The sequence below is a fragment of the Lysinibacillus halotolerans genome, assembly GCF_003711845.1.
Classification (GTDB): Bacteria; Bacillota; Bacilli; order Bacillales_A; family Planococcaceae; genus Ureibacillus; species Ureibacillus halotolerans.
This window is the reverse complement of the sequence record NZ_RHLQ01000001.1, coordinates 115,344-173,014: the sequence shown is the minus strand read 5'-3', so window position 1 is coordinate 173,014 and position 57,671 is coordinate 115,344. Positions and strand designations below refer to the sequence as shown.

The window sequence follows — 57,671 nt, the reverse complement described above, 5'->3', positions numbered from 1 at the left end:
GGGTATTTTAAATGAACAACCTTCATCTGAAAACTTGCCTCCTATAATTAGTTTGGGAACATTTTTTCTGGTTTCATAAAACCTTCTTTTGTTGGATGCTTTACATATACTGCAAGAGCCTTTCCATTCATGCTATATACAATTTTATCATTTTCTTTTAATAATGTATGTTTCGGAAGTACTTGTCCATTTAATATTTGCTTTTCATTAGATTCATCAACTTCAATAAACGGATAGGTAGATAGGGCATACTCAACGGGTAATATGATTTGATCTATCGTTACTTCCTTCATCATTTCTTGTACTTGTTGTAGTGTAACACAATTTTCTTTTTGGAAAGTACCAGAAGCTGTTCTTACAAGGGATGCCATGTGGGCAGGATAGCCTAATTTTTCTCCAATTTGCACAGCAAGGGTACGAATATATGTCCCTTTGCTACATGCAATACGAATGTGGAAAGTAATTTCTTCCCCTGCAAAACTCTCTTCATCATCCAACAATTGTAAGGAGTAAATGGTCACTTTTCTTGTTGGACGCTCAACTACTTCCCCTTTGCGGGCATATTCATATAATTTTTTACCGTTTACTTTTACGGCAGAATACATTGGTGGGGTTTGTTCAATAACGCCCGTTAAACTTTCCAATGTTTCTAACAACTGTTGTCTTGAAATTTTTTTGAAGGAAAGATCCTGATTAACCGTTTCACCTTCTGCATCCTCCGTTGCTGTTGTTTTTCCAATGGATACAACCGCTTCATAGACCTTTCCAGCATCTGTTAAATATTCTGCAATTCGTGTTGCCTGTCCAATGCATATAGGCAAGACACCTTCTACACCTGGGTCTAGCGTTCCAGTATGACCGACCTTTTTTGTTTTTAAAATTTTTCTTAATTGAAAGACGCAATCATGGCTTGTCATGCCTCTTTCCTTCCAGAGAGGTAAAATGCCGTTCATATTGTGCTCCTTAAACTATTTTTCTTGTATTTTTCTATCTATGCATGCTCATCATGATAAACAGAAAAAGTCTACATCGCACAACTTTATGCAGATGTAGACTTCACTAACTTTTATTCCTCATGAAGAGAACGTAACAATGCATCGATTTTGTTTCCATATTCCACAGCTGAATCAAATTCAAATGTGATTTCTGGAGTACGACGCAAACGAATTCGATGACCGATTTCTGTACGGATGAAACCTGATGCTTTTACTAAAGCCTTCAATGTCTCTTCCCGTTCCCGTTCACTACCTAGAGATGAGATGTAAACCGTTGCTTGTTGAAGATCACCAGTTACGGCTACATCAGTAATTGTAACAAACCCAACTCTTGGGTCTTTTAATTTACGAGTAATGATATCGCCAAGTTCTTTTTTCATTTGCTCAGCAATTCGATTTGAACGTAATGACATAATTGTGCCACCTCTTTTTTAAAGTAAGAATGATGCCCCTTTAGGTTCACGAAAATTAAGCCTTGTTTTACTTAATAGATAAGTGATGTAAGAAGGCATCGTTCTTACCTTAATATCATTTAAACTTGTACGCCTCAGCGCAATTTGTCCCTTTTCGGACGAATTATAAATAATCTTTCCAAACCTCGAGTTGTTCCCACGAAGGATTGGATTGAAGGAAGTGAAGTGCATGATTGATTTCTCGCTCTGCACTCATCTTTGATGATGACACACAGACAAGAGCAATTCTTGTCCGTTGCCATACATTTTGATGATCAATTTCTGCAACAGAAACATTAAATTTCTGTTTTGTCCGTGTAATCATTCGCTGGAGAACAGCTCGCTTTTCTTTTAACGAATGGGAATCAGAAATAATGAACTCAACTTCCGCATAGACGATCATTATCGTTTAATTTCTTCCATTATGAAGGCTTCGATAATATCGCCCTCTTTAATGTCATTAAAGTTTTTGATCGTCATACCACATTCGTAACCTTTTGCCACTTCTTTAGCGTCGTCTTTGAAACGTTTTAATGAATCTAATTCACCTTCAAATACAACGATTCCGTCACGAATGACACGAACGCCAGAATCACGAGTTACTTTCCCTTCTGTTACGTAAGAACCAGCGATTGTTCCAACTTTAGAAACTTTAATTGTTTGACGAACTTCAGCTTGACCAATGATTTTTTCTTCATATTCAGGGTCAAGCATTCCTTTCATTGCCGCTTCGATTTCTTCAATTACTTTGTAAATAATACGGTGTAATCGAATATCTACGCCTTCTGCTTCCGCTGCACGTTTCGCATTCGTATCTGGGCGTACATTGAAACCAATAACGATTGCGTTTGAAGCAGCTGCTAATGAAATATCAGATTCTGTAATTGCGCCGGCACCAGTATGAATAATTTTTACGTTAACACCTTCAACGTCAATTTTCATTAATGATGCGGCCATTGCTTCTACAGTACCTTGAACGTCCGCTTTAACAATAATATTTAATTCTTTTACATCGCCTTGTGACATTTGCTCGAATAAGTTATCAAGTGTCACCCGTTGTTTTTCAGAACGACTAGCTTGAATAGCAGTCATAGCACGGGATTCACCCACTTGGCGAGCAGTTTTCTCGTCTTCGAAGACAACAAAACGGTCACCAGCTTGAGGTACTTCGTTAATACCTGTAATTTCAACAGGTGTAGCAGGACCTGCCTCTTTAACACGTCGGCCAATATCATTCACCATTGCACGGACACGTCCATAAGCATGGCCAACAACGATTGGATCACCAACACGTAAAGTACCATCCTGTACTAATAAAGTAGCAACAGAACCTCTACCTTTATCTAATTGGGCTTCGATCACTGTACCGATTGCTGAACGATTTGGGTTTGCTTTTAATTCTGCTACTTCCGACACTAATAGTATCATCTCTAATAGCGTATCAATACCTTCACCTTTAAGGGCAGATATTGGAACGAAAATCGTATCGCCGCCCCAATCTTCAGGAACTAATCCGTGTTCTGTTAATTCTTGCATTACACGGTCTGGATTTGCAGAAGGTTTATCCATTTTGTTTACTGCAACAATAATTGGAACTTCAGCCGCTTTCGCATGGTTAATTGCTTCTACTGTTTGAGGCATAACCCCATCATCAGCAGCGACAACAATAATTGCTAAATCGGTAATACTTGCACCACGGGCACGCATCGTTGTAAATGCTGCGTGTCCAGGCGTATCTAAAAATGTAATCTTTTTACCGTTAATATCAACTTGGTAAGCACCAATATGTTGAGTGATACCACCAGCTTCACCAGCTGTTACTTTTGTATGACGAATTGAGTCAAGTAATGTTGTTTTACCATGGTCAACGTGCCCCATAATTGTTACAACTGGAGGACGTTCTTCCATCGATTGTTCGTTTTCTTCATTTTGTTCAAAGTACGCATCTAAATCTGTAATATCAACGCGTACTTCTTCTTCTACTTCTACACCATAATCAGCACAGATTAACTCAATCGCATCTTTATCTAACTCTTGATTAATTGTTGCCATGACACCAAGCATAAATAATTTTTTAATGATTTCTGATGGTTCGCGGTGTAATTTTTTTGCAAGCTCTGCAACAGATAAAGATTCATAAAACGTAATTTTTTCTGGTAATTCTTTAGGTGTTACCGGTGTTTGTGGTTGTTGATGTTTAGGCTGACGGCGTTTTCCCCCGTGAATACCAGGTTTTTTACGTTGATTAAATCCGCCTTTATTGTTGTTACGATTGTTATTATTGTTAGTTTGATTTTTATTATTATGATCCATATTTTTGTTATGGTTACCCTTATTCTTTGGTTTTTCGCCGTTCGATTGAGGCGATTGTCTTTGTTCATTGTTAGTTTGATTTGGTGATTTCTTTTGCGGTCTATTTTGCTCTTTCGTTTGAGACTTTTGAGCATTTGGTGTAGCTTGTTTCTTTTCTTTTGTCTCTTGTTTTGCTTGAGCTTGTGTTCCTTTATTAAACACTGAGTCTAATTTGGAAACAGCATCTCCTTCAAGCATTGACATATGATTCGAAACAGTGATGTTTAATTTTTTTAGTTCTTCTATAACTTCTTTACTTGATTTACTTACTTTTTTCGCATATTCATGAACTCTTATTTTGGTCATCTGCTCACCCCCGATTAATTTTCGTTGAGTAGACTAGACATCTTTTTCGCGAATCCGCTATCTGTAATAGCAAGTGCGACACGTGCTTCTTTACCAATTGCAGTCCCTAGCTGGTAGCGATCACCAAACACATGATACTCAACGTTGTAATACGTACATTTATCTTGAATTTTTTTACTAGAATTTTTTGAGGCGTCAGCGGCTAGTAGTACAAGCTTTGCTTTATTCGTACGTATTTCCTTTACTACTAACTCTTCCCCTGAGACTACTTTTCTTGCTCTTGCTGCCAATCCTAATAGTTGCAGTAGTCTCTGATTCATAAAATTGACTCCCGACGAATGAGTTTAATGAGTTCCTCATAAACTTCATCTGGAATTTTCACTTCTAATTGGCGCTCTAATATATTTTTCTTCCGCGCAGTTTCCACCGCTTCTTCCGATTTTGAAATATAAGCACCGCGTCCGGATTTTTTCCCTGTTACATCGACCGATACTTCTCCTTCTTTTGAGCGAACAATTCGTATCATAGATTTCTTAGGAAGCATCTCGCCCGTTACAACACATTTACGTAATGGAACCTTTTTTTTCGTTGACATGAGATATCACCTTCCCTATATAAAACGAGAAAATTAAAACTTATTCCTAACTGTGTCGTTATTCTTCTTCGTCTTGATAAAGGTCGTACCCAATATCTTCGAAGGAAGCATCTTTGTCTTCTTGAACAAAACGACTTGTCTCGTTCGGATAAATTCCTAATTCACGAGCATCCGTTTCACTTTTAATATCAATTTTCCAACCTGTTAATTTTGCAGCAAGACGTGCATTTTGACCACGCTTACCAATAGCAAGAGAAAGCTGATAATCAGGAACGACAACAGTAGTCGATTTTTCTTCTTCGTTTACGATCACATCTAATACTTGTGAAGGACTAAGTGCATTTGCAACGAAAACGACTGGATCTTCTGACCATTCTACAATGTCAATTTTTTCTCCATTTAATTCGTTGACAATCGTTTGCACTCGCGCACCTTTAGCACCAACGCATGCCCCTACTGCATCGATTTCTTCATTGTGAGCATAAACAGAAATTTTAGAGCGATCCCCTGCTTCGCGAGCAATGGATTTAATTTCTACAATACCTTCGAAAATTTCTGGAACTTCCATTTCGAATAGTCTGCGTAGTAATCCTGGATGTGTACGAGAAACAATGATTTGAGGTCCGCGTGTCGTACGCTCAACTTTTGTAATATAAACACGAATTCTTGATTGAGGTTTATATACTTCACCTTGAATTTGTTCATTAGTAGGTAGAGCAGCCTCCACCTTCCCTAAGCTAATGTAAATGTTACGAGCGTCTTGGCGTTCAATGACGCCATTGACAATATCATCTGTACGATCTACATATTCTTCGTAGATTAGTCCGCGCTCTGCTTCACGAACACGTTGTGTAACAACCTGCTTAGCTGTTTGCGCAGCAATACGACCAAAGTTGCGAGGAGTTACTTCTTGTTCTAATACGTCACCAATTTCATAAGCAGGGTTAATTTCTTTAGCATCTTCAAGAGAAATTTGAAGACGGTCATCTTCCACTTCTTCAACGACATCTTTACGAGAATACACGACCATTGAACCATTCTCTAAGTTTAAATCGACACGTACATTTTGTGCTTGATTAAAGTTTCGTTTATATGCAGTTACTAATGCAGCTTCGATTGCTTCAATTAAAATATCTCTTGAAATGCCTTTTTGCTGCTCCAGAGCAGTTAAAGCATCTAGTAAATCACTACTCATTTTTGTTTTCACTCCTAAATAGCTAGTTTGATGAAAAATCGATTGCAAGTCGTGCTTTAGCGATTTTTTCTTTTTCGATAAATATCGTCATTTTACGTGTTTTAATACGAATTTCAAGCTCTAAACCTTGTTCAGTATATGCTCTCAAATAGCCTTGGAATTCTTTCATGTCCTTAATCGGCTCATATGTTTTCACATAAATAAATTTACCTACTGCTTTTTTAAAATCAGATTCTTTTTTTAATGGTCGTTCCGCACCTGGTGAAGATACTTCTAAATAATAGTTTTGCTCGATTGGGTCCTTTTCATCCAGAACTAAACTTAGACGCTCACTTACAATGGCACATTGATCAATATCAATTCCGCCTTCAGGTGTATCTATATAGACACGAAGGAACCAATTGCGGCCCTCTTTCAGAAACTCTATATCGACTAATTCTAGGTTCAATTCTTCTAAAATTGGTGTAACAAGCTCTTCAATTACTGACGTTACTTTGCTCATAGTATCCTCCCTACGTAATTGTCTGTTGCTTATACATGTTAGATGACAGTAGTTAGTTAAAAAACAGAAATTCCACCAAAAATGGTGAAATTTTAAAGTAGTACCTAAAGGTAAGAAAAATTTGGATTAGCATAACAACAGAAAAGAGCGGGAAAGCCCCACTCTTTTGCTGCAAAACTATCAACAAATTATTACCATAACAATAGCACAAATTATTACTTAATGCAAATTTACGTAAATGTGTTACTCCATTGGTAATAAATCAATTAACTCCTAGCGTTATAGCATCTTTTCTAAAGACGCATAAAAGTAATGGTTCATTTTATTAGAATAAGGAAAGTTGATTCGCATCCGGTAGTCCTTCTAAACATCCTAAAGAATCCATATACTCAATTAATGTTTTCGAAACTCGACCCCGTTGTTGTAAATCTTCTTTCGATAAAAATTCACCATCCTCTCTAGCGGCAACAATTGCTTTCGCAACGTTAGTCCCTAGACCAGGAATCGCATCAAAGGGTGGAATTAATGAATTACCGTCTATTATAAACTCGCTTGCTTGTGAACGATAAAGGTCTACTTTTTTGAAGCTCATACCTCGCTCGCACATTTCTAAAGCAAGCTCTAAAACCGTCAGTAAGTCTTTTTCCTTTTTGGAAGCATCTAACCCTTTTGCATTGATTTCATCGATGCGAGAACGAATCATCGCCGAACCTTGAGTCATCGCAATTAAGTCAAAATCACTTGCACGAACGGTAAAATAGGCAGCGTAATATAAAATAGGATGATGCACTTTAAACCAAGCTATACGTACCGCCATTAAAACATAGGCTGCGGCATGGGCTTTCGGAAACATGTATTTAATTTTTTTACATGAATCGATATACCATTCCGGTACATTTTGCGCCCGCATTTCTACTTCCATTTCTTCGGTTAATCCTTTCCCTTTACGAACGGATTCCATTATTTTGAAAGCAAAACTTGGTTCTAACCCTTGATAAATTAAATACACCATAATATCGTCACGACAGCCAATTACTTCGGATAAAACACATGTACCGTTTTGAATTAATTCTTGAGCATTTCCTAACCAAACGTCAGTACCATGGGAAAGACCGGAAATTTGAACAAGTTCACTAAAGGTAGACGGTTTTGTATCCTCTAACATTTGACGAACGAATCTTGTACCAAACTCAGGAATACCTAAAGTACCAGTTTTACATCCAATTTGTTCTTCAGTTACCCCTAGTGATTCTGGAGAAGAGAAGATTTTCATTACTTCTGGATCATCGGTTGGGACTGTTTTCGGATCGATACCGGATAAATCCTGTAGCATCCTAATCACAGTCGGATCATCGTGTCCAAGTATATCGAGCTTTAACACGTTATCATGAATGGAGTGGAAGTCAAAATGGGTTGTTTTCCACTCGGCATCTTGGGCATCTGCCGGATATTGCACAGGTGTAAAATCATAAATATCCATATAATCTGGAACAACGATAATACCACCTGGGTGTTGACCCGTCGTCCGTTTTACACCAGTACAACCTTGTACAAGTCGGTCCACTTCTGCTCCACGGAACGTCACATTATTATCATTGGAATAACCTCTTACATAACCGTACGCTGTTTTTTCGGCTACAGTACCGATTGTACCCGCACGATAAACATAATCTTCCCCGAACAGTACCTTCGTATAATTATGGGCTTGAGGTTGGTATTCCCCAGAGAAGTTCAAGTCGATATCAGGTACTTTGTCCCCTTTAAATCCTAGGAACGTTTCAAAAGGAATGTCTTGTCCATCCTTTTTATAACGGGTACCGCATTTTGGACAGTCTTTGTTAGGTAAGTCAAATCCACTACCTACCGAACCATCATCGAAAAACTCTACATTTTTACAATTTGGACAAATGTAATGGGGTGGTAACGGATTTACCTCCGTTATTTCCATGAACGTTGCGACTAATGAAGAACCTACCGAACCACGGGAACCAACTAAGTATCCATCGGCAAGGGATTTTTTCACTAGTTTCGCAGAAATTAAATAAATTACGCCGAACCCGTTCCCTAAAATAGACTTCAACTCTTTTTCAATCCGCGCTTTCACAATTTCAGGTAATTCTTCTCCATAAATTTTATGGGCCATTTCATACGTTAAATTCGTAACTTCTTCATCAGAACCTTCAATTTTCGGCGTATAAAGCTCATCTTTAATCGGTTTCACATCACCGATCATATTAGCAATTTTTTGTGAGTTCGTCACAACAATTTCCTTTGCTATGTCTGGCCCTAAAAAATCGAATTCCTTTAACATTTCATTTGTAGTCCGGAAATGTACAGCAGGTAATTTATAGCGATTTAATGGATTAGCCCCACCTTGAGAACCGACTAAAATTTGTCTAAACACACTATCATTTTCATGTAAATAGTGTACATTACCTGTTGCTACGACCGGTTTTTCCAAACGTTTGCCAAGCTTCACTAATTTGCGAATTATATCTTCCAAATTCCATTCATCATGGATCGTTCCGCCTTCTATTAACGGGGCATAAACAGGTTTTGGATGTACTTCTATATAGTCATAAAATTTCGCGACTTTTTCTGCTTCTTCTGGAGATTTATTCATCATCGTTTCGAATAATTCCCCGTTACTACAACCAGAACCGACAATTAGCCCTTTACGATATTTAATTAGATCCGAACGGCGAATACGCGGAACTCGATAATACGTTTGGGTGTGGGCAATCGAAATTAATTTAAATAAGTTTTTCAACCCTTCATTGTCCATTGCTAAAATCGTGCAGTGGTAAGGTCGAGACTTTTTATAACTTTCGTTTTTATCAATATGTTGATTAAATTCATCGTGATAATGAATGCCTTTTTCTTTTGACTCTTTTAGTAAATGTAACAATAATTCCCCAGTTGCTTCTGTATCGTATATTGCCCGGTGATGTTGAGTTAATTCAATACCATACCGTTTACATAACGTATTTAAACGATGACTTTTTAAAGTTGGATTTAAGAAACGAGATAATTCTAACGTATCAATAACGGGATGTACGACGCCTTGAATACCCGCCTTTTCATAAGCGGTATATAAAAATCCCATATCAAAGGAAGCATTATGGGCTACTACAATCGCATCGCCAATAAACTCTCTAAATTCCGTTATGACTTCGTCCACTTCCGGTGCATCGCGCAACATATCGTCGGTAATATGGGTTAACTCGATAATTTTTGCTGACAACGGTTTATGAGGATTGGCGAATCGTTCAAATTTATCGATTACTTTACCTTCCTTCATTTTTACAGCAGCCAATTCGATAATTGTATCGTACGCTGTTGAAAGACCTGTTGTCTCTACGTCAAATACGACATAAGTTGCATCGTCTAAAGGGATATGTTGTTCGGCATAAGCAATTGGTGAACCGTCGTCCACTAAGTTTGCTTCAACCCCATATATAATTTTTATACCATGTTTTTTCCCTGCCGCATAAGCTTCTGGGAAACCTTGGGCTACTGCATGGTCCGTAATCGCTACTGCAGAATGACCCCACTTCGCCGCTTGTCCTACTAATTGATCAATAGGTGTAACGGCATCCATTTGACTCATTGGTGTATGTAAATGAAGCTCTACCCGTTTTTCCCCTTCAGGTGCTGTATCTTTACGTGATTCTTTATAAACTTCATTAATATCTTGAGCCATTACAACTAAATCCCGAACGAATGTATCATTTTGGACAGAGCCGCGTACTTTCACCCACATTCCTTTTTTCAGTTGGGCCATTCTCTCAGCATCTTCTTTATCCCGGGAGAACATTTTCACTAAAATGGAATCGGTATAATCGGTAATTTTTAATTCTAATAAAGAACGTCCACTTTTTAGTTCTTTTATATCGACAGCAAATACAAAACCTTCTAACACAACACGACGTTCTTCTTCAACAACCCGACGAATTTCCATAATTTCCGTATCTTTAATGATATTTCCTAATTGGAATGGACCGTTATTGACAACAGCTTCTGGATTATCACTTTTCGCTTTTTCACGACTTTGGAAATCTTCCATAGCTTGTTTTGCCAATTGGGCTTCTTCTAATTGGCGTTGTTCAATATATTGTTGTCTTGCCTCAATCATTTCTTCTGTTGCTTCAACAAGTTGGAAATCGACTGAGAAAGAAGGGAAACCTAAGTTTCCGTATGCCTCTACAATTTTTTGTGCATATTTCGATTTCAAAGTAAGCTGTTCCATTTCAGCCATACAATTGACAATCAATTTATTCCCCGTCCATTGAGGGATTTGGTTCATCAAACGATCTTTTAAAGGAGGTGAAGCATCCAATTGTTCCACCGCTGTTAACCAATAATCCGATATCAGTTGTTCTGTCACTTGCGGATTACGCGCTTCAATCATAATCGACGCTTGTGCGATATGAGAAAACTGTTCTGCCATCCTTGTGCGAAATAATTGATACAATTGGAACGGTAAAATATTGTTTAATGTAATGGAAAAACTCCAAATCCGATTTTTTTTATGAACAGTTAACCTAGAAAGTTCTCCTTGTTCAAAAAAAGACATGTAGACATCTTCCGTCAGCTGTAGTTGTTGCAACAAAGTTAAAAATCTTTCCCTTGCTTCTTGGTTGTCTACCACTATACTCACCACCTAGTTTTTACAAATAATTTCAAGTTAATTTTTATACCCGGTTTGAACGGTTTTCAATTTAATGGGAACGGAAATATTCGTTTAAGCGATCAATTAACTCTTCCTTTGCCCACTCAAATATTTCACCAGTCCGTCTTATTTTCACTTCCACAATTCCTTCACTTGCCCGTTTTCCAATCGTTACACGTACAGGTAATCCGATTAAATCCGAATCGATAAATTTCACCCCAGCCCGTTCATCCCGATCATCAAATAATACGTCAAAATGGTATGAAGTTAAAATATGATAAAGTTGAGAGGCTAAATCAAATTGAACTTCATCATGAATATTGACCGGTATAAGATGTATATCGTAAGGGGAGAATTGTTTTGGCCATACGAATCCATTCTCATCTTGATATATTTCAGCCATTACTGCTAGCAATCTAGATATCCCTAGTCCAAAGCTTCCCATATACATAGGTTTTGACTGACCATTTTCATCGATAAAATTCGCATTAAATTTTTCAGTTAACCAAGTTCCGGACATTCGAATATGACCGACTTCAATTCCTTTTTTTAAGCGAATTGTTCCATTTCCGTCTGGAGAAGGATCCCCTTCTTGGATATATCGTATATCTTCATAACTATTTACTGCAAAATCCCTTTCAGGATTGACATTGATATAATGATAGCCATCTTCATTCGCTCCGGCTATTCCATTACGAATCGACTGAATGGCTAAATCGGCAATGACTTTTACATTTACAGGCAACTTAATCGGTCCGATAGAACCTATTGTACAGCCTAGCAATTGCTCTATTTCCTCTTCCGTTGCCAATGTAAGGGATTGGGCTTTTAAAGCATTTCTCAATTTAATAGGATTAATTTGATGATCTCCCCGTACTAAAACAACGACAAACTCCCCATCAACTTTAAATACAATCGATTTCATACAATCCGTTTGTTCTTTCGTAAAGAATGAGCATACTTCCTCGATCGTCTTAACTTGAGGTGTTTCAACCTTTTCCAATGGGTTCATCGGTTTTTCAGAAGATGGATAACTCGTAACTACAGGAGTGATTTCGATATTCGATGCATAATTTGATTCATCGGAATAAGCAATCGTTGTTTCTCCAATATCCGATGCGACGATAAATTCATGGGCTTTTAATCCGTCCGCCGTTCGTGTATCGGCATCAATCATCTCATAATATAAACCAAGTCTACTTAAAATACTGGAATAGACGTCACTCATTTGAAGATAAGTCGCTTCTAAACTTTCTTCTGTAGCGTGGTAGGAATAAGCAGCCTTCATTAAAAACTCCTTACTCCGTAACAAACCGTATCGAGGACGACTTTCATCACGAAACTTCGACTGAATTTGATAGAAAGTAATTGGTAATTTTTTATAAGATTTTATTTCATCACGCATCAGTTGAGTCATAACTTCTTCATGACTAGGTGCAAGAATTAATTGGCGTTCGTTTCGGTCCTTTAATTGGAGCACTTCTTCATCCTTCTCATGAAATCGAAAGGAATGTTGTAAAATGTCCTTCGGCTGTAAGGAAGGTAACGTAATTTCAATTGCTCCTAACCTTTCCATTTCTTCACTTATCATTTTCTCCAACTTGTTTAACACTCGTTTTGCTAAAGGTAAATAGGAATAAACACCGCTTGTACTTTGACGTAAAAATCCAGCACGAAGAAGCATTTTATGAGACTTCACTTCTATATCAGAAGGCATTTCACGTAGTGTTGGGATAAGGGTTAAACTTTGTTTCATTGTGCCCACCTTCTTCTTATAAACTTAATGTACTTTTAAGCATATCATACAAACAACTAAGATAAATATAAACTAAAATTTACAAATCATTCTTACAAATAGATTAATAAAAAGATTTAACCTTATTCACTTTGGATTTTACCATACATGAATAAGGTTAAATTTCTTTAAAAACATTTTGTTGTATTTTCACATTCTTATTGGAATTTGTAACTATCCTATATGAACATTGTCATCTAATTGCCTAGAAGAAAAATCTTTGAATATCGTTCCACGTAACGACGACCATTAGAATCATTAGTAACACAATACCTACAAAATGAACAAGTCCTTCTTTTTGACGATCCACAGGTTTTCCGCGCAAGGCTTCAACACCGAAAAATAACAATCTACCACCATCTAATGCTGGTAATGGTAACAAGTTCATAATTCCTAGGTTAATACTTAATACGGCAGCCCAATTCATTAAGTTATATACTCCATATTGGGCAACGGTTTCAGTCGCTTTATATATGCCTACAGGACCAGATAATGCATCGATTGTAAATTGACCAGTAACTAAATCCCCTAACAGCCCTAAAATAAGAACTGTGTAATCATATGTTTGAGTTACACCGAAGGCGAGGGCTTTCAATGGATTTTTTTCAACTGGACTTTGATACATTACTCCAATTTGCCCATATTCCTTACCACTTTCCTCTAAAGCATCAGGCGTCATCGTTAACTCAATCTCTTGTCCACCTCGTTCGACTAAGAATGTTAACTCTTCACCTGGTTTTTCTTGAACAGTTCCGGAAAGTTCTTGCCAATCTTCAATCGGATCTCCATCAATCGCTTTTACAAAATCTCCCTTTTGCATTCCTGCTTCCGCAGCTGGCCCATTTTCTACGACATCATAAATAATTGGTTCGTAAGTAGGGACACCTTGCATCATTGCGATAAAAGCAAACACGAAGAATGCTAATATAAAGTTAAATAGCGGACCTGCAAAGATGGCCATCGCCCGTTGTCCTACAGTTTTCGAATTAAATTGACGATCAAGTGGAGCAATCATCAGTTCTGTTCCATTTTCCACAACAATAGCTTGTCTAGATACATTAATTCTTACAAATTGATTTTCTTCATCGTAGCCTTCAATCCATAATTCTTTTTCCAAGTCCGCCCGTTCTACTTCCATAAATAGAACATTCGGATTTTGAACATTTTGATTTAAATAAATCTTTTCAGCAACGTTATCACGATTTAATATCAATCCAACTCGATATCCTGGCTGTAATTCGATTTGATCTACATCTTCACCAGCCATACGAACATACCCGCCAAGGGGTAATAGTCGAATCGTATATAACGTCTCCCCTTTCATCATTCCAAAGATTTTGGGACCCATACCTATTGCAAATTCACGAACTAAAATGCCTGCTCGTTTCGCAAAAATAAAATGCCCTAGTTCATGGAAAAATACTAGAGAACCAAAAACAATAATAAACGCTATAACTGTTTGCATATCATCCCACCTTCAAGAGCAGTATACTTATTCTATGCTCGCTCTATCTATTTTACCATGTTCGCTACTGTTTTTCTTGTTTCACTATCTACATGAAGTATAGTTTCTAAATCTGGCATTAATATATTTTGATGATCGTTCATCACTTGTTCGATAATTTCTTCGATTTGTAAGAAAGTGATTTTTTCCTCTAAAAATAACGCTACTGCAGCTTCATTAGCAGCATTCATAGCTGTTAAAACACTTCCCCCTGCCCGTCCTGCGTCATAGGCTAGTTTTAAAGCACGGAATCGGTCAAAGTCGACTTCCTTAAAGTGTAATTGTCCAATTTGCGCTAAATTCAATCGATTCCCTCCAACAAGTGGCAATCGATCCGGATAACTTAGAGCGTACTGGATCGGCACTCGCATGTCAGGGGTACCAAGTTGTGCAATCACACTTGTATCATGATACTCAACTAAAGAGTGAATAATACTTTCTTTATGTAATAAAACATCGATTTTTTCAAAGGGCATATTAAATAATACATGGGCTTCAATGACTTCTAACCCTTTATTCATCATCGTTGCCGAATCGATTGTAATTTTAGCTCCCATCGACCAGTTCGGATGATTTAAAGCGTCTTTCACCGTAACATCTTTTAATTGTTCCCGTGTTTTATCTCGGAATGAGCCACCAGAAGCTGTTAAAATGAGCCGTTCAATTTGTTTTGGATTTTCACCGTTCATTGATTGGAAAATTGCCGAATGTTCACTATCAACTGGTAGAATCGCTACATTATATTTTCTCGCTTCAGCCATAACTAAATGTCCAGCTGTTACTAATGTCTCCTTATTCGCAATCGCAATTGTTTTTCCCATCCGAATAGCTGCTAAAGTAGATTCTAATCCTACACTTCCTAGAACTGCATTTACAAGAACAGTGGAATCCGGGTGTGTAGCAACTTCAACTAATCCTTTTGTTCCAAACGTAAAATGAATATGTGGGTATTCTTTTTGTAACTGTATGGCATCTTGTTCTTGTTGTACTGATACTAGCTCAGGTTGAAGATCATCGATGATTTCACGAGTTTTTTCGATATTTTTACCAGAGGATAAGGCAACAAGTTGAAAATTATCTTTATTATTCCGTAAAATATCAACTGTTTGAATTCCAATAGAACCTGTTGCTCCTAATAAACTAATTTTTTTCAACATTACTCTTCCCTTCAAGAACATTGTCTTTTATTAATAAGGTTTAACTTTGGTCAATAGGTATTCCTCAGTTTAAGAATACCTATTTGAACAAAGTTAAACAAAATGTATAAAGTGTAATAACGGTAATACAAATAGAAGACTATCAAAGCGGTCAAGAATTCCACCGTGACCAGGTAATAGTTTCCCTGAATCTTTCACTCCATAATGACGTTTAATAGCAGATTCAACTAAATCGCCTAACTGACCAAAGATGGAAGCGATAATCGAAATAAGTATTAACGCAAGCCAAGATGAGGATATCGGATAAATCCATTGCATAATACATGCGAAAATAACTGCCGTTACAATTCCACCGATAAAACCTTCAACCGTTTTATTAGGAGAAATTTCAGGCCATAATTTCTTTTTCCCTAGTTTTCGTCCAACAAAATAAGCCCCTGAATCGGTTGTCCAAACAATTAATAGAGCAAAAATAATGTATACTAATCCATTTTCTGCGTTACGAGTTTCAATAAAATAATAAAAACCGATACCGACATATAATGCACTCGTTAAAATAAAGCCTACATCATCAAAGGTAAAACGATTTTTAATCATCACTGTATAAATTAATAACAGGATGACACCTATCATTAAAAATTCCAATTTTGAATAAGGGACGATCTCTTCTAACTCAACTGTAGAAAGAGGTAGAAGGATACAAAACATAATGAGGGCCCCGATCATACCTGGTATTGAAAAAATTGAAATATTTTTCATTCTGAGCAGTTCATATAGTCCTACTGCTGCGATCACATATACTAATAACGTAAAAGGTAAGTTGCCATAAATAACGAATGGAATGAATACTAATGCTGCAACTACCGCCGTTATAATTCTTTGCTTCACTTCATTTCTTCCCCTTTCAATCCACCGTAGCGTCGATTACGCTTTTGATAGGCGTGGATCGCTTCCATAAACGATTGATGGTCAAAATCAGGCCACAATATGTCTGTGAACCAAAATTCCGTATAAGCGAGTTGCCATAACATAAAATTACTTAATCGAACTTCACCGCTTGTTCGAATGAGTAAATCTGGTTCTGGTAGATTTGATGTCATTAAATATTGATCAATCATTGTTTCATCAATAGCGTCGATTGATATATTTCCATTATTCACTTCTATCATTATATCCTTCATTGCTCTTACAATTTCAGCACGACTACCATAATTCATTGCAAAATTTAATATTAACCCTGTATTATGTTTCGTTTTTTCCATCGCTTCATCTAAAGCTTTTTTCGTATTGTTAGGTAACCCTTCTTTATCACCGATCATTTGTATTCGAATGTTCCGTTCCATCAATTCAGGCATAAATGAATTTAAAAACATTTGCGGTAAACTCATTAAATAGTCTACTTCCGATTTCGGCCTTCTCCAATTTTCCGTTGAAAAAGCATATAAAGTTAACACTTTAATGCCTAAATCATCTGCAATACGCGCAATTTTCCGCACTGTTTGCATGCCTTCATGATGTCCTGCAATTCTAGGCATGGCTCTTTTTTTCGCCCAACGTCCGTTGCCATCCATTATGATTGCGATATGGGAAGGTAGACATTCATTATCTAGTAGAAATTCTTCAACCCTTGATGACTGCTTTCCTTTTTTTGATTTACTAAATAGTTTCTTTAACATCAGCAATTCCCCCACGTGACAACAATTTGGACGTTTTTTTTATCATAACAAAAACAAATGAATGTGTCTTAAGTTCTTTTTACCTTTTCTTAATTTATTTTGAAATATATGTATACGTATAAATTTATTATATCGTAAAACTAATTATACGAATATGACCAGTTACCTTATTATGTATACTAAACGATAAATTCAAATTTTCTCTCTCTAATGAATATACGAAAGAAAAAGACGTCCTAACTGATAGGACGCCCTACACCTGATTTTGTTCATTATTCAATCTGAAACTTAAAACTTACGTTCGCCAAGAAATAAGAACAAAGAAAGGTTTTCTTATACTGATAAGATTTCTTGTTCTTTATCTTTAGCAATTTGATCAATTTTCACGATAAAGTCATCAGTAAGTTTTTGAATATCGTCACTGTAACCACGTAAATCGTCTTCAGTTATGTCGCCATTTTTTTCTAATTTTTTCAATTCATCGTTTGCATCACGACGGACGTTACGGATTGCAACCTTTGCTTCCTCCGCTTCTTTTTTCACAACTTTTACAAGGTCTTTACGGCGTTCTTCTGTTAAAGCTGGAACTGTTAAGCGAATTACATTCCCATCATTTGTCGGTGTAATCCCGATATCTGACTTCATAATTGCTTTTTCAATTTCACCTAGAACAGATTTGTCATACGGTTGGATAACTAGTAAACGAGCTTCTGGTACAGAAATACCAGCCAATTGATTTACTGGAGTTGGAGCACCGTAGTAGTCAACAGTAATTCTGTCTAACAAAGATGCATTCGCACGACCTGCACGAATAGAAGCTAATTCGCGTGTAAATGCTGTAATCGATTTGTTCATTTTTTCCTGAGCTTGAGCTATTACTTGTTTAGGCATTAAAAATTCCTCCTAACAACTGTACCGATTTTATCACCGAGTACGGCACGTTTAATATTACCTTTATTCATTATAGAGAATACTATTAATGGGATGTCATTGTCCATACATAAAGTGGAAGCTGTAGAATCCATTACCTGTAATCCTTGTTGAATTACGTCTAAATATGTGAGTGTGTCATATTTAACAGCAGTATTATCAGTTTTTGGATCAGCAGAATAAACGCCATCAACATTATTTTTTGCCATTAAAATGGCATCTGCATCAATTTCAGCAGCACGTAATGCAGCTGTTGTATCTGTAGAGAAAAATGGATTTCCTGTACCAGCAGCAAAAATAACAACACGTTTTTTCTCTAAATGGCGCACCGCTTTTCGACGTATGTAAGGCTCCGCAACTTGTGTCATGACGATGGAAGACTGAACACGAGTTTCAATTTCCAATTTTTCAAGGGCATCTTGTAATGCTAATGAATTCATAACAGTCGCTAACATTCCCATGTAATCAGCAGAAGCACGGTCCATTCCCATTTCGCTTCCTACTTTCCCTCGCCAAATGTTACCGCCACCAACAACTACCGCTACTTCTACACCAAGTTCAACTACTTCTTTAATATCTTCTGCAACAGACTTAATAATTTTTGGTGATAATCCGAAGCCAGCTTCTCCTGCTAATGCCTCACCGCTAATTTTTATAACTACTCGATTATATTGTGGCACACTCATAGTAATCCTCCGCAACTCAATTTTATTTAACTAACGCAAGTCTTCCTCATTTTTGAGTCGCAACCTTCTCCATTGAAAAAGATGAGACAAAACTTTCGGAAAACGGCTCTAGCGTTAAAGATATATGCAAAAAACTCTTGAAAAATAGGGAACACTGACTCCGTGTCCCCTATCTAACTTTATTGTGTTAAACATACAACCAAATTATTCCGTATGAACGGGCAGCAACACCACTACGATAAACGAGTTGGTATAACTGCCCGTAAAACTCAATAAGTCAACAAACCATACAATAATCGATTTGTTTTCTTATTTCTTATATTAGTTACCTTTAACTTGATTCATTACTTCTTCAGCGAAGTTATCTTCACGTTTTTCAATACCTTCACCAACAGCGTAACGTACGAATGAAGTTACATTACCACCTGTTGTTTTAACGAAGTCACGAACTTTTTGATCTGAATTTTTAACGAAAGTTTGGTCAAGTAAGCAAATTTCTTCGAAGTATTTACCAAGACGACCTTCAACCATTTTCGCTACGATGTTTTCTGGTTTACCTTCGTTTAAAGCTTGTTCTGTTAAAATTTTACGTTCGTGAGCAACCTCTTCTTGAGAAACTTCATCACGAGATACGTATTTAGGGTTAATTGCAGCGATGTGCATTGCAACATCTTTTGCAGCTTCTTCGTTAGTAGATCCTTCAAGAACTACTAATACACCGATTTTTCCGCCCATGTGTAAGTAAGAACCGAACGCATCGTTGTCAGTTTTTGTTTTTACTTCGAAACGACGAAGAGTAATTTTTTCACCAATTGTTGCAACAGCAGTTGAAATTTTGTCAGCGATTTTCACACCTTCAGCGTTAGCAATTTCTAAAGCAGCTTCAACTGATGCTGGTTTTGCAGCTAAAATTTGTTTTGCTAATTCTTCAACAAGTACTTGGAATTTTTCGTTTTTCGCAACGAAGTCCGTTTCAGCGTTTACTTCTAAAATAACCGCTTCATTTCCTTCAGTTAACACGTAAGTTGTACCTTCTGCAGCGATACGGTCAGCTTTTTTAGCAGCTGAAGAAAGACCTTTTTCACGTAAGAAGTCGATAGCAGCTTCGATGTCACCATCAGTTTGTACTAAAGCTTTTTTACAGTCCATCATACCTGCGCCAGTTTTTTCACGAAGTTCTTTTACTAATTGTGCAGTAATTGCCATTTGAAGTTTCCTCCTCGGGTTATCTAATATTAAATTTTTTGTAACATATGCTTTAAAAAAAGGTGATAAGAGGTTTCATCCACTTATCACCTTTTTGTAGGCAGCTAAGAAAGTTCAACACTTCCTTAGCTGCATAAGTGCAACTAAGGCTTATCATCAGAAAACCTGCTGTTTAAGCTAAGTTATCTAATAGTGAATTACTCAGCAGCAACTACTTCTTCAGCTGGAGCTTCAGATTCACCTTGTTTTGATTCAATAAGAGCATCAGCCATTTTTGCAGTTAATAATTTAACAGCGCGGATAGCATCATCGTTTGCAGGGATTACGTAGTCGATTTCATCTGGATCACAGTTTGTATCAACAATACCTACGATAGGAATATTTAATTTACGAGCTTCTGCAACAGCAATACGCTCTTTACGTGGGTCAACCACGAACATTACATCTGGAATACCAGCCATATCACGAATACCGCCTAAGAATTTAACAAGACGTTCGTGTTCTTTTTTAAGTTGAATAACTTCTTTTTTAGGAAGTACGTCGAAAGTACCGTCTTCTTCCATTTTTTCAATTGCTTTCATACGAGCAACACGTTTTTGGATTGTACCGAAGTTTGTTAAAGTACCACCTAACCAACGTTGGTTAATATAGTAGTTACCAGAACGTTCAGCTTCTTCTTTAATCGCTTCTTGCGCTTGTTTTTTAGTACCAACAAATAGTACTTTACCGCCATCTTGGCCAACTTGACGCATGAAGTCGTAAGCTTCTTCTAATTTCTTAACTGTTTTTTGTAAATCGATAATGTAGATACCGTTACGTTCAACAAAAATGTATTTTTTCATTTTTGGGTTCCAACGGCGAGTTTGGTGTCCGAAATGTACACCAGCTTCAAGTAATTGTTTCATTGAAATTACTGACATGAATAGTTCCTCCTAGATTTTTGGTTTTGTTCCTCCGCATTTTTCATCTGTAACAAGCAACTTTTTATTCAAAAAGCACCACTTACTACATCAAAATGCGTGTGTAATTAACACCAATTGATAATATAACACACTGAATATCTATATGCAACAAATTTTACGCATGAAACTTAATCAACAGCTCTATTTCAGTCTTTCCTTTTTGGGTAATTTTTGCGATTTCATCAATCGTCTTCCCTTCTTGATGCAAATTTAGTACCTTTTGCTCAAAATCTGGGAGACTAGATTTGTTGTTTTCCCCTTGATTTTCGACCTCTTTTTGAAAATCTTGAGAATCCTTTTGTTTTACCGTCATCGCTTTTTGTTTCTTATAAGCATTTTCTACTTTCATTTTCGGAATATATGTTTTGGTTTCAACGGCAGGTTGTTGATTTGCATTATCAACTGAACTTTTTTGCGAAGGTTCCTTTTCTTCCACCTTTTCCATCTTAGCCAATGTCGATTCGTTTATTTCATTATTTTTCAACTCTGTTTGTTTTACCTTCGTCAGTTCTTTAATAAAACGATCATTTTCTTCCTTTATCTCAACAAGATATAGGGTAAGGGCATCATCCATTTCCCGAATGAGTTGATCCTGTCGTTTTTCCAAATCTTTAAACTTTGAGACTTTTGTATTTAAAAGAATTATGAAATAAAAACAGATGAGCTGAGAAATTGTCAATATGATAAGTACTATAGCGACCATATTGTTCTCCTATCCACTAAAATCAATAATATTGCCTTTATAAGGATGCTTTGCTTGTTGTTCCTTTTCCTGCTGTTGCTTTTTATCCTTCGACATATCATGTTGATTGTGTTTTTCTTTTTTTTCTCTATCGGAAATTTTATCTGTTTTTTCCGTATCAACAACGGCTAGTTGTTTTCTTTCAATTTCTTTTTTTAATGCTTCATTCGCATTATATTGTTGTTGAATAACATTTTGCTGATGCTGTTCAACCATTTTTCCTGCATCGTAAGTTTTTGGAATAGCAATTTGTAGTTCAAGTCCTTTTAAACTCACAATATTCCCCCTTAGTCATGAATGACTTCGTTTGAAAGACACTTCCGTAATTTAAACAATGCCTTTGAATGAATTTGAGAAATACGGGAAGTAGATAATTCGAGTATCTCTCCAATTTCAGTTAGGGTTAATTCTTCTGTATAAAATAAACTTAAAACTAGTTGTTCTTTTTCATTTAATTTTTTTATATTTCTTTCTAAATCAGAAATCAATTCCGCATGCACAGCTTCTTGTTCAGGCGTTTTCGTTTGATTATCTCGAATAACGAATGCTTTTCCTTCTAACTCTTCTTGATCTTGTTGTTCGTTAATTGATAATACATTAGAAAAGAAATGTTCTTGCACTGTTTGGTATACTTCATCAATCGGTAAATCCATGAACTGAGCGAGCTCTTCAGGAGTCGCATGGCGCATTAGTTGCTGTTCTAATTTTTCAATTTGTGCTTCCATCTTTTTTGCTTTTTCCCTTGCCGAACGTGGTAACCAATCTTCTTTTCTTAAGCCGTCGATAATAGCACCGCGCACTCGGAAGGAAGCATATGTATCAAATTTCAAATCTCTATTTATGTCAAATTTATTTAAAGCATCAAAAAGTCCCATCATCCCCAAGCTCATCAAATCATCTCGAGATACATTTTTAGGAACACCTGCACCTATCCGTTGTACATGATAGGAAACAAGAGGCTTATATTTTTTAATAAGCATGTTACCTGCATGAGGATCTCGATCATTAAGCCAGCGATTCCAAAGGGTTTGTTCATTATCAATTTGCAGTTGTACCATCGAATCCACCTCTCTTACAAACGTTCCTTACTACCAATTATTATATCAAATGTCACAAAAAAACACACTCATATATTAGATAAAATACATTACCTTTTGGACTATTTTTTGCAATTAACTATGAAAAAAGAGCCGTTTCCCCGACTCTTTTCATTTAATTATCAATAATTTGTCTTTTTTATGACGAATTTCCAGGAACATTCTAAATTAGTTCCTTTGAGGTTCATCTCTCAATTCAATCGTCGACAAATCCTTTTCATCTTGAGGCTGTATTTGTATAGAATCATTTCTATCCGTAACCAAATTTTCTTCAGGTGTATGTAATATATAAGCGATTACAAATCGAAAGGCATACATAAGAAGAAATGAAATAATGGCAGCTATAAAAGAACCGATCAGGACCTTTAAAGGTACATCTTTAGATAGCGTACTAAAGAAATAGAGGGAAAACCCGATGATGGCAGCCCAAAAATTATAAAAAATAGATCCAAACATCATATTTCCATCACTCCTTGATTCACCGTTCGAATGTTCAACATACAAGTAGCGGGATCAAACTCAATTGTTCTTCCACTATTGCCTCCCGTATCTTCAGCAATTATCGGAATGCTATTTTTCTTCAGTTCCTTTTTGACAGCTTCGACATTTCTAGGACCAATTCTCATAGTATCTTTAGCAGAAGTAAATTTAAACATTTGTGCACCACCAGCTATTTTCGCCTTTAATCGAAAGGTTTGAACACCTTCAATTTTTAATCTCTCAATTAAAGCTTTTATGCCGGTATCGGCAAATTTAGCTGAATTCAACGTTTCGGCTCTAGCTAAATTGGAATCGGGTAACATTATATGAACTAACCCTGCAATTTTTTTAGTTTCATCATATAACACAACTCCAACGCAAGAGCCTAAACCGGATGTTCGAATTGTATCGGGCGTTTTTACTATATCTAATTCTGCAATTCCCACTTTAACGACTTGATGATTAATAGATTGAATCATGTTATGAAACTCCTAATGATTTAAAAATCGATGTAAAGGATTCAGGATCTGGTAATAAAAAGAAATGTCCTTGAACTTCATTTCGATGCTTTATATCTTCTTCAAAAATAGAAGTATTAATGGCAATAACATGGTCACTAACTTCAGAAATTTCAATTAACCCAATACTAATGATCGCCCCAAACATATCGACACTTAAACCTGGAACGGTTGGATAAATTTTTAAGCCAGTAAAATCAGACAAAGCCGACAAATAGGAACCAGACAATATATTTCCCAACTCTTGCATGGCGGATAAACCGATTTCTGAAATTGGATGTTCATTAAAATTAAAATGTGGATCGTTAATTAACCTTTGAATAAAACGATTTGCTTGTGCAATAGGCAGAATGAAAAACATACTACCGTCCACATCACCTTCTATGCGAAGATAAATACCAACAACGACCGTTTCAGCGCCACCAACATGCTCCATCATGTCATTAAACGACACCATTTCCACCTTTGGCACATGCATATCGATTTTCTTTCTTAACAACTCAGAAAGGGACGTCGCAGCATGTGCAGCACCTATATTTCCTATCTCCTTTAAAACATCTAAGTGCAGCGACGTAATTTTTTCAATTTGCCCCATTACTTTATCCCCACTTTTAACTGAAACATCATTTACTCAGCTGGATTTAATACTTTATCTAGATGCAATAATATTAATAATCGATTTTCCAATTTTGCTACACCAGATATAAAATCAACTTCATTGGAGCCTACTACTTCCGGTTGTTGTTCAATGGCGTTGACCGGTATATCAATTACATCATTTGCTGAATCGACTACAAATCCAACTTCCATCTCATCCGTCGTAATAATAATAATTCGAGTTGTTTCTTCGTTATCAGATACAGGTATTCCGAATCGTTCACGTAAATCAATAATAGGTGTGACAACTCCACGTAAATTAATAACACCCTTTACATATTTCTCCGTCTTAGGAACCCGCGTAATATGCATTAGTTTTTCAATTCCTTGTACATTCGATAAAGGAATGGCATATTCCTTATCTGCTAATTGAAAGACAATGACCTTTAAAATCTCTTGTTCAACAGCATTCATGACCAACACCTCTTTCATTCATCTTCATTATTTCATTAACGCATTGCAATCAACGATTAATGCTACTTTACCGTTTCCTAAAATAGTCGCTCCAGAAATAGCAAATATGTTTGTTAAGTAGTTTCCTAATGACTTCAGAACGATTTCTTGTTGACCGATAAAGGAATCTACTACTAAACCTGCAAGTTTTTCACCTTTACGAACAATAACTACCGAATGGTAATCTTGATCAATTTGTTCTTTTCTCGGTACTTCAAAAATTTCCTCTAAGAAGATAAGTGGCACTACCTTGCCTCGGAAATCAATTACTTTTTGGTTATGAGCATTTAAAATGTCACTGTTTTTAATAATCGACGTTTCAATAATTGATGATAAAGGAATCGCATACGTTTCTTGTTCAATTTCTACTAACATAACGGAAATAATCGACAACGTTAATGGCAATTGAATCGAGAAGATTGATCCTACTCCTTCAGTTGATTCAATTGAAATATTTCCACCTAATGATTCAATCGTCGTTTTTACAACATCAAGACCTACACCACGTCCTGAAATATCAGAAATGACATCTGCTGTAGAGAAGCCTGATGCAAAAATAAGCTCGTTAATTTGTTTATCAGATAAAGTAGAAGCTATTTCCTTCGAAACAATCCCTTTCGAAATCGCTTTATTTAATACTTTGTCCCGGTTAATTCCTGCACCATCATCTTCAATTTCAATGAATACATAGTTTCCACTATGGTAGGCACGTAACGTTACATTTCCTTCTTCCGGTTTCCCGTTAGCACGGCGAACTTCAGGACTTTCAATACCGTGATCTACAGAATTTCGAATTAAATGGACTAATGGATCTCCAATTTCATCGATTACTGTACGATCAAGTTCCGTTTCAGCACCAATGACTTCCAGATTGATTTTTTTCTTTAAATCACGGGATAGTGTCCGAACCATTTTCGGGAATCGATTAAATACCGTTTCAATCGGAATCATTCGCATTGTTAACACTATATTTTGTAAATCGCCCATTGTGCGGCTCATACGCTCAACAGTCTCGTTCAATTCAGCATGTTTCACTTCCGTAGAGATCGATTGAAGTCTTCCTCTATCAATTACTAGTTCTTCGAATAGATTCATTAAAATATCTAGACGTTCAATACTTACTCGAATCGTTTTACTCGTTGCATGTTTTGTAGGAGAAGAAGTTTTTTGGCTAACAGATTCTTCTTGTCCCTTTTGTTGAGGAACGATTGGATTTTCGTTTTCACGAACTTCTTCTATAGTAGTTGCGGCTTCTGCTGAAGCTGATGTAATGAATTTATCCTTCGTTAACTGTGTAATCGTAACTTTCTCAACCTCAGAAACTTTTAAAATTTTACTATGCAGTTCATCTACACTTGTTTGAGTAATTAATGCTACTTTGAAATCTTGATCAAACTGTTCTTCTTCTAATTTGTCTACAGTTGGTCTTGATTTTACAACATCGCCATTTTTTTCTAAAATATCAAAAACCATATATACGCGTGCTGCTTTCAATAAACAATCCGCACGTAATGTAACCGAGATTTCATATGCATTGAATCCTTGTTCGGTTGATTGTAGTATTACAGTCTTTTCAAAGCTGTCATAATCCAATTCGGGACTATTTTGCTCTACTAAAGTCGTAGTAGCCACTTCGGCCGCAGCTAGTTCAACAGCATTTTGTTGAACCGGTTCACCAGATTCAATTCTTTTTAATTTCGCAACAGTGTTCGAAACATCTCTTTTTCCATCTCCACCGTCCGCAATATTCATAACCATCGCTTCCAAATGATCGACCGATTCAAACACAACATCTAGTACATCAGGAGTAACTAGTATTTTTTCGTTACGAATAGCATCTAAAACATTTTCCATTTTATGGGTCAAATCTGCTAAATCTTCGTAGCCCATTGTTGCAGACATCCCTTTTAATGTATGGGCTGAACGAAATATTTCGTTTACAATCGCGATGTCTTCCGGATTTTTTTCAAGCTCTAACAAATTGTCACTGCATGATTGTAAATGTTCTTTACTTTCTTCGATGAACATTTCTAAATATTGATTTAGTTCCACTAGAAAACACTCCCTTTAAGGCATATATTTCATAATCGCTTGAGCAATATCGTCAACATCTACTACTTCATCGACAAGTTTTGTTTCAATGGCAGCTTTTGGCATACCGTACACAATACATGTATTCGCTGACTCCGCAATTGCAATTACATTTCCATTTTGTTTTAAATCGACTAATCCCTTTGAGCCATCGGATCCCATTCCCGTCATAACCACAGCAACTTTATCAAAGTCTTTTATTTTACTCACACTTTCGAACATGACATCTACAGCTGGTCGATGGCCTGAACGTGGTGGTTCATCATTATCCAAAACAATTTCAAAAATTGAACCGACTTTTTTTAGTTTTAAGTGATAACCACCAGGAGCGATATAAGCAACACCTTCTTGTAGTTGCTCACCATGTTCAGCTTCTTTTACATTTATTTGACTTAACTGATTCAAACGATCTGCAAGAGATTTAGTAAATCCTGCCGGCATATGTTGAACGATTAAAATCGGTGCTTTTATCGTTTTCGGTATTTTTGTGATGACCTCTTGTAATGCCCGTGGACCACCCGTTGATGTACCTATTAGTAGTATCTTTTTCGACGAGTTCAAAGGTTGTTTTTGATGATATAACCTATCCACATCGCTAAATCTTTCACTTATTTTAGGTAGAGTAATAGTTGATTGACGGAAAATCATATCTCGTTTTAAAAGACTCGTTGTAGCATTACCTACAGATGTATTTGGTTGTCCAATCGGTTTTTTTAATTTAGCAACGGAAACATGCACAGCTTGCTCTACTTTATGTACTAATTCTTCTTTAACTTTATGTAAGTCGAGAGAGATTGTTCCACTTGGTTTCGCAACAAAATCTACTGCTCCATTTTCCATAGCTTTTAATGTTGTCTCAGCACCACTTTTAGTTGTACTGGATAGCATAATAACCGGAACTGGGCATTGCTTCATAATTTCCTTCAATGCATCTAACCCGTTCATTTCAGGCATTTCTACATCCATTGTCACAACATTTGGTTTTAATGATTGGATTTTTTGAATGGCGTCCTTACCATTACGAGCTGTGCCAATCACTTCAATTTTTGAATTATCTGCAAAAAAGTCGCTAATTAGCTTTCTCATAAAAGCCGAGTCATCTACTATTAATAGTTTGCTTTTTGGTGAGAATTCCAATTAATCACGCCCTTTCGAAAAAATACTTCGCAATTTCGATAAGAAGGTAGTCGTTTTTGCTTGACCATGTACTTCTATCATTTGACGATCTACAAATTGTTGCACCATCACTTTCAAAGTTGTTGCAATAGGACTATTAGGGTAAGCAATGGAAAAGGGCACTTGTTCTCGAACAGCTTTTCTTACAGATGTATCTTCAGGTAAAGAACCTAAAATTGAAACTTGTTTATTTAAAAATTTCATCATCGTATTTTCTAGTCTACTCAACGTTTCTATTCCTTCTTCTTTAGAGAAGGCTCGATTACATAATAGATAAAATGTTTTACTTTGATCCCTTAAATGGATAAACTTCATCATCGAATATGCATCCGTTATAGCAGTTGGTTCCGCTGTTGTAATGACAATTATTTCATCAATAGAAGTAAGTAGATCCAAAGACCAACTAGTAGCACCAGCACCCATATCAAACAAAATATAATCGAAGGACTTTTGCAATTGTTCGAAGGCATCGATTAACCCATTAAACATTTCTTCGGACCATTCTATGATAGAAGCCATACCCGAACCGCCGGAAATGTATTGCAAGTTATGGGGACCTTCATACATGACTTCCTTCAATGAAACTTCTCCGAACAAGTAATCTTTCAAACTATAACGGGCCGTTTTACCTATGATAATATGGACATTTCCCATTCCTATGTCCATATCAATCACAACAACCTTTTTACCTAGTTTGGCGAGATTAATTGCAAAGTTGGTAGAAAAATTACTTTTACCTACTCCTCCTTTCCCACTAACTACAGCGATGGACCTTCCTAAAGCACCTTGACTTTCCAGCATTTTCATTCTTAACTTTTCAGCTTGATCTCTCATGAAAATTCTCCTTGAAAGAACAATTCTAGGACTTTTTCAAGATTAGCTTCTTCCATATCTTCTGGTACTTCTTGTCCATTTGTATAGTAAGCAAGTCCTTTATTATATTTAATCATTAAATTGAACATAGTTCCAATAGAATTTGTTTCATCTATCTTCGTAAAGATAAATTTACCTATATTTATCCCATTAAACTGTCGAGTAATTGTATCCATATCCCCTTCCTTTGCCGTTAAAGCAAGGACTAAATAGGATTCAACTTCCTCATCGAAGTTAATCATTTTTTTTAGATCTTCTACATATTTCGCTTCTTTATAATTCCGTCCTGCGGTATCAATGAACACTAAATCGAGATGGGCAAACTTTTCAATGGCAGCTTTATAATCGTTGTCGTTATATACAATTTCAACCGGTGCTTGTAGAAGATTGGCATAGGTTTTTAATTGTTCTATAGCCGCGATTCGGTACGTATCCGTTGTAATGAAGCCGATTTTTTTCTTTTTTTCCAATACCGAACGGGCTGCCATTTTGGCAATGGTAGTTGTTTTTCCTACACCAGTTGGCCCTAATACATTGATATATTTCCGCTCATAGGACAATCCACCCATCGGTAAGTCAGATAAACGGTTCCGAAGGGTGTTCATTGCTATTTCTTTCATCTGTTCCTTTGTTAAAGGTTGATTGGAATGTTTTTGGTGCACAAAAAGCTCATCACTAATTGCCGTGATGAGCTCTCCGTTAAGCTCTTGACGTTTTAAAAAGTCAATAAGGGGCACAACATGCTCCGGTACATCTGATTGAATCGTATGCCTATGCATTGACTGCAACATAGTCTTTAAATCTGCTATTTCATTTTTCAGTTCATTTGTTACTGAATCGTCAATTTGTCCTTGCAAAGGTTGCACTGGCCCTTTTAAATTTTTCATTTGAACTGGTAAATCAGGTAGACTTGAAGAATTTGATTGCAATTCTACCTGGTCCACCCCTGCAAGTACTTCAAAATTCTTTTGTTTAATTAAACCGAATAATTTTTTTGTCACAACAACTTTTGAGTTAATGATGACGGCATCTTCGCCTAAATCTGCACGTACCAATTTCATCGCTTCTGCAATTGAAGGTGCTGTATATTTTTTCATTTTCATTCTACATTCACCACTCCAACACTTTGAATTTCTACATTTGCATCTAATTCATTATAGGACAAAATCGGTATTTGAGAGAAATAACGTTCTGTTAATTGTCTTAAATACATCCGTATTCCTGGTGAGCATAGAATGATAGGAGATTGTTCCATAAAGGATACTCTCTCAACTTCTTTAGCAATTGCTTCTAAAACTGCTTGGGAATCTTGAGGGTTCATTGCTAAGTAATTTCCATGATCCGTTTGTTGAATACTATCTGCGATTAGTTTTTCTATTTTTCCAGGAATCGTTATCACTTTTAAATTTGGACCATCTGAAACATATTGGGACGTTATTTGCTTAGCTAAAGCTTGACGAACATACTCTGTCAATACATCCGGGTCACTCGTTAATTTTGCATAGTCCGCCAATGTTTCAAAAATAATTGGTAAATTACGAATCGAAACATTTTCTTTTAACAGTTTTGCTAACACTTTTTGAATCTCACCAATCGATAAAGGTGTTGGTGTTAATTCGTCTACAAGTATTGGATAATTTTCACGTAAATGATCAACTAATTGTTTTGTTTCTTGACGACCTAGTAATTCATGGGCATTTGCACGAATAATTTCAGTTAAATGAGTAGAAACAACACTCGGTGGATCAACGACTGTATATCCGAGCATTTCCGCATCTTCCTTCGTTTTTTCAGTAATCCATTTTGCAGGAAGACCAAAGGATGGCTCAATCGTATCGATTCCGTCGATGGAATCATCTTCACCTGGACTCATTGCTAAATAATGATCTAGTAATAACTCCCCTTTTGCCATTTCATTCCCTTTAATTTTAATGCGATATTCATTCGGTTGGAGTTGAATATTATCACGTATTCGTACAACAGGAATAACAATACCTAATTCCAATGCTAATTGCCGCCTGATCATGACAACCCGGTCTAATAAATCGCCACCTTGAGCTGCATCGACTAACGGAATTAATCCATAGCCAAATTCAAATTCAATTGGATCGACATTTAATAAATTCACTACATTTTCAGGACTCTTCATTGTATCTGTTGCTACTTCTTCTTCAATTTCAAGTAATTCTTCCGGATCTTCTTGCTTTTTATTATGAATCATATAAGCTCCGCCAATTAAAATAAGTGCAATAGGAATTGTAATCCAATCCGGAATTGGCGTGAATAATCCTAAAAGGAATATCGTTCCCCCAGCGATATATAGAAGTTTCGATTGGGCAAACAATTGTTTTGTAATATCTTCTCCTAAATTTCCATCTGATGCTGCACGGGTTACGACAATACCCGTCGCTGTTGAAACGAGTAAAGCTGGAATTTGGGCAACAAGACCGTCACCGACTGTCAGTTTTGAGAAATGGGAAGCAGCATCTGTTAACGAATAATCAAGCTGGAGCATCCCAATGATAATACCAAACAACAGGTTGATAAAAACCATAATAATCGACGCTATCGCATCACCTTTAACAAATTTCGTCGCACCATCCATTGCACCGTAAAAATCCGATTCCTTTGAAACTTTTTCTCGGCGCTCTCTTGCTTCTTTTTCAGAAATCATCCCGGCATTCAAATCCGCATCAATACTCATTTGTTTACCAGGCATTGCATCTAATGTAAATCGTGCTGCCACTTCAGCGACACGTTCTGAACCTTTTGTAATGACGATGAAGTTTATAATCACTAACAACATGAAAATGACTAAACCGACTAATACATTCCCACCTGTAACAAATTCACCAAAGGTTTCGACCACATCCCCCGCATCCCCATTCGCTAAAATGGCACGGGTTGTCGATATACTTAACCCTAATCGGAATAATGTTAATAACAAAATAATCGAAGGGAATATGGCAAAGTCTAATGCTTCTTTCATATTCATTGTTACTAATAAAACGAGTAAAGATAACGTGATATTAATAATAATTAAAAAGCTTAATAACCATGTCGGTAGAGGGATAATGAGCATGGCTACAATCATTATTACTGCAGCTAGTACCCCTAAGTCGCGAATCTTCATGTTTTTCCCTCCTACTATGGTTTAAATTTTGCGCTTAATACGGTATACATACGCAAGTATTTCGGCAACTGCTTTAAAAAATTCCTCTGGAACTTGTTGTCCAATTTCCACTTGATCATACATCGCCCGAGCTAGTGGTCGATTTTCAACCATGACGACATCATTTTCTTTCGCAATCAGTTTAATCTTTTGAGCGATAAAATCTGTTCCTTTTGCTACAACTGTAGGTGCTTCCATGTTTTGCTCATCGTATTTTAAGGCAATTGCAAAATGGGTTGGGTTTGTAATAACAACGTCTGCATTTGGGATTTCCTGCATCATTCTTCGCATTGCCATTTCACGTTGACGTTGCTTAATTTTCGATTTTATTTTAGGGTCACCTTCAGAATTTTTATATTCATCTTTTATATCTTGCTTCGACATTTTTAATTGTTTTTCATATTCATATTTTTCATAAAAATAATCAAACAATGCAATGAGTACAAGTACAATAGAAGCAGCAATCCCCATCATACCCGTTAACTTTGCAACGGTAGTTAAAGTATCCCATGGACTCTGGAACGATAATGAAAGTACCTCTTCTAAATTCATCCAAATAACAACCGTTGTTACGGTCCCAATAAATGATATTTTCAATAGAGATTTTAATAGATTTACGATTGCTCTAACGGAAATAATTCGTTTAATTCCTTTTATCGGATCAATTTTCTTTAAATCTAATTTCATACTTTCCATTGTAAATAGAAAACCAAATTGTAAATAGTTCGCTGCTATTGCCCCAACTACTGCAATTAACATAAAGGGTAAAAGTATTTTTGCCATCTCTTTTAAAGAATCCGAATACATTTTCATGACAGTTTCTACCGTTAGCGATTCAATGAGCATATTTTTTTGAAAGGCTTGGTTAAGAAAGCCGAATATGCTTTCAATCATTGTTGGCGCAAACATGTATAGAAACAGAAAAAGAATTAATAGCACAAATGCTGCTGTTACATCTTGACTTTTAAGTACTTGACCTTTTTTCCTTGCATCTTGTCTCTTTTTAGGTGTTGCTTTTTCCGTCTTTTCACCAGCAAAAAACTGAATGTCTAATGGGAGTAATAATTTCAAATTAAGCACCACCTAACAATCGCATTAAATCTCGCATTGAAAGTATCATTAATTCTACTAATTTTTCCATAACTTCAATCATTACACCGAGGGAAACGATTAAAACAAGAAAGCCAATGGCGATTTTGACCGGAAACCCAATAACAAAAATATTTAATTGGGGTACCGTCTTAGCTGTTATCCCTAAAGCTAATGTCACTAAAAATAAGGTAGCAACAATAGGTGCTGACATTTGAAAGGCGATGGCAAATACCGAAGCAAATACTTTCATTATAAATTCCACCGTATTTTCATCTCCGAACTTCGGAAACAATTGGTCGATTGGCATAAACTGATAGCTGTAAAAAATGCCATCTAAAATCAGGTGGTGTCCATTAATGGAAAGTAACACAAACAAAATTAAAAAATTTAAAAATTGACCCATTAATGGTGTTTGGGCACCCGTTTGTGGATCGATAATGTTCGCCATAGCAAAACCCATTTCAAAGTCAATAAAACCACCTGCAATTTGAACAGCGGATAAAATGATATGAGCAATCAAACCGATCATTAACCCAATAATTGCTTCTTTTAAAACGAGTAATATGTAATTTCCATCAATCGGAATAGCTGCCGCACTCATCGTGTAATACATCATCCAAGATAATACACATGCTAGAGCAATTCTCAATTGAGGAGGAATGGTACGATACGAAAAAAAAGGGACTGACACAAAAAAAGCAGATACTCTGACTAAAATTAACAATAAGACGGATAATTTAGGGATAATTTCTGTCATTTTATCACCCTATATATCGAGTCAAATTGTTCAAAATGTCAGTAACATATGCTGTCATTTGAGAAATCATCCAAGGCCCGAAAAAAATAATGGCTACTAAAACCGCGATAATTTTCGGAACAAAAGATAGAGTTTGCTCTTGAATTGATGTTGTTGCTTGGAATATACTGACAATCAAACCTGAAATAAGCGCAATCAGTAACAATGGTCCTGAAACGATAAGGACAATCCATATAGCTCTCTCTGCAATTGCAATGACCATTTCTTGGCTCATTCGTATCATCCCCTAAAAACTTTGAAGTAGAGACTTGATGACTAAATACCATCCATCTACTAAAACAAATAATAATATTTTAAACGGTAGTGATATCATAACTGGTGGCAACATCATCATCCCCATTGACATCAGAACGCTAGCTACTACCATATCAATCACAATAAAGGGAATAAAAATCATAAACCCTATTTGAAAGGCAGTTTTTATTTCACTTAAAGCAAAGGCTGGAACAAGCATCGTTAACGGAATTTCTTCCACTGAAGCTGGTCGCTCTGCCTCATTGTAATCTAAAAACAACTCTAAATCTTTTTGTCTAGTATGTTCGGCCATAAACTCCTTAAAAGGTAAGGAAGCTCTATCATAGGCCTCTTCTAAACCAATTTCTTCATTAAATAATGGTTGTAATGCTTGTTCATTTACCTCTTGAAATGTAGGTGCCATAATGAAAAACGTTAAAAATAACGCTAATCCGATAATGACTTGGTTTGGCGGCGATGTGTTTGTCGCTAATGCGGTTCTTGTAAAGGATAAAACGATCACTATTCGCGCAAAGGAAGTCATTAAAATTAAAATACTTGGTGCCAACGATAAAACGGTTAAAACTAAAAGTAATTTAACGGAAGTGGAAACATTCGTTGGATCACTTTCAGAAAAGAATGAAATAAAATCTTGCATTATTTATCTTTCTCCTTTTCCTTCCATTTTTCCAACTCTGTCTGACGGTTTTGTTGCATCTCATTCAACCGTTTAGTTAACAAAGATTTAAAATTACTATTCATCGATTGATCACCATTGGTGGATTCCACTTGTTGTTTATCGTTACTTTTCAACTTATTTATTAACTCTAAAAAGTACGGTTTTGTCGTGGCAAAGCTTTGTTTTTCATTAAAATATTGCACCAATTGTTGCACTTCTTCTTCATCCTGAATTTCTTTCAGAAGTTGAACATCCTCACCAACACCAACTATGTATAATTTATCGCCAATATGGAGAAGTTGTACGGATTTTTGAGGTCCGACTGTAATTCCCCCAATATTGCGAACAAGACTATTTTGTTGATAAGTGCTACTTTTTTTATTAATAAATTTTAAGACAAAGACAAGTAACCCTAGTACGAATATTAGGCAGATTAACATTTTAAAGTATTCCCACAGCCCTAATCCAACATCTGCCGAATCAGATTGTTCTTCATCGGCAGATGACTTTGAATCATCACAAAGCTCTGGATTTTGTAAACATTCGTCGGTAATCATTTGATTACCTTGACTTGCATAGGCAAAATTCGCTGGTGTAATAAACAATAATACCAATAAGATAGGAATCAATATCCGAAATTTTGCTAATTGTTTTTCATTCATACGATCAACCTAATGCTTTTTGTATAGCTTCAATTACACGATCAGCTTGGAATGGTTTTACGATAAAGTCTTTCGCACCCGCTTGAATAGCATCGATAACCATTGCTTGTTGTCCCATCGCTGAACACATAATAACTGTTGCTTTTGGGTCGGCGGATTTAATTGCTTTTAATGCTGCTATCCCGTCCATTTCAGGCATTGTAATATCCATTGTTACTAAGTCTGGTTGTAATTCGTTGTATTTTTCTACCGCTTGTGCACCATCAGCAGCTTCTCCAACTACTTCAAAACCGTTTTTTGTCAAAATGTCTTTAATCATCATACGCATGAATGCAGCATCGTCAACTATTAATATTTTTTTAGACATATAATTTCCCTCCAAATAATACTATTTTAAATGATTTAATCGTTCGCTTTGACTCATAATATCCGTAATGCGAACTCCGAAGTTTTCATCGATTACGACAACTTCACCTTTCGCAATTAAACGGCTATTTACTAAAATATCTACTGGTTCCCCTGCTAACTTATCTAATTCAATAATAGAACCAGAAGCAAGCTGTAGAATTTCTTTTACCGAATGTTTAGTACGGCCAAGTTCAACCGTTACTTGTAAAGGAATATCTAGTAACATATTTAAATTGCGAGCTTCATGTTGTGTCATATTCGCATTTTCAAAGGATGCGAATTGGGCTTGTTGCACATTAACCGGCTGTTGCGGTGGCTGATAAGGTGGCATTCCATAGTTATAGTTTGCCGGTTCCTGATAAGTTGTAGCAGCTTGTTGTTCATATACAGGTGGCTGCTGATAAACGGGTTGTTGCGACGATATTGGTTGTTGTGGCGCAACAGGTGGTGCTTCTTGTACAACCGGTTGTTGTACCTGAGGTTGACTAACGGATTCTTCCTGTTCCTCATTCAGCAATGTTTTGACAATTTTCTTCCCAAAATCAAGTGGGAATAATTGCATTAAGTTGGAATCGATTAATTCACCGATTTTTAATCTAAATGAAACTTTCACTAATAGATCTTCGTCCGGTATTCGTTCATTCCCCTCATTTTGAGGAATGTTTAAAATATCAATTGTTGGTGGCGAAATATCTACCTTTTTATTGAATACGGTTGACATTGATGTTGCAGCAGAACCCATCATTTGATTCATTGCTTCTTGTACAGCGCTTAATTGAATTTCACTTAAATCTTGATTTGGATGTAAACCATCGCCACCAAGCATCAAGTCTGCAATGATCGCAGCATCTGATTGTTTAATAACTAATAGGTTCATGCCAGATAAACCTGTAGTATATTCCACTTGTACCGCCACATATGGTTGTGGAAATTCTTCTTCTAATCGATTTCTATTAATCATTGAAACGACAGGAGTTGTAATATCTACTTTCTGACCTAATAAGGCAGATAAGGCTGTTGCTGAACTTCCAAAGGATATATTCCCTACTTCTCCTAAAGCATCTTGTTCGATTGAACTTAAGTAGTCTTCAACACGAAGTGGTGTCCCATCTGTAGTAATCTCAGTTGCAGAGTCGTTATCGTCTAACGATTCGCCCCTTAATAATGCCTCAATTTCTTCTTGGGAGAGCATACCATCACTCATCTTCGTCTCCTCCTTCCAAAGGGTCGATAATTTGGATTGCCATTTTTTTGTTTCGTTTTCCTGGTTGTACTGTAAATTTAGGAATACTGCCAACCTTTAAAATGAGAGGTTCATCTATTTTTTGATCTAATTGAATAACATCCCCTCTACTCATATAAAGGAAATCTTCAACGGTTATATGAGTTGAGCCAAGCTCCGCTATAACCGGTAACTCCGCTTGTTTAATTCGTTTTTCTAACATTTGTGACTGTTCAGGGGAAGCTTCTTTTGTATTCGATTGCATCCAATATTGAACAGACAAATTATGAATAATCGGTTCAAGGACAACATGGGGGATACAAATGTTAATCATCCCTGTTGTTTCTCCTATAATCGTATTTAAAGAAATTACTACGACCGTTTCGTTTGGTGATACCATTTGTAAAAATTGCGGATTCACTTCAAGTTCCACTAACGTAGGATCAATTTCAGCAATCGTACTCCAAGCTTCCCGCAAATTATCAAAGGAACGTTCAAATAAACTTGTCATAATTTTTTGTTCTATTTCTGTTAAATTGTCGACATTACTATAGCTTGAACCACTTCCCCCCATTAAACGATCTAACATGGAGTAAGCGATATTTGGATTAATCTCCATCAAGATATTACCATCTAACGGCGGTACTTCAAATACATTAATTAAAGTCATATTCGGAATTGACCTAACAAACTCTTCGAATGGAATTTGGTCTGCCGATGCAACGGTAATTTGCACATATGTTCTTAACTGTGCTGAAAAATAAGTCGTTAATAATCTCGCAAAGTTTTCATGTATTCGGGTCAAACTTCGGATTTGATCCTTCGAAAAACGAAGAGCACGTTTGAAATCGTAAACTTTCACTTTTCTTGTCTCTTCTTCTTTTTTCATGTCATCCGCGGACATTTCACCCGTTGATATTGCTGAGAGCAGCGCGTCAATTTCGGATTGGGATAATACATCTCCTGCCATTTGCCCACCTCCATTTCAAGATTTACATAGTTCTAATGAATCCCATTTACTGGATGATGTAGGAGGTAATGTAAACTTGTTGAACTTCACCATCTTGCATCAATTCATTTATTTGGGTTTTAATTGTCGATTCAAAGGTTGCTTTCCCTTGCTTCCCATTTAAATCATCTTTTTTCATTTCTGAAAGCTGTTCAATCACTAAATTTTTCGTTTGGAAATCTCTTTTTGTTAGTTCTTCTGCAGCTTCCTTACTATCTGTTTGGATTTTTAGAGATAATCTAACAACACTATTATCAGCTAAGTTTGTCGTTAACTCCGGTACATCCACAGATGCCTCCAAAATTTCATCAATGGAAGGTTCTTCAGATGCTGCTGTTTGTTTATTCAATTGTGTTAATACGACAAACAGGACAACACCTATTAACGTAATCGTTACTAAAATAATAAGCATTATGGTTAATAACTTATTTTTCTTCATCGTTATCACCTCGTAAATGGGGGTTGGATAATACTTGAATATTTTTATAAAAATGAGCTACTCTATTTCGTATTTCTTCTTCACTTTCTAACACGATAAACTTCCGCCCAGTCGTGAGCGTTATCGTTGTGTCAGGAAAGGCTTCCACTGATTCTATGTATAAAGCATTTAATGAAAAAGGTTTACCATTCAATCTTGTCAATTCAATCATTGAAATGGGGCCGGGTCTTTTTTAAAGAGTGCCGGCCCGACCCTCCTTTACAATGAAATTAGTTTTCTATCTTTATCGTTTTAAGTTTACAAGTTCTTGTAAAATTTCATCGGAAGTTGTAATAATACGAGAGTTCGCTTGGAAACCACGTTGTGTAACGATCATTTCCGTAAATTCTTCAGATAAGTCTACATTTGACATTTCTAATGCGCCTGAAACAACTGCTCCAATACCTTGTTGAGTTGCGATTTGTACGCTTGGATCACCAGAGTTTTGTGTCATTTGGTAATAGTTATTCCCAGTCTTTTCTAAACCACCAGCATTCGGGAATTTTGCCAATAACAATTGACCTGCAAATTGAAGTTTACCATTTACATCAACATATGTAACGGTACCATCTTGTCCAATACTCATCGATTGTGCATTTGTTGGAACTTTAATTGGTCCGTAGCCATCCACAACTATTGCACCATCTGCATAAAGACTATCAGTCCCAATTGCGGCAGTTGCTTCCGCTTTGTCCGTTTCTGCATTACTTACAGATTCTTCAACTACTTGATCATAAAGTTGATCATTTGAAACACCTACTAAATATTTACCATCTGAATTTACTAAGTATCCGTTACGATCCATATAGAAATTCCCTGCACGTGTATATAGGACATTATTGAAACCAGAATCCGCAGCGATTTCTCCATCCGCATTTGGTGCTTGTGTTGAATCACCTACCATAAAGAATCCGTCGCCTGAAATCGCTAAATCAAGAGTTCTTGCAGTCGTTTGAAGGGAGCCAGTTCCATGGATTGTATCGATCGCAGCAATTTGTGCACCTAATCCGATTTGTTTCGCATTCGTACCACCTGTTGCTCCTGTAGGACCAGATGCACCAGCAGTCGTTTGTGAAATTAAATCTTTAAATACGACTCTCCCTTTTTTGAAACCGTATGTATTTACGTTTGAAATATTGTTCCCGATTACGTCAAGCTTTGTTTGGAAGTTTTTTAAACCAGAAATACCTGAATACATAGAACGTAACATAAGTAATTGTTCTCCTCTCGTTTTCCAATTATTTTTCATGTGTTGCCTCTGTCATTCAGCAACACTAGGCATCCCTAACCTTTAGTTAAAAACTAACTCGGTCCTGCCTATCATTTAAAGTACAATTGTCCCATCAATATTCGTAAACAATTGCTCCTTTGCTTCTGTGCGTTCCATCGCTGTAATAACGGTTGCATTTTTTGCACTTACAATCAACGCAGCTTGCTCCATCAAGACTAATGGTTGATTCACACCTTTTGAACGGGCTTCAAAAACTTTGTCCGTTACAACTTGCCATTGTTGTTCAGAAATTTGAATATTTCTTTCTGTTAATCTTTCATTTGCGTGTTTACTAATTTTAAGCTCTCGATTGCTCGTTGCTTCTTGTAAATGACTTACAAAAGATTGTTTTATTTGGGGCGAAGTTGTTTTATTAGGTTGAATTTGAACTGTTGGTTGTAATGGCAAGTGTTGAATTCCAATACGATTCACCTTTGTCACCAACCTTATTCATTTATCAATTCAAATTCATCTCTTTGTAATCTTTCACCATTGTTTAAAATGTACTCAATTAATGTATTATTTGTTGTTACTGATTCGATTGTCGCTTGTATCATTTTTCCATTAGATGAGTATTGAATCGTTTGACCGATTAATTGGCTTGCTTTCACTAATGGATTTTCTTCTTCTGTACTTGAAGTAGCATCCGTATTTAGGATAGATGAAATATTGCCAGCTGTAATTTCTTTCCCATCATCGAGAATGAAGACAGCTTGTCCATCAACAAATTTCATTTCATTAATAATGCCTGTACCTTCATTAATGATATAATTACCTTCTTCATCTTTTTCATCTGTTATTTCATGCCATTTTACTTCTTTTCCTACAAATGTTGTATATGACATCAATTGCGTTTGAATTTGAGACATTAATAAATCTTCCATTGCTGTTGTCATATTTTGCATTTGTTCTAAAGAAGAGAATTGAGCCATTTGCGAAATAAACTCTTTATCATCCATTGGTTGAGTCGGATCTTGGTTTTGTAATTGGGTGATTAATATTTTTAAAAAGGCGTCTTTACCTAGACTGGAATTATCACCCGTTTCACTATATTTTGTAGTCGGGGTTGGTGTTAAATAATAATCATTTGTAATACCCGTTGTAGCCAATTGTTACACCTCCTCATTTATTAAATAATCTTGAAAGGATTTTTTATCTTGGTCGTCTTGCTCATCTTGATCGGTATCATCTTGTTCAGATTGTTGCTGTTTAAACAAATTGTCAAATTGATTTTGATCGCGGGAGTTACGGTCTGTTTCTTGTAAACTTTGGGCGATATCAATTCGATCCATTTGGATATTTTGTTGAGCAAAGGCTGTTTTTAATTGTTGCAACTGACTATCCAGCAATTCCTTTCCGACTGCGGTTGATGTTAGTAATCTAGCAGATAAAACACCGTCTTGTTGCATCAGTTCAATTCGAATAGATCCTAAGTTTTCAGGATAAAGCTTTAATAGTAATTTCATTGTCCCTTGACTATTAGAAAATTGACTTCGATTGATTAAATTTTGAATCTCTTTTGCTAAAGCCTCCGATTGAGCTCCCTTCTCTACAGGAAGTTGAATATTGAAGGTTTTAGTAGTATTTGTCGATGTTGTTACTGTTGAAATCGAACTTTGGGCTGTTTCATGAAGTTGAGTGTTCTTCGTTACTTGTTTAACAACCTGTTCAAATCCTTCTATTGACACTTTGTTCGCCACAGTTGTTTCTGTCCTTTGTGTCATGAAAGGTTGAGTTGTAGTTTGCTTATTAGCCAGTTCTTTTATTTGTTCATTGAACAATTTTAGAAATTCCGTCAATTGGGTAATTTTAGTTGATTGCACACCTAACAAATCGGAATGCCTTCCAACGACTTCGGATAATTTTAGTAATTCCAATAATTTTTCAGCTTGTTTCGATGTCACTTGATGATCACCTTGAAACGCAGCTATTAACTGTTGAATAAGCACAGGGCCTTCCTCTACTACAGTATCTATTAACTCCCATAGATTATTAGTATCGGTCATGTCATTCCCTTTTACTTGTTGCATCATTTCTAGCAATTCATTTACATCAATATTTAATACAGCAAGTAAATCGTCTAAATTCATTAGTTCATCCATGGCTACCGCTTTTCCATCCTCACCAACTTGAACCATCAATAGCCCTTCATCATGGGAGATTCCTAATAAATCCATAACCTCGTTAGGTGATTGGGAATTTAATAATTCAGCTATTTTTTGTAAGTCCACACCTTCTGTTACTTCCTCTAGAGTACCCATATCCTCTGCTGTAGATAAAACTGCTTTTTGGAATATATCACCAAAGTTATTATTTTTTACCTCTTCTAATTGGGAAGTAGATACTGTTTTAGCTGATGATGACGTCACCAAATTTGCACTCTTTGTTGGCACAGTAAGCTGCATTATTCCAATATTCATTGTTTCACCTCCTTTGACTACAGCTACTTTTTATTTCGATAAAAGTTCCGTGTAGCGCGCCGCATCAGCTGGTTCCATTTTTGATAAAATGGCAGATAACGTTTCTGGTTGCATATTTGATAAAATCTTCAACGCTTCATCATCACTCATTTCAACAATAATTGGCGCTGCCGATTTGGCTGACATTTCCTCATAGGATTTTAAAATGTCTTCAAATTCCTTTTTAGTTTCACTTTGTTCCTGCTGCAATTTTTCAATTTCATATTGTAATTGCTCTTTTTCAGCTTCATCGGTTTGTTTTTCATCTTTTGCTGTTTGCAATTGGGATTGGAGCTGTTCAATTTCTGCCTCTTTTTCTTTCACTTGCGCTTCCAATTCAACAATTTTTTGATCATAATTTTTTGTTGTTTCTTCCGTAGAAGCTTCCTCTGACTTGAATGAATCAATCAGTTCCGATGCTTTTTCAAAGACATTGAAATTCGTAAATGAAGCAATCCCTAGTAATATCGCAATAACAAATAACAATGGAATAAAAACTAAATAAAATAATTTTTGAAAAATTCCAGGGGATTTTTCTTCTTCTATTAGTTGATTTGTTGGTTTGTTTTTATTCAATTTTTCTTTTGCCATGAAATCACCTGATTTCTTTCTTAAAATACTGTAGGGAGGAGAGTTCATCTAATTGAAGCATCTCCATTCTCTCTTCATGCGTCTTATAGGTTTCATAATCTTTATCACGCATTTTTTCAAACTTTCGTACTTCCAAGTTTTTTTCGAGCAACTTTTGTTCATACCAATTCATTTTGGCACGAGCTTGAACGACTTTCTTTTGTACGTCTGCAATCGTATGCTCCAAACTATCGATGAAAATTGAAAAGTGATAAATTTCATCAATCGTAGCCCCTACTGTTAGCCGTTCATTTTGATAAGTAATTAAGTCTTCTTTTTTCTTTAACAATTCATATAATTTTGTAGCAACTTCTTCAAAATCTCTTACCGATTCTTTATAGGCTACTTCTGTTTGTTGTTTTTCTTGTTCCCGTAAAGTTAATACTTTTTCGAAACGATATGTATATTGAACCATTACTTACCACCACCATTTGATAAAGCGATCATTTCATTAACAGTATGTTGAAGTGAGACTTTCTCTTTATAACTTTGTTTTAAAAAGTTTGTAATAAGTGGCTCATATTGAATGGCTTCATCTATTTCCTTCGATGTACCTTTTTTATATGCTCCAATATTGATTAAATCTTCTGATTTGGCATACGTATAGTAAAGTTCTCTTAATCGTTCAGCCGCTTTTACATGTTCTGGATGGGAAATATGATTCATTAAACGACTGACACTTTTCAAGACGTTAATAGCAGGATACTGACCTTTATTTGCCAAGGAGCGATCTAAAACGATATGTCCATCCAATATTCCTCGTACTGTATCAGCAATTGGCTCGTTCATATCATCTCCATCAACTAATACAGTGTAAAAGGCTGTAATCGTCCCGTTTAAATTGGTACCTGTACGCTCCAAAAGTTTCGGCAATATGGAAAAGACGGAAGGGGTATACCCTTTCTGAGCAGGGGGTTCCCCTGTAGCTAGTCCAATTTCCCTCTGTGCCATAGCAACCCGAGTAACGGAATCCATCATCAGCATGACATTTAAACCCCGATCTCTAAAGTACTCAGCGATAGCCGTTGCAGTAAAAGCACCTTTTATACGCATTAAAGCCGGTTGATCGCCTGTGGCTGCTACGACAATAGACCGTTTTAACCCTTCTTCCCCTAAATCTCTTTCGATAAATTCTCGAACTTCCCGTCCACGCTCACCAATTAGAGCTATTACATTAATATCTGCTTGGGTATTGCGTGCAATCATTCCAAGTAAAGTACTTTTCCCTACACCGGAACCAGCGAATATCCCAACCCGTTGACCACTACCTACCGTTAACATACCATCAATGGCCTTCACACCGACTTCAAGCTGTTCATGAATTGGCGGTCTTGTTAATGGATTTGGTGGTTCTTTTTCCGTTTGAACGGTAACTAACCCTTTCGGCAAGTTTGATCCATCAAATGGGTTCCCCATCGAATCTAATACTTTCCCTATTAATTCAGGGCCTACTTTAATTTCAAGAGGTTTCCCAGTTCCTTCTACAAGACATCCAATCGAAATTTCCCGAATGGACGTGTAGGGCATTAAAATGACAAATTCATTATTAAAGCCAACTACCTCAGCTAAAATGACTTGGTGTCCGTTTTTTGATGAGTTTACATGAATTTTACAAACATCTCCGATAGAACTTTCAGGACCTTGGGACTCAATCATTAATCCTACAACACGGTTCACTTTACCAAACTTCTTGAATGTTTCAACATTTGGAATTTTCTTTATTAATTGAGCCGCTTTCATCCTATCATTCCTTACCTTCTAAAATTTCGTTCAACTTTATGCGAAGTACGTTTAACTGCTCATCAATTGACACAACAATTCGTCCGTGATTTGTTTCAATATAACCATCAGTATCGTTTAGATCCTCATCTACGAAAATAAGAAATGGAACATCGGTTGGAAACATTGCTACTAGCTCATCTCGATTTTGTGTTACTAATCGATGATAAGTTGGTGGAACGTATAATTTAATTTCCTTCATTTCACGAGCTTCTTTTAGCCCCCGTTTAATGATGGATAAATACACATTTTCATCTTTTTCTAATGCCGAACCTATAATTCGTTCAGCTGATGTTAAAGCAATGTCTAAAATAACTTGCTCTTGTTCTTCGATGTACTTTTGAGCATTAAGGCGAGAATCTTCCACTACTTCATTGGCTACTTTCAAGGAAAGTTCCATATCCGCTTGGGCTTTTTTCATTCCCTCTTCATAACCTTTTTGGAATCCTGAGTCATAAGCATTTTGTTCAAGAACTAATTTTTCTTCATCCCATAATTGCTTCGCTTGTTCCAGCTTTTCCAACTGAGCTTGACGATATTGTTCAAACTCCTGTTTCTGTTGTTCGATTTGCTCCATTGCTTGGGAAATTAATCTTTCTCTCTCAGAGTAAACGTCTGAAATGGTCATTGTATGTTGATGAATTGAATTTCCATCTTCGAAATCAACAGTAAATAAATTTCGAAGTTGGATTTCAACATCTTTTTTCTCTGGTTGGACGGCATTTGAACGGATGATTCTAGACAATGACGTCATCTCCTCCACCACGAGCGATAATGATTTCCCCTGCATCTTCTAATCGGCGAATAACTCCAACAATTCGTGATTGAGCATCCTCCACATCACGAAGACGAACAGGTCCCATTATTTCCATTTCTTCTTTAAATGTCTCAGCCATACGTTGGGACATATTATTGAAAATAATTTCCTTCACTTCTTCACTACTTACTTTCATAGACAGAAGTAAGTCTTCATTTTCACAATCCCGGATAACTCGTTGAATCGAACGATTATCCAACGTAACGATATCTTCGAAGACAAACATTCTCTTTTTAATTTCTTCAGCAAGTTCTGGATCTTGAATTTCAAGCGCATCGAGAATTGTTTTTTCCGTTTGACGATCAACACCATTTAACACTTCTACTACTGCATCTACGCCACCAGTTTCTGTGTAGTCTTGAGTAACAGTAGAAGAAAGTTTACGTTCTAATACAGATTCAATTTCGCTAATTACTTCAGGTGAAGTCGAATCCATCATCGCAATACGTTTCGCGATATCCGCCTGTACCTCTTGGGGCAAGGAGGATAAGATAACTCCGGCTTGCCCTGGATCCAAGTATGATAAAATTAACGCAATTGTTTGCGGATGTTCATTTTGAATAAAGTTGAAAATTTGGGCAGGATCGGCCTTTCTAGCAAAATCAAAAGGTCTTACTTGTAAAGAAGAAGTTAAACGGTTAATAATTGCTTGCGCTTGTTCTTCTCCTAGTGCCTTTTCTAAAACGGTTTTTGCGTAACCGATTCCACCTTGTGAAATGTAATCTTGAGCTAATGCGATATTATGAAATTCTTCTATTATATCTTCTTTAATACTAGGTTCAACTTTTTTTACACTTGAGATTTCTAACGTAAGACGTTCGATTTCTTCTTCATTTAAATGTTTATAGACAGAAGCAGAAACTTCTGGTCCTAGAGAAATTAACAGTAAAGCTGCCTTTTGTTTCCCTGTTAACCCTTTTTCTTTCTTGGACAAGGTCGAACCCCCCATTAATCTTCAGTAATCCAACTTCGCAATAGTTTAGCAAAGTCTTCTGGTTTTTCTTTCGCCATTTTTTCCAGTTGTTTACGGCGAATTGTACCTTCTGTTTCTTTTTCTTCATTAATATCATCTACGATTAAATCTTCTTGTTCTTCAATAATCGTATATTGTTCTTCTTCTTCTCTTTTCTTTTTCGAACGAATAATGAAGAATACTAACAATAAAATAACCGCTACTAATATTCCACCAACAACCCAGATCCACCAAGGAATCGTAGGAGTTTCTTCAACAGCTGTAGCGTCATTACCATAAAACGGCTGAACAGAAACGACAATTTTTTCATCGATTTGCTCATCAGTTAATTCACCAGCTGCTTCTTTATCAATCGTTGTACGTACAATTGTTGAAAGTATTTGTTCGATATCTCCTCTGACATCTTCAGATAAAGATGTAGCATCATCTGGTACTGGTGGTTCAACCATAACTTGAATGCCGAGGTCACGGATTTTATATGGACTTTCTTGGATTTCTTTTGTAATACGATTCACATCGTTATTAATCGTTTCTTCTACCCGTTCGTAAGTTCCGTCTCCACCAGTAACTTCATCATAATTTACGAAATTATCTGTTCCTGTTTCCGCTTCTGGTGTCCCCGAAGCTGCACCTGTACCGGAATAAGTTTCAGTAATACGTTGAGCACTAATTTCAATACCTTCCATATTTTCTTCATTTACAGGCTCAACAATATTTTCTTGGCGATTTTCTTGTTTAAAGTCTATATCCGTCGTAACAGAAACGACGATTTTGTCATTCCCCATTAACGTACCTAACATTTGTTGAACTTGTCTTTGTAAATCACGTTCAATCGACTTTTTCACTTGCATTTGTCCTTCAACAGAATCAACAGAACCTGAACCATTCGAAGCTTGTTCTAAATCAAAATACTCGGAGTATTGGTTAGTAATTACGATGTTATCTGTACTTAAATTTGGAATACTTTTTGATACGAGATTATATAAAGTTTTAATTTGTTCATCCGTAAATTGATGACCTGGTTCTGTATCCAATACGATGGACGCACTTGCCTGTTGTGTAGCATCGTTTACAAACACACCTTGCTCAGGCATTGTAATCATTACATTGGCATTTTTGATACCATCAATTGTTTTGATTAAGTTTTCTAATTCAGTTTGTGTAGCCGCAAGATTAATGACGTTGAATTCATTGTCCGTCATCCCAAAACCAGCATTTGAAGTAAAGAATGAAGTATTAATTTCACCTGAATCTGGATATCCTTGAGCTGCAAGGGAAACTGTTAATGAATCCACTTGATCTTCCGGCACTAAAATATTCGTACCACCAGGGGCAATTTCGTATGTAACTCCTTGGGCACTTAATACTTCTGCTATTTCACCAGCTTCACTAGCTGATAGTTCCGTAAAAAGTGGCACCATCGTTGTTCTAGTTAAGAAATATGTAAGTATACCTGCTAGGGCAACAACACCGATTAATGTACCGAATATTGCCCCCTTCTGTTTTTTTGTTCGACTCTTCCAAAATTGGGTAGAGTCTGATTTCACTTTTGAAAGTCGTTCATTCATTATGTATCCTCCGATTATTGTGTATACACCAACAATTTATCGTCAAGATTTAAATAGTCATGCGCATAATTTCTTGGTATGCTTCAACTGCCTTGTTGCGTACCTCCATTGTTGCGTTTAAACTAACACTCGCTTTTTGTGCAGCAATCATCACTTCATGTAGTTCAACATCTTCACCTTTGATCAGTTTTTCCGTCATAGCATCAGATGTAATTTGTTGATTGTTTACAGATGCAATCGCATCCTTTAATGTATTTGCAAAAGATTGTTGTGCCTCATATGACGTTGTCGGAGTTGTTAACTTAGTTTCATTTACTTGTGATTGTGTAGGCATAATCGATACTAGATTTATCGCCATCATAACCACCCCTTTCTACTCAACTTATTTCCCTATTTCTAATGCTTTTGTCAACATTGATTTATTAGCATTAAACACTGTGACATTTGCTTCGTAAGAACGAGTTGCTGATACTAGATCAACCATTTCCGTTAATAAGTCAACATTCGGCATTTCTACATATCCTTCTTCGTTTGCATCTGGATGTGTAGGGTTAAAAACTAATTTAAAAGGAGTTTCAGTATCTTCATTAATTCTCGTTACCTTCACTCCATTACCAGCATTATCCTTTTTCCCCATTGCAATATTCAGAAAACTAGAGAACTGACCATTATCCTCTGTTAACGTCACCGATTTACGACGGTAAGGTTCCCATTCTCCATTTACTTGTCTTGCACGAGTCGTATCAACATTGGCAATGTTGGATGAGATTACGTCCATTCGTAAACGTTGTGCAGTTAATGCGGATGCCGTTGTATTCATACTTGAGAATATAGACATCGTTATTTACCTCCCTTGATGACATTATTTAACGTATTAAATTTACTCGATATACGTTCAACTAGCGCATTATAGTAAATTGTGTTTTCCGCTAAACTTGCCTGTTCCGCATCCATATCTACACCATTTCCATTACTACGATAGTTAAAATTTTCATAACTATAGACACCTGGAGTAGACGTTTTTATATCAAAATCGTAATGTCTTGCATCCGTACGATAAGCGGAAATTGTTTCACTTTTGGCGTCCGTCAACATTTGCTTAAAACTGACATTTTTCGCCTTATAGTTCGGTGTATCAACATTTGCTATATTTTGAGCAATCGTTTTATTTTTTAACGATGCGTAATTTAGACCATTTTCTAAACTACTAATAGTTCCTCCGAATAAGCTCAAACTCTTCACCTCAAGTTTTAAATTTATGTTACAAAACATTTCAATTTAATAACTTCATTTTAATGTATACTATTACTTAAGTCTATTAACATTTAGTGTTTTTTTATAGTAAATAGGGACTATTTTTATTTAAAAACCGCAACAAAATATTTACAAATTACTAACTTACTACTTAATTCGACATTTTTTACGTGAAATTCCACCCAATTAATAATATTATCACTTTTTTGAAAATTAGTATATTAATTGTACTACTAGTAAAATTTCCATATAAAAAATAAGGTTTTGTCTCTTTTTTGAGACAAAACCTTATTTTTTTATTTACGTTTATTTCATTTTAATTTCAGCTAATGCTGCTAAAAATTTATCATTCAATACTTTTATATAAGTCCCTTTCATACCTAACGAACGAGACTCGATAACACCAGCTGATTCCAATTTACGTAAAGCATTAACGATTACTGAACGTGTAATTCCAACGCGATCTGCAATTTTAGAAGCAACTAATAAACCTTCATTTCCATCAAGTTCTTCAAAGATATGTTCAATTGCTTCTAATTCACTGTACGATAATGAATTAATCGCCATTTGAACAACAGCTCTGCTACGTGCTTCCTCTTCAATTTCCTCAGATTTCTCACGTAAAATTTCCATACCTACTACTGTCGCACCATATTCAGCTAAGATTAAATCGTCATCTTCAAAGCTATCAGTTAATCTTCCTAAAATTAAAGTACCTAAACGTTCTCCGCCACCGATGATCGGAACAATTGTAGTTAAACCATTTTCAAATAAATCACGGTTTTCTGTTGGGAAAACAGTATGTTCACTATTAATGTCGATATTAGGTGATGTTTCTGTAATTTCGAATAAGTGTTGAGTATAGTCTTCAGGGAATTGACGTTCTTCAAACATTTTTTTCATACGAGCATTTTCAATTTGTTGATGAATTGAAATACCTAAAAGTTTCCCTTTGCGGCTTACAATAAATACATTACAGTCTATTATATCTCCAAGTGTTTCTGCCATTTCTTTAAAGTTTACCGGCTTCCCAGCTGACGCTTGCAACATAGAGTTAATCTTACGAGTTTTTGCTAATAAATTCATTTTTAAAAAATCCTCCTAATAGGGTACATAAATTAATTCACTTAATATTCTAAAGGTTCCTAAAATTTATTGTAACTAATTCAGCTTGAATTATAAGATAAATTGTGACAAATCTTTGTTTTTCGATATTTTTTCCAGCTTTTTATCGACATACGCTGCCGTAATTTCGATATGGGCTGGCGAAATTTCGGATGCTTCGAAAGATAATTCTTCTAATAAACGTTCCATAATTGTATGAAGTCTTCTAGCACCTATATTATCTGTTTCCTGATTGACTTCCGTAGCAATTTCAGCAATTCGGTCAATCGCATCATCTGTAAAGTTAATCGTAACGTCTTCCGTTTCTAATAATGCCTTATATTGCTGGATAAGAGATTGATCCGGCTCTTTTAGTATGCGAATAAAATCTTCCTTCGTTAACTTATCGAGTTCAACACGGATTGGGAAACGCCCTTGTAATTCAGGAATTAAATCACTAGGCTTCGACATATGAAAAGCACCTGCAGCAATAAATAACATAAAGTCTGTTTTAACCGTGCCGTATTTTGTCGTTACCGTTGAACCTTCCACTATCGGTAAAATATCTCGCTGTACACCTTCACGGGATACATCTGCCGAAGATGATCCACGACTGGCAATTTTGTCTATCTCATCGATAAAGATAATCCCTGATTGCTCTGCACGACGAATCGCCTCTTGGGCTAACTCATCAGAATCAATCAATTTGTTGGCTTCCTCTACCGTTAAAATTCGACGGGCGTCCTTTACTTTCATTTTACGTTTTTTTACTTTTTTCGGCATAAGATTAGATAACATGTCTTGCATACCTGACGAGCCCATGTCCATTCCCATTCCCGGCATTAATTCAAAGAAAGGTGTGTTTTGTTCTGTCACTTCCACCGTAACGAAGTTATCTTCCAGTTTACCCGCTTTTAAGTCTTCTGAAACTTGGGAACGTTTTGTACGAATTTCTGCTTCTTCATGACTAGAGTCTTCATCAGACTTGTCATTTTTTTGACCAAAAAGCATTTCCAATGGATTTTGAGCCATTTTGGATTTCACTTTTGAAGGGACTAACAATTTTACCAGTGCCTCATTTGCATTTTGCTCAGCTACATCTTTTACCGCTTCCATCATTTCATCTTTTACAAGTCTTCTTGATGCTTCTACGAGGTCTCTTACCATCGATTCTACATCACGACCTACATAACCCACTTCCGTGAATTTTGTCGCCTCTACTTTAATGAAGGGAGCATTCGTTAACTTCGCAATTCTGCGAGCTATTTCTGTTTTCCCAACACCAGTTGGTCCAATCATTAAAATGTTTTTCGGGATAATCTCATTTTGCATTTCTTCACTTAATAAAGAACGGCGGTATCGATTTCGAAGAGCGATAGCTACTGCACGCTTCGCATTATGTTGTCCAACTATATGACGATTTAATTGTTCTGTAATTTGTCTTGGCGTTAAATGTTGTTGTGTCATTCTTCAAGCGCCTCCACGATAATATTATGGTTTGTAAACACACATATATCTGCTGCTACAGTTAAGGCAGCTTTTGCAATTTCACTAGCCGTTAAATGATCCCCTGCGTGTTGTTTTAATGCTCGCCCAGCAGCAAGAGCATAATTACCACCAGAACCAATTGCTAAAATACCATCATCAGGTTCGATAACTTCCCCAGTACCTGAAATAAGTAATAAAGTAGATTTGTCCATGACAAGAAGAAGGGCTTCCAATTGACGTAACATTTTATCGCCGCGCCATTGTTTTGCAACTTCTACAGCTGCCCGTTGTAGGTTGCCGTTATATTCATTCAACTTCGCTTCGAACATTTCAAATAACGTAAATGCGTCAGCAACAGAACCTGCAAACCCAGCCAACACTTTACCATTGAATAGACGTCTGACCTTTCTAGCAGTATGTTTCATTACAACTGAATTTCCTAACGTTACTTGACCATCTCCTGCCATCGCACAATGTCCATTGTGGTGAATCGCAAAGATGGTGGTCGCATGAAATTGTTCCATTATGGTTCCTCCTCAATTCTAAGCTCGTGGATGAGTATTCATATAAGTATTTCGTAAATGTTCTTTTGTTACATGAGTATAAACTTGTGTTGACGATAAACTGGAATGTCCAAGTAATTCTTGAACTGTTCTTAAATCAGCTCCATGATTTAAGAAATGGGTCGCAAAGGAATGTCGTAACATATGCGGATATATTTTTGTGTGCATGGAAGCATTTTTAATCATCTCTTCAAGTATGTAACGTACACCACGAGGAGTAAGTTCGCCTCCGCGCATATTTACAAATAACTTATTATGCTTTTCATTCTTCATAAGTTTCGGACGCACTTCCTCAATATACTTACTTAATGCTTCATGTGCATATTGTCCGAACGGAATAATTCGTTCTTTCCGACCTTTCCCCATAACTCGAATGATTGAATAGTGAAAATCAAGATCTTCTAGTTCAATTGAAGTACATTCACTAACACGAATCCCTGTTGCATAGAGTAATTCAAGCAAGGCCATATTGCGAATTGATTTATTGTCGTTCCCAACATTTCTATCGAACAGTTGGGAAAGCTCCTCTTCGTAGAAAAAATTAGGTAAGCGCTTTTCTTTTTTAGGATGGTATAGTGATCGGAATGGAGAATCATCTAAGTTGAACTCACGATTTAAAAATTTAAAGAACGAGCGAATCGATGAGATTTTTCTAGAGATTGATGTTCGAGCTTTCTTTTCATCATATAGCTTTGTGATATAAAGTCGAGCATGGATATATTCCACATCTTCTAAGTTCGTTATACCTTCTGAATACAAAAAGCTTAGAAAATCTTTTAAATCAAACTCATACTCCCGAACAGTATGTACGGAAAAGTTTTTTTCAAGTTGAATATAACGGAGAAACTGATCCAAAGCGTCTGTGAATTTGACCTGCATCGCAATACACCTCCAATCAAATAAGTGGAAAAGCCATTTGTTTATCTGTATCGCGTCTGCATAAATAAAGAAGGTTATAAACGTCCAACTACAACTTTTTCATATTTTATAAAAAACGTCCAACAATGAGACTATACCTAACTCGGAAATATATCAAGTATTTTATTAAATAAAATTTGTAAAAATTGCGTGTATCATTAACAATTTAGTAACAAAAGGATAGATACTTATTGTGTCGTTAATAATATACCCAAAAGAAAATACCTCATAAATTATAACAATTTATGAGGTATATAAGCAATTATATGGTTTGAGAATTCACAAAATTTTGAATTGTTGCCAAAGCTCGGTTAGCGTGGCGTTCTGCCCGCTCTTGTTTTGATTTAATTTTTTCTCCTAATTCAGGGAAAATACCAAAATTCACGTTCATCGGTTGGAAGTTTTTAGAATCGGCTTCTGTAATATAGCGAGCCATACTTCCTAAAGCTGTTTCGAACGGGAATATAATCGGCTCTTGTCCTAAAGCAAGTCTTGCTGCATTAACACCCGCAATCAAGCCGCTCCCTGCTGATTCCACATACCCTTCAACACCCGTCATTTGGCCAGCAAAGAAAATATTTTCATTTGCACGTAATTGGTACGTTTTATTTAGTACAGTCGGAGAATTAATAAAAGTGTTTCGATGCATTACACCATAACGGACAATTTCAACATTTTCAAGACCTGGAATCATTGAAAACACTCTTTTTTGTTCTCCCCATTTTAAATGGGTTTGGAATCCTACAATATTATATAAAGTTCCAGCTGCATCGTCTTGACGTAATTGTACAACCGCGTATGGACGTTTTCCTGTTCTTGGATCCTCAAGACCTACTGGTTTCATCGGACCGAATAACATCGTTTTTTCTCCTCGGGAAGCCATTACTTCAATCGGCATACATCCTTCAAAATACTTTTCTTTTTCAAATTCTTTTAACGGTGCACATTCAGCGGAAATTAAAGCTTCACGAAAAGCATCAAATTCTTCCTTCGTCATCGGACAATTTAAGTAAGCTGCTTCCCCTTTATCATAGCGAGATTTCAAATAAACTTTGTCCATGTTGATGCTGTCTTTTTCAACTATTGGAGCAGCTGCGTCATAGAAGTATAAATATTCTTGACCAGTTAGTTCTTTAATTTTCTCCGCTAAAGCAGGGGAAGTTAATGGGCCAGTAGCCACTACTGTTATACCTTCAGGAATTTCTGTTACTTCTTCATTAATCACTTCCACTAAAGGATGATTTTTCACAGTTTCTGTCACATATCCAGCAAATTCATGACGGTCTACTGCTAGTGCTCCACCAGCAGGGACAGATGCATTATCCGCCGCTTTAATAATGACAGAGTCCATTATACGCATTTCCTCTTTAATTACGCCAACAGCATTTGTTAAAGCGTTGGCCCTTAATGAATTTGAACAAACTAGTTCGGCAAATTTATCTGTATGATGTGCAGGTGTTTGTTTGACAGGACGCATTTCATATAAACGTACCTTTACACCTCTTTTAGCAATCTGCCAAGCCGCTTCACTACCTGCAAGACCTGCGCCGATTACGTTTACAATTTGTTGTGTCATGTTACTACCATCTTTCTATCATTGTGTCGGTGCTTCTTCATAGTCACAATTTGTACAATGAATTTGAATACCTTTTTTAATTTTTTTCTCTACTAATAATGCACTACATTTTGGACAAGGTCTACTAATTGGCTTATCCCATGAGACAAAATCACACTCTGGATAAGTGTTGCATCCGTAGAATATTCGTTTCGTTTTACTTTTACGCTCTACGATTTCTCCCGTTTCACAATTTGGACATTTTACGCCAATTGGTTTCATAATCGCCTTTGTATTGCGACATTCAGGGAAATTAGAACAAGCCATAAACTTACCATATCTACCTAATTTATAAACCATTGGTGAACCACAGTTTTCACAATCTTCACCAGCTGGTTCATCTTTTATTTCAATTTTTTCCATTACCTCATCGGCATGTTTTAAATGTTTTTCAAATTCTTTATAAAAATCATCAATAATTTTTACCCAGTTGATTTGCCCTTCTTCAATTTTATCGAGATCTTCTTCCATTTTGGCAGTAAACTCGATATTAATAATTTCAGGGAAGAATTCTACCATAAACTGATGAACAATTTCACCAAGTTCCGTTGGGACAAATCGTTTTGCATCTAACTGAACATAGCCCCGTTTTTGAATAACATCCAACGTAGGTGCATAGGTCGACGGACGACCGATTCCTAGTTCTTCCAACTCTTTTACAAGACGAGCCTCTGTAAAACGAGGTGGCGGCTGTGTGAAATGTTGTTTCGGTTCAATTTCTAACGATTTTACCGTATCGCCAACTTCCATTTCAGGCAACAATTTTGTTGTTTCTTCCGATTGGTCATCTGTTCCTTCAATATATAGCTTCATAAAACCAGGGAATTTTACATAGGAACCATTTGCACGGAATTGAACATCACCATTTACTAAATCAACCGAAACAGTGTCTAAAATAGCTGGAGCCATTTGACTAGCGATAAAACGTTCCCAAATTAGACGATAAAGTCGTAATTGATCTCGACTTAACACTTCTTTTAATTGCTCCGGGGATCTCATCACACTTGTCGGTCGAATGGCTTCATGGGCATCTTGAGCATTCGTTGATTTTTTTCCTTGTTTTTGTTCGGAGGCAATATAGTCTTTCCCATACTTCTCGTTAATATAGTTCGTTGCTTCCGCTTTCGCACTGTCGGATATCCGAGTTGAGTCAGTTCGCATATATGTAATTAACCCGACCGTACCTTCTTTTTTGCCTATATCGATACCTTCATATAGTTGTTGTGCTAGCATCATCGTTTTCTTAGCACGGAAATTTAATTTCCTTGCAGCCTCTTGTTGTAGAGAGGACGTTGTGAAAGCAGGCGCCGCATTACGTTTACGTTCCTTTTTCACGACATTTGCTACTTGGAATTCGTCATTTTTCAAACTACTTAAAACAGCTTTTACTTGTTCTTCATTGGAAAGTTTTACTTTTTCTTTGCCATTTCCGAAATATAATGCGTCAAACTGTTTTTTGCCTTTTTCGAAATTCCCTTCAATTGTCCAATATTCTTCCGGAACGAAATTTTTGATTTCCTCTTCTCGATCAATAATCAGTCGAAGGGCTACGGATTGAACTCGTCCTGCCGACAATCCTTTTTTAACTTTTTTCCAAAGAATTGGACTAATGTTATAACCAACAAGACGATCTAAAATACGTCTTGCTTGTTGGGCATCCACTAAATCCATGTTAATCGCCCGAGGATGTTTAAAGGAATCAAGAATGGCGTCCTTTGTTATTTCATTAAATACGACACGACATTCTGAATCCATATCAATATTTAAAGCTGATGCTAAGTGCCACGCAATTGCTTCCCCTTCGCGGTCTGGATCGGCTGCGAGATACACTTTTTTAGCTTTTTTTGCAGCTGATTTTAATTCCTGTAGCACAGGACCTTTACCGCGAATGGTAATATATTTCGGTTTATAATTATTTTCCGTATCGATGCCTGTTTGACTTTTTGGTAAATCAATAACATGACCGATCGATGCTTTTACTGTATATTTTTTCCCTAAATATCTTTCGATTGTTTTTGCTTTTGCTGGTGATTCTACAATCACTAAATAATCTGCCATCTATATACTTCCCCCTTGTAGAGGTAAATTGTTCATATTGAATGCGTTTTAAACGCAGAATGTTTATTCCTCAAAAATAATACCTGTTGCAAAATGTATAACAGTTTTTCTAAGAATGCAACTTTTTTTCAATATTTACCTAAAAACAATTTTAACTCCTCTATAATTTGTTGGCCGTTCCAAATCGGAATTGCTCCTTCTCGTAACAAACTATTGGTACCCTTCGACTGCTCAGAATCAATGGGTCCAGGTACAACAAATATATCCTTCCCATGTTCTAAGGCGTGCTCGGTTGTAATTAATGTTCCACTTTTAAGGGACGCTTCTGTT

General features: G+C 36.3%; 61 protein-coding genes (2 of these 61 cut by a window edge). All 61 read right to left on the bottom strand.

Features of this window, described 5'->3' with window-relative positions; translation table 11 throughout:
- A protein-coding gene (gene ribF / locus EC501_RS00870) for a riboflavin biosynthesis protein RibF (protein WP_122970402.1) crosses the window boundary here: on the bottom strand, positions 1-26 show its beginning. 931 nt of this gene lie to the left of the window's left edge; 26 of the gene's 957 nt are visible here — the first part of the coding sequence; the start codon lies at positions 24-26; its stop codon lies off the left edge, out of view.
- 21 nt (positions 27-47) lie between these two features.
- Complete coding sequence (gene truB / locus EC501_RS00865) at positions 48-953, bottom strand: tRNA pseudouridine(55) synthase TruB (protein ID WP_122970401.1); 906 nt, start codon at positions 951-953, stop codon at positions 48-50.
- A gap of 113 nt (positions 954-1,066) precedes the next feature.
- The gene (rbfA, locus tag EC501_RS00860; RefSeq protein ID WP_122970400.1) at positions 1,067-1,408 is read right to left on the bottom strand and encodes a 30S ribosome-binding factor RbfA; all 342 of its coding nucleotides are present in this window, start codon (positions 1,406-1,408) and stop codon (positions 1,067-1,069) included.
- A gap of 163 nt (positions 1,409-1,571) precedes the next feature.
- Entirely contained in the window at positions 1,572-1,850 is a 279-nt protein-coding gene (locus EC501_RS00855) for a DUF503 domain-containing protein (protein ID WP_122970399.1), read from the bottom strand.
- Positions 1,850-4,105 carry a translation initiation factor IF-2 gene (infB, locus tag EC501_RS00850; RefSeq protein ID WP_122970398.1) on the bottom strand — a complete coding sequence of 752 codons (2,256 nt, stop codon included), beginning with the start codon at positions 4,103-4,105 and terminating at the stop codon, positions 1,850-1,852. Before infB ends, EC501_RS00855 begins: the two co-directional genes overlap by 1 nt.
- 14 nt (positions 4,106-4,119) lie before the next feature.
- Positions 4,120-4,425, bottom strand: coding sequence for a YlxQ family RNA-binding protein (locus EC501_RS00845; RefSeq protein WP_122970397.1), 306 nt, complete (start codon positions 4,423-4,425; stop codon positions 4,120-4,122).
- A complete protein-coding gene (gene rnpM / locus EC501_RS00840) occupies positions 4,422-4,700 on the bottom strand; it encodes an RNase P modulator RnpM (protein WP_122970396.1) in 279 nt (92 codons plus the stop codon). Before rnpM ends, EC501_RS00845 begins: the two co-directional genes overlap by 4 nt.
- A 58-nt stretch (positions 4,701-4,758) precedes the next feature.
- A complete protein-coding gene (gene nusA / locus EC501_RS00835) occupies positions 4,759-5,895 on the bottom strand; it encodes a transcription termination factor NusA (RefSeq protein ID WP_122970395.1) in 1,137 nt (378 codons plus the stop codon).
- A gap of 22 nt (positions 5,896-5,917) precedes the next feature.
- Positions 5,918-6,397, bottom strand: a complete 480-nt coding sequence (gene rimP, locus EC501_RS00830; RefSeq protein WP_122970394.1) for a ribosome maturation factor RimP — start codon at positions 6,395-6,397, stop codon at positions 5,918-5,920.
- A 325-nt stretch (positions 6,398-6,722) separates the two neighbouring features.
- Positions 6,723-11,048, bottom strand: coding sequence for a PolC-type DNA polymerase III (locus EC501_RS00825; RefSeq protein WP_122970393.1), 4,326 nt, complete (start codon positions 11,046-11,048; stop codon positions 6,723-6,725).
- Positions 11,049-11,118: 70 nt separating this feature from the next.
- Positions 11,119-12,825 (bottom strand): proline--tRNA ligase, encoded by a 1,707-nt coding sequence (locus EC501_RS00820; RefSeq protein ID WP_122970392.1) that lies wholly within the window; start codon positions 12,823-12,825, stop codon positions 11,119-11,121.
- Between the two features lie 244 nt (positions 12,826-13,069).
- A complete protein-coding gene (gene rseP, locus EC501_RS00815) occupies positions 13,070-14,329 on the bottom strand; it encodes an RIP metalloprotease RseP (protein WP_122970391.1) in 1,260 nt (419 codons plus the stop codon).
- A gap of 47 nt (positions 14,330-14,376) precedes the next feature.
- Positions 14,377-15,522 (bottom strand): 1-deoxy-D-xylulose-5-phosphate reductoisomerase, encoded by a 1,146-nt coding sequence (dxr, locus tag EC501_RS00810; RefSeq protein WP_122970501.1) that lies wholly within the window; start codon positions 15,520-15,522, stop codon positions 14,377-14,379.
- A 96-nt stretch (positions 15,523-15,618) separates the two neighbouring features.
- Positions 15,619-16,413 (bottom strand): phosphatidate cytidylyltransferase, encoded by a 795-nt coding sequence (locus EC501_RS00805; protein ID WP_122970390.1) that lies wholly within the window; start codon positions 16,411-16,413, stop codon positions 15,619-15,621.
- A complete protein-coding gene (locus EC501_RS00800) occupies positions 16,410-17,201 on the bottom strand; it encodes an isoprenyl transferase (RefSeq protein ID WP_122970389.1) in 792 nt (263 codons plus the stop codon). The genes EC501_RS00805 and EC501_RS00800 overlap by 4 nt, the downstream gene beginning before the upstream one ends.
- A 333-nt stretch (positions 17,202-17,534) precedes the next feature.
- Positions 17,535-18,092: a ribosome recycling factor gene (frr, locus tag EC501_RS00795; protein ID WP_122970388.1), complete on the bottom strand. Its 558-nt coding sequence runs from the start codon at positions 18,090-18,092 to the stop codon at positions 17,535-17,537.
- Positions 18,092-18,817 (bottom strand): UMP kinase, encoded by a 726-nt coding sequence (gene pyrH / locus EC501_RS00790; protein ID WP_122970387.1) that lies wholly within the window; start codon positions 18,815-18,817, stop codon positions 18,092-18,094. The genes frr and pyrH overlap by 1 nt, the downstream gene beginning before the upstream one ends.
- Positions 18,818-19,138: 321 nt before the next feature.
- Positions 19,139-20,023 carry a translation elongation factor Ts gene (gene tsf / locus EC501_RS00785; protein WP_122970386.1) on the bottom strand — a complete coding sequence of 295 codons (885 nt, stop codon included), beginning with the start codon at positions 20,021-20,023 and terminating at the stop codon, positions 19,139-19,141.
- A gap of 197 nt (positions 20,024-20,220) precedes the next feature.
- Positions 20,221-20,943 (bottom strand): 30S ribosomal protein S2, encoded by a 723-nt coding sequence (rpsB, locus tag EC501_RS00780; RefSeq protein WP_122970385.1) that lies wholly within the window; start codon positions 20,941-20,943, stop codon positions 20,221-20,223.
- A 157-nt stretch (positions 20,944-21,100) separates the two neighbouring features.
- A complete protein-coding gene (locus tag EC501_RS00775; RefSeq protein ID WP_148037782.1) occupies positions 21,101-21,592 on the bottom strand; it encodes a hypothetical protein in 492 nt (163 codons plus the stop codon).
- A 105-nt stretch (positions 21,593-21,697) separates the two neighbouring features.
- Positions 21,698-22,003 carry an RNA polymerase subunit sigma gene (locus tag EC501_RS00770; protein WP_122970383.1) on the bottom strand — a complete coding sequence of 102 codons (306 nt, stop codon included), beginning with the start codon at positions 22,001-22,003 and terminating at the stop codon, positions 21,698-21,700.
- 11 nt (positions 22,004-22,014) lie between these two features.
- On the bottom strand, positions 22,015-22,785 hold the full coding sequence (locus EC501_RS00765; RefSeq protein ID WP_122970382.1) for a FliA/WhiG family RNA polymerase sigma factor: 771 nt from the start codon (positions 22,783-22,785) through the stop codon (positions 22,015-22,017).
- A gap of 207 nt (positions 22,786-22,992) precedes the next feature.
- The gene (locus EC501_RS00760; RefSeq protein ID WP_122970381.1) at positions 22,993-23,283 is read right to left on the bottom strand and encodes a hypothetical protein; all 291 of its coding nucleotides are present in this window, start codon (positions 23,281-23,283) and stop codon (positions 22,993-22,995) included.
- Positions 23,280-23,783, bottom strand: coding sequence for a chemotaxis protein CheD (locus EC501_RS00755; protein WP_122970380.1), 504 nt, complete (start codon positions 23,781-23,783; stop codon positions 23,280-23,282). The genes EC501_RS00760 and EC501_RS00755 overlap by 4 nt, the downstream gene beginning before the upstream one ends.
- Position 23,784: 1 nt before the next feature.
- A complete protein-coding gene (locus tag EC501_RS00750) occupies positions 23,785-24,417 on the bottom strand; it encodes a chemotaxis protein CheC (protein ID WP_122970379.1) in 633 nt (210 codons plus the stop codon).
- A 32-nt stretch (positions 24,418-24,449) separates the two neighbouring features.
- A complete protein-coding gene (locus tag EC501_RS00745; RefSeq protein WP_174232625.1) occupies positions 24,450-24,893 on the bottom strand; it encodes a chemotaxis protein CheW in 444 nt (147 codons plus the stop codon).
- 27 nt (positions 24,894-24,920) lie between these two features.
- Positions 24,921-26,984 carry a chemotaxis protein CheA gene (locus tag EC501_RS00740; RefSeq protein ID WP_122970377.1) on the bottom strand — a complete coding sequence of 688 codons (2,064 nt, stop codon included), beginning with the start codon at positions 26,982-26,984 and terminating at the stop codon, positions 24,921-24,923.
- Positions 26,985-26,999: 15 nt separating this feature from the next.
- Positions 27,000-28,160, bottom strand: coding sequence for a protein-glutamate methylesterase/protein-glutamine glutaminase (locus tag EC501_RS00735; RefSeq protein WP_122970376.1), 1,161 nt, complete (start codon positions 28,158-28,160; stop codon positions 27,000-27,002).
- The gene (locus EC501_RS00730) at positions 28,161-29,033 is read right to left on the bottom strand and encodes a MinD/ParA family protein (protein WP_122970375.1); all 873 of its coding nucleotides are present in this window, start codon (positions 29,031-29,033) and stop codon (positions 28,161-28,163) included.
- Positions 29,030-30,175 carry a flagellar biosynthesis GTPase FlhF gene (flhF, locus tag EC501_RS00725; protein ID WP_122970374.1) on the bottom strand — a complete coding sequence of 382 codons (1,146 nt, stop codon included), beginning with the start codon at positions 30,173-30,175 and terminating at the stop codon, positions 29,030-29,032. Before flhF ends, EC501_RS00730 begins: the two co-directional genes overlap by 4 nt.
- Positions 30,172-32,205 carry a flagellar biosynthesis protein FlhA gene (gene flhA, locus EC501_RS00720; protein WP_122970373.1) on the bottom strand — a complete coding sequence of 678 codons (2,034 nt, stop codon included), beginning with the start codon at positions 32,203-32,205 and terminating at the stop codon, positions 30,172-30,174. The genes flhF and flhA overlap by 4 nt, the downstream gene beginning before the upstream one ends.
- A 21-nt stretch (positions 32,206-32,226) precedes the next feature.
- Positions 32,227-33,315 carry a flagellar biosynthesis protein FlhB gene (flhB, locus tag EC501_RS00715; RefSeq protein ID WP_122970372.1) on the bottom strand — a complete coding sequence of 363 codons (1,089 nt, stop codon included), beginning with the start codon at positions 33,313-33,315 and terminating at the stop codon, positions 32,227-32,229.
- Position 33,316: 1 nt separating this feature from the next.
- Positions 33,317-34,093, bottom strand: a complete 777-nt coding sequence (fliR, locus tag EC501_RS00710; RefSeq protein WP_122970371.1) for a flagellar biosynthetic protein FliR — start codon at positions 34,091-34,093, stop codon at positions 33,317-33,319.
- Positions 34,094-34,097: 4 nt separating this feature from the next.
- Complete coding sequence (gene fliQ / locus EC501_RS00705) at positions 34,098-34,367, bottom strand: flagellar biosynthesis protein FliQ (protein WP_122970370.1); 270 nt, start codon at positions 34,365-34,367, stop codon at positions 34,098-34,100.
- A gap of 12 nt (positions 34,368-34,379) precedes the next feature.
- On the bottom strand, positions 34,380-35,045 hold the full coding sequence (gene fliP / locus EC501_RS00700) for a flagellar type III secretion system pore protein FliP (RefSeq protein WP_122970369.1): 666 nt from the start codon (positions 35,043-35,045) through the stop codon (positions 34,380-34,382).
- Complete coding sequence (locus EC501_RS00695) at positions 35,045-35,728, bottom strand: flagellar biosynthetic protein FliO (protein WP_122970368.1); 684 nt, start codon at positions 35,726-35,728, stop codon at positions 35,045-35,047. Before EC501_RS00695 ends, fliP begins: the two co-directional genes overlap by 1 nt.
- Before the next feature lie 4 nt (positions 35,729-35,732).
- Entirely contained in the window at positions 35,733-36,095 is a 363-nt protein-coding gene (locus EC501_RS00690; protein ID WP_122970367.1) for a response regulator, read from the bottom strand.
- A 21-nt stretch (positions 36,096-36,116) separates the two neighbouring features.
- Positions 36,117-37,340, bottom strand: a complete 1,224-nt coding sequence (gene fliY, locus EC501_RS00685) for a flagellar motor switch phosphatase FliY (protein WP_122970366.1) — start codon at positions 37,338-37,340, stop codon at positions 36,117-36,119.
- Positions 37,333-38,328 carry a flagellar motor switch protein FliM gene (gene fliM / locus EC501_RS00680; protein WP_122970365.1) on the bottom strand — a complete coding sequence of 332 codons (996 nt, stop codon included), beginning with the start codon at positions 38,326-38,328 and terminating at the stop codon, positions 37,333-37,335. Before fliM ends, fliY begins: the two co-directional genes overlap by 8 nt.
- 46 nt (positions 38,329-38,374) lie before the next feature.
- Complete coding sequence (gene fliL / locus EC501_RS00675) at positions 38,375-38,806, bottom strand: flagellar basal body-associated protein FliL (RefSeq protein WP_122970364.1); 432 nt, start codon at positions 38,804-38,806, stop codon at positions 38,375-38,377.
- Positions 38,793-39,017, bottom strand: a complete 225-nt coding sequence (locus EC501_RS00670; RefSeq protein WP_122970363.1) for a flagellar FlbD family protein — start codon at positions 39,015-39,017, stop codon at positions 38,793-38,795. Before EC501_RS00670 ends, fliL begins: the two co-directional genes overlap by 14 nt.
- A gap of 72 nt (positions 39,018-39,089) precedes the next feature.
- A complete protein-coding gene (flgG, locus tag EC501_RS00665) occupies positions 39,090-40,055 on the bottom strand; it encodes a flagellar basal body rod protein FlgG (RefSeq protein WP_122970500.1) in 966 nt (321 codons plus the stop codon).
- 114 nt (positions 40,056-40,169) lie between these two features.
- Positions 40,170-40,547 carry a TIGR02530 family flagellar biosynthesis protein gene (locus EC501_RS00660; RefSeq protein ID WP_122970499.1) on the bottom strand — a complete coding sequence of 126 codons (378 nt, stop codon included), beginning with the start codon at positions 40,545-40,547 and terminating at the stop codon, positions 40,170-40,172.
- A 14-nt stretch (positions 40,548-40,561) separates the two neighbouring features.
- Complete coding sequence (gene flgD, locus EC501_RS00655; protein WP_122970362.1) at positions 40,562-41,224, bottom strand: flagellar hook assembly protein FlgD; 663 nt, start codon at positions 41,222-41,224, stop codon at positions 40,562-40,564.
- A gap of 3 nt (positions 41,225-41,227) precedes the next feature.
- Positions 41,228-42,535 (bottom strand): flagellar hook-length control protein FliK, encoded by a 1,308-nt coding sequence (locus tag EC501_RS00650; protein WP_122970361.1) that lies wholly within the window; start codon positions 42,533-42,535, stop codon positions 41,228-41,230.
- Positions 42,536-42,565: 30 nt separating this feature from the next.
- Complete coding sequence (locus tag EC501_RS00645; protein ID WP_122970360.1) at positions 42,566-43,165, bottom strand: MotE family protein; 600 nt, start codon at positions 43,163-43,165, stop codon at positions 42,566-42,568.
- A gap of 4 nt (positions 43,166-43,169) precedes the next feature.
- A complete protein-coding gene (fliJ, locus tag EC501_RS00640; RefSeq protein ID WP_122970359.1) occupies positions 43,170-43,619 on the bottom strand; it encodes a flagellar export protein FliJ in 450 nt (149 codons plus the stop codon).
- Positions 43,619-44,944: a flagellar protein export ATPase FliI gene (fliI, locus tag EC501_RS00635; RefSeq protein ID WP_122970358.1), complete on the bottom strand. Its 1,326-nt coding sequence runs from the start codon at positions 44,942-44,944 to the stop codon at positions 43,619-43,621. Before fliI ends, fliJ begins: the two co-directional genes overlap by 1 nt.
- Positions 44,945-44,948: 4 nt before the next feature.
- Positions 44,949-45,737: a flagellar assembly protein FliH gene (fliH, locus tag EC501_RS00630; protein WP_338322875.1), complete on the bottom strand. Its 789-nt coding sequence runs from the start codon at positions 45,735-45,737 to the stop codon at positions 44,949-44,951.
- Entirely contained in the window at positions 45,721-46,734 is a 1,014-nt protein-coding gene (fliG, locus tag EC501_RS00625; RefSeq protein WP_122970356.1) for a flagellar motor switch protein FliG, read from the bottom strand. The genes fliH and fliG overlap by 17 nt, the downstream gene beginning before the upstream one ends.
- 14 nt (positions 46,735-46,748) lie before the next feature.
- Positions 46,749-48,341 (bottom strand): flagellar basal-body MS-ring/collar protein FliF, encoded by a 1,593-nt coding sequence (gene fliF, locus EC501_RS00620; protein WP_122970355.1) that lies wholly within the window; start codon positions 48,339-48,341, stop codon positions 46,749-46,751.
- Positions 48,342-48,390: 49 nt separating this feature from the next.
- Positions 48,391-48,699: a flagellar hook-basal body complex protein FliE gene (gene fliE, locus EC501_RS00615; protein WP_122970354.1), complete on the bottom strand. Its 309-nt coding sequence runs from the start codon at positions 48,697-48,699 to the stop codon at positions 48,391-48,393.
- 24 nt (positions 48,700-48,723) lie between these two features.
- The gene (flgC, locus tag EC501_RS00610; protein ID WP_122970353.1) at positions 48,724-49,179 is read right to left on the bottom strand and encodes a flagellar basal body rod protein FlgC; all 456 of its coding nucleotides are present in this window, start codon (positions 49,177-49,179) and stop codon (positions 48,724-48,726) included.
- A 2-nt stretch (positions 49,180-49,181) separates the two neighbouring features.
- Positions 49,182-49,574 carry a flagellar basal body rod protein FlgB gene (flgB, locus tag EC501_RS00605; protein ID WP_122970352.1) on the bottom strand — a complete coding sequence of 131 codons (393 nt, stop codon included), beginning with the start codon at positions 49,572-49,574 and terminating at the stop codon, positions 49,182-49,184.
- A 327-nt stretch (positions 49,575-49,901) separates the two neighbouring features.
- Positions 49,902-50,681 carry a GTP-sensing pleiotropic transcriptional regulator CodY gene (gene codY / locus EC501_RS00600; protein ID WP_122970351.1) on the bottom strand — a complete coding sequence of 260 codons (780 nt, stop codon included), beginning with the start codon at positions 50,679-50,681 and terminating at the stop codon, positions 49,902-49,904.
- A gap of 90 nt (positions 50,682-50,771) precedes the next feature.
- Positions 50,772-52,166: an ATP-dependent protease ATPase subunit HslU gene (gene hslU / locus EC501_RS00595; protein ID WP_122970350.1), complete on the bottom strand. Its 1,395-nt coding sequence runs from the start codon at positions 52,164-52,166 to the stop codon at positions 50,772-50,774.
- Positions 52,163-52,711, bottom strand: coding sequence for an ATP-dependent protease subunit HslV (gene hslV, locus EC501_RS00590; RefSeq protein WP_122970349.1), 549 nt, complete (start codon positions 52,709-52,711; stop codon positions 52,163-52,165). Before hslV ends, hslU begins: the two co-directional genes overlap by 4 nt.
- Before the next feature lie 18 nt (positions 52,712-52,729).
- The gene (gene xerC, locus EC501_RS00585; protein ID WP_122970348.1) at positions 52,730-53,629 is read right to left on the bottom strand and encodes a tyrosine recombinase XerC; all 900 of its coding nucleotides are present in this window, start codon (positions 53,627-53,629) and stop codon (positions 52,730-52,732) included.
- 301 nt (positions 53,630-53,930) lie between these two features.
- A complete protein-coding gene (gene trmFO, locus EC501_RS00580; protein ID WP_122970347.1) occupies positions 53,931-55,244 on the bottom strand; it encodes an FADH(2)-oxidizing methylenetetrahydrofolate--tRNA-(uracil(54)-C(5))-methyltransferase TrmFO in 1,314 nt (437 codons plus the stop codon).
- An 18-nt stretch (positions 55,245-55,262) separates the two neighbouring features.
- Positions 55,263-57,341: a type I DNA topoisomerase gene (gene topA, locus EC501_RS00575; RefSeq protein ID WP_122970346.1), complete on the bottom strand. Its 2,079-nt coding sequence runs from the start codon at positions 57,339-57,341 to the stop codon at positions 55,263-55,265.
- 128 nt (positions 57,342-57,469) lie between these two features.
- Positions 57,470-57,671: the 3' end of a DNA-processing protein DprA gene (dprA, locus tag EC501_RS00570; protein ID WP_122970345.1), read on the bottom strand. It continues 686 nt past the right edge of the window; the window shows 202 of its 888 coding nt (coding positions 687-888); its start codon lies off the right edge, out of view — the gene reads right to left on this strand; it ends in the stop codon at positions 57,470-57,472.

Coding starts and splice junctions, on each gene's coding strand:
- truB (WP_122970401.1), bottom strand. CDS start 953: ATGAACGGCATTTTACCTCTCTGGAAGGAAAGAGGCATGACAAGCCAT.
- rbfA (WP_122970400.1), bottom strand. CDS start 1,408: ATGTCATTACGTTCAAATCGAATTGCTGAGCAAATGAAAAAAGAACTT.
- EC501_RS00855 (WP_122970399.1), bottom strand. CDS start 1,850: ATGATCGTCTATGCGGAAGTTGAGTTCATTATTTCTGATTCCCATTCG.
- infB (WP_122970398.1), bottom strand. CDS start 4,105: ATGACCAAAATAAGAGTTCATGAATATGCGAAAAAAGTAAGTAAATCA.
- EC501_RS00845 (WP_122970397.1), bottom strand. CDS start 4,425: ATGAATCAGAGACTACTGCAACTATTAGGATTGGCAGCAAGAGCAAGA.
- rnpM (WP_122970396.1), bottom strand. CDS start 4,700: ATGTCAACGAAAAAAAAGGTTCCATTACGTAAATGTGTTGTAACGGGC.
- nusA (WP_122970395.1), bottom strand. CDS start 5,895: ATGAGTAGTGATTTACTAGATGCTTTAACTGCTCTGGAGCAGCAAAAA.
- rimP (WP_122970394.1), bottom strand. CDS start 6,397: ATGAGCAAAGTAACGTCAGTAATTGAAGAGCTTGTTACACCAATTTTA.
- EC501_RS00820 (WP_122970392.1), bottom strand. CDS start 12,825: ATGAAACAAAGTTTAACCCTTATCCCAACACTACGTGAAATGCCTTCT.
- rseP (WP_122970391.1), bottom strand. CDS start 14,329: ATGCAAACAGTTATAGCGTTTATTATTGTTTTTGGTTCTCTAGTATTT.
- EC501_RS00800 (WP_122970389.1), bottom strand. CDS start 17,201: ATGTTAAAGAAACTATTTAGTAAATCAAAAAAAGGAAAGCAGTCATCA.
- frr (WP_122970388.1), bottom strand. CDS start 18,092: ATGCCTAAACAAGTAATAGCTCAAGCTCAGGAAAAAATGAACAAATCG.
- pyrH (WP_122970387.1), bottom strand. CDS start 18,817: ATGAGTGTGCCACAATATAATCGAGTAGTTATAAAAATTAGCGGTGAG.
- tsf (WP_122970386.1), bottom strand. CDS start 20,023: ATGGCAATTACTGCACAATTAGTAAAAGAACTTCGTGAAAAAACTGGC.
- rpsB (WP_122970385.1), bottom strand. CDS start 20,943: ATGTCAGTAATTTCAATGAAACAATTACTTGAAGCTGGTGTACATTTC.
- EC501_RS00765 (WP_122970382.1), bottom strand. CDS start 22,785: ATGGTACAACTGCAAATTGATAATGAACAAACCCTTTGGAATCGCTGG.
- EC501_RS00760 (WP_122970381.1), bottom strand. CDS start 23,283: ATGATGTTTGGATCTATTTTTTATAATTTTTGGGCTGCCATCATCGGG.
- EC501_RS00755 (WP_122970380.1), bottom strand. CDS start 23,783: ATGATTCAATCTATTAATCATCAAGTCGTTAAAGTGGGAATTGCAGAA.
- EC501_RS00750 (WP_122970379.1), bottom strand. CDS start 24,417: ATGGGGCAAATTGAAAAAATTACGTCGCTGCACTTAGATGTTTTAAAG.
- EC501_RS00745 (WP_174232625.1), bottom strand. CDS start 24,893: ATGAATGCTGTTGAACAAGAGATTTTAAAGGTCATTGTCTTTCAATTA.
- EC501_RS00730 (WP_122970375.1), bottom strand. CDS start 29,033: ATGAGAGATCAAGCTGAAAAGTTAAGAATGAAAATGCTGGAAAGTCAA.
- flhF (WP_122970374.1), bottom strand. CDS start 30,175: ATGAAAATGAAAAAATATACAGCACCTTCAATTGCAGAAGCGATGAAA.
- flhA (WP_122970373.1), bottom strand. CDS start 32,205: ATGAAGATTCGCGACTTAGGGGTACTAGCTGCAGTAATAATGATTGTA.
- fliR (WP_122970371.1), bottom strand. CDS start 34,093: ATGACAGAAATTATCCCTAAATTATCCGTCTTATTGTTAATTTTAGTC.
- fliQ (WP_122970370.1), bottom strand. CDS start 34,367: ATGAGCCAAGAAATGGTCATTGCAATTGCAGAGAGAGCTATATGGATT.
- fliP (WP_122970369.1), bottom strand. CDS start 35,045: ATGCAAGATTTTATTTCATTCTTTTCTGAAAGTGATCCAACGAATGTT.
- EC501_RS00695 (WP_122970368.1), bottom strand. CDS start 35,728: ATGAATGAAAAACAATTAGCAAAATTTCGGATATTGATTCCTATCTTA.
- EC501_RS00690 (WP_122970367.1), bottom strand. CDS start 36,095: ATGTCTAAAAAAATATTAATAGTTGACGATGCTGCATTCATGCGTATG.
- fliY (WP_122970366.1), bottom strand. CDS start 37,340: ATGAGTGATGGTATGCTCTCCCAAGAAGAAATTGAGGCATTATTAAGG.
- fliM (WP_122970365.1), bottom strand. CDS start 38,328: ATGGCAGGAGATGTATTATCCCAATCCGAAATTGACGCGCTGCTCTCA.
- fliL (WP_122970364.1), bottom strand. CDS start 38,806: ATGAAGAAAAATAAGTTATTAACCATAATGCTTATTATTTTAGTAACG.
- EC501_RS00670 (WP_122970363.1), bottom strand. CDS start 39,017: ATGATTGAATTGACAAGATTGAATGGTAAACCTTTTTCATTAAATGCT.
- flgG (WP_122970500.1), bottom strand. CDS start 40,055: ATGTTACGTTCTATGTATTCAGGTATTTCTGGTTTAAAAAACTTCCAA.
- EC501_RS00650 (WP_122970361.1), bottom strand. CDS start 42,535: ATGAATATTGGAATAATGCAGCTTACTGTGCCAACAAAGAGTGCAAAT.
- EC501_RS00645 (WP_122970360.1), bottom strand. CDS start 43,165: ATGGCAAAAGAAAAATTGAATAAAAACAAACCAACAAATCAACTAATA.
- fliJ (WP_122970359.1), bottom strand. CDS start 43,619: ATGGTTCAATATACATATCGTTTCGAAAAAGTATTAACTTTACGGGAA.
- fliI (WP_122970358.1), bottom strand. CDS start 44,944: ATGAAAGCGGCTCAATTAATAAAGAAAATTCCAAATGTTGAAACATTC.
- fliH (WP_338322875.1), bottom strand. CDS start 45,737: ATGACGTCATTGTCTAGAATCATCCGTTCAAATGCCGTCCAACCAGAG.
- fliF (WP_122970355.1), bottom strand. CDS start 48,341: ATGAATGAACGACTTTCAAAAGTGAAATCAGACTCTACCCAATTTTGG.
- fliE (WP_122970354.1), bottom strand. CDS start 48,699: ATGGCGATAAATCTAGTATCGATTATGCCTACACAATCACAAGTAAAT.
- flgC (WP_122970353.1), bottom strand. CDS start 49,179: ATGTCTATATTCTCAAGTATGAATACAACGGCATCCGCATTAACTGCA.
- codY (WP_122970351.1), bottom strand. CDS start 50,681: ATGAATTTATTAGCAAAAACTCGTAAGATTAACTCTATGTTGCAAGCG.
- hslU (WP_122970350.1), bottom strand. CDS start 52,166: ATGACACAACAACATTTAACGCCAAGACAAATTACAGAACAATTAAAT.
- hslV (WP_122970349.1), bottom strand. CDS start 52,711: ATGGAACAATTTCATGCGACCACCATCTTTGCGATTCACCACAATGGA.
- xerC (WP_122970348.1), bottom strand. CDS start 53,629: ATGCAGGTCAAATTCACAGACGCTTTGGATCAGTTTCTCCGTTATATT.
- trmFO (WP_122970347.1), bottom strand. CDS start 55,244: ATGACACAACAAATTGTAAACGTAATCGGCGCAGGTCTTGCAGGTAGT.
- topA (WP_122970346.1), bottom strand. CDS start 57,341: ATGGCAGATTATTTAGTGATTGTAGAATCACCAGCAAAAGCAAAAACA.